The sequence below is a fragment of the Eoetvoesiella caeni genome, assembly GCF_003315175.1.
In the GTDB taxonomy this organism is placed as follows: domain Bacteria; phylum Pseudomonadota; class Gammaproteobacteria; order Burkholderiales; family Burkholderiaceae_B; genus Eoetvoesia; species Eoetvoesia caeni.
Genome location: NZ_QNRQ01000002.1, coordinates 114,733 through 171,899 on the forward strand (window position 1 = coordinate 114,733; position 57,167 = coordinate 171,899).

The following is a 57,167-nucleotide window of genomic DNA, read 5'->3' on the forward strand; positions in this document are numbered from 1 at the left end:
AATTCAGCACGTCCACTTCCGAACGGATTAAGCGCAGGGTTGCTTCGGGCAGCCGTGTGCGGTCTTCGTCGGTGATCGAAGCCAGCAGTTCGCACAGTCCCGCCTGCGAAACCGAAAACTTTCCTGTCTGTTGGCTGGCTTGCCATATTCGCATTGTTTGTCTCCGCAACTTTCTGTTTTTGTGCCGTTGTCCTTAGATAGGGGGACATACGTTGCCTTGCTCTGTACCTACCATTGCCTTATGTAAGCCCACCGCACTGCCGGGTGCCGGGGCCTTACTTGAAACCTGCTTGGGCATTTTATGGAGAAAGCGCAATGTTTGTAAAAAACTGCTGGTATGTCGCGGGCTGGGCCCACGAGCTGATAGATGGCGCCTTGCTGGGTCGTACCATTCTGAATGAAAGGATTTTGTTTTACAAGGGTGAAAACGATAGCGTTGTGGCCATGGAAGACCGCTGCTGCCACCGCGGCGCGGCGCTTTCGCTGGGCCGGCTGGAAGGCAATAATGTGCGCTGCATGTATCACGGCCTGCTGTTCAATAGCGCGGGTACCTGTATAGAGGTGCCGGGCCGGGACGCCATTCCGCCCAGCTTCAAGGTGCCTACGTATCCTGTGGAAGTTCAGGACAAGCTTATCTGGATTTGGATGGGCGACCCGGCCCTGGCCGACAAGACCACGATTCCGGGCTTTCATTATCTTAGCCAGCCGGAATGGGTTGGCGAGCCGGGCTATCTGCACTACCAGGCCAATTACCAGTTGATGGTCGACAACCTGGCCGACTTCAACCACGTGGCCTATGTGCACCCCACTACGTTCGGCGGTTCGCCCAACTATGTGGCCGAGCACACGGAAAGCCCGCTGGAGCGCCTGGACAATGGCTTCAAGGTAACCAAGTGGCACATGAACTGCGACCTGGCGCCGTTTGTGAAGAAGTTCGTCAAGGGCATGGGCAAGGTGGACCGCTGGAATACGGTAAGAATGCAGATGCCGGGCTACTTCTACCTGGAGTCGGGGTTTTCTCCCGCGGGCAACGGCATTGAAAAAGGCAATATGGAAGGCGCCATTTCGTTCCGCAACCTGCAGGCCATGACGCCGGAAACGGAAGACAGCACGCATTTGTTCTGGGTGTACCTGCATAACCAGACAGAGAACCAGGACCTGATTACGCGTTCGCTTTCGGCCAGCATTCTGGAGGGGCTGTACGAAGACATGCCGATTATCGAGCTGCAGCAGAAGATTCTGGCAAAGGACCCTGGCTTTACCTTGAAGTCGATGCCGTCGGATGTGGGCTTGAACCATATGCGCTGGCTGGTGGCGCAGCAACTGAAGAAGGAACAGGCCCAGGCGCCGCAGCGCGACAAGGACCAGGCGCGCAAGGACATGGTGCGCAGCGAAGCCATGGCGGGCGCGTAAAGCACTGCCACCACACTATATAAACGAGACAATTCAATGAAAAAAACATCGCAACTGATCGGGCTGGCTTCGTTGGGCCTGCTTATGGCAACAGGCGGCGCGGCCTGTGCGCAGACCATGAAAGTAGGCGTTACGGTGCCGCTTACCGGCCCGGCGGCCACCATAGGCATTGGGGCGCGCAACTCTATAAGCATGTTTCCCAAGAAGATAGGCGGGCTGGATGTTGAATACCAGATTCTGGACGACGCCAGCGCCCCCACCAACGCGGTAAAGAATGCCAAGCGCTTCCTGGGCGAAGACGTGGACGTTATTGTGGGTTCGTCCACTTCGTCTTCGGCGCTGGCCATTGTCGAAGCCATTGCGGGGGCTGAAACGCCCTTGATAGCGCTGGGCGCTTCGTCCAGGATTGTTGCGCCCATGGACGACAAGCGGCACTGGGTGTTCAAGACTTCGTCCAGCGATTCGCTGGTGGCCACGGCAATTATCAAGCACATGCAGGAACACGGAATCAAGACCGTGGGATTCATTGGCTTTAACGATGCCTTCGGCGAAAGCTGGCTGACGGAAATAAAGACCTATGCCGACGCCAACAAGATAAAGCTGGTGGGTGTAGAGCGGTTCAACGCGGGCGACACCTCGGCCACTGCGCAAGTACTGCGCACTATCGCCGCCAACCCCGACGCCGTGCTGATTGCCGCGGCCGGCACCCCCGCCGCGCTGCCGCATGTTGCGCTGAAAGAGCGCGGCTATAAAGGCAAGATCTACCAAACCCACGGCGCTGCCACCGACGACTTTTTACGCATTGGCGGCAAAGCCGTGAATGGCAGCTATCTGCCGGTAGGCCCGAACCTGGTGTGGGAACAATTGCCCGACTCCTACCCCACCAAGGCGGTCAGTGCGCAGTATGTGCCCTTGTACGAAGAAAAATTCGGCAAAGGTTCGCGCACGACGTTTGCGGCGCAGGCCTACGATGTATTGCTGTTTCTGGAACGCGCCGTGCCCGAGGCCAGCAAAAAGGCCAAGCCCGGTACGAAAGAGTTCCGCCATGCCCTGCGCGACGCCCTGGAAAACATCAAGAACCTGCCCGCCAATTCCGGGGTGTACAACATGACGGCCACCGACCATTCCGGCCAGAATGATTATTCACGGGTAATGGTGTCGGTTCAGAACGAAAGGTTTGTGCTGGAGCCGCTGGAGAAGTAGGGGGAACTAAAGCCGCATGGCTTTCAAGAGCGCAGTCCAAGCAACAGGTAGCACACGCTGCCTGTGCTCTCGAGCAAGGTGATTTACCCAGCGTCCCCCGAAACCTCCACTCGTACAGTTGCCTTCCCTCTAAACTTTCACAAAGCTATCTATCCGAGAAATCATATCGACTTCAGTATGGTAATTGACTGGGAAGGCCCCCTAATTGAAGCTTTCCATCTCGAAGTATAATAAGCTACAATTGTAGCTATATATGCTACGTAACTTATCTGAAACTCTTTTTGGCGGGTATCGCCGCCGCGCGCTTGGGCTCCTTTTGCTGCGCCCAGACGAGTCCTTTCATGTCCGGGAAATCGCTCGCCTTACTCATACTGCTCCTGGCACGTTGCATAAAGAACTAGCTCGGTTGGCCGAAGCTGGCATTCTTGAACGTGAGACAAGAGGCAACCAATTACTGTACCGCGCCAATAGAAATTGCCCCATATATACAGAGCTATCAGGAATCTTTCGGAAAACAGTCGGGGCAGCGGACATAATTGCCCAAGCATTAATACCCTATTCCGACCAAATCGACATTGCTTTCGTGTATGGTTCAGTTGCCCGCGGACAAGAAATAGCTTCGAGCGACATCGACATTATGTTGATCGGCTCGATAAATTTTTCCAGTGCGATAAAACTGCTGTACCCCATACAAACAGAACTGAAGCGTGAAATCAGTCCCAAAGTATTTTCAATAGACGAATGGCAGGTCCAAGTCCACGGTAATAATCAATTCCTTACAGAAGTGCTGTCCTCCTCAAAGATTTTTTTAATCGGAAACGAGCATGACCTTGGAAAACTTACTGGGCCTAACACTGGAAAGGATCAAACCTAGCCCCCAACAGATCACTCGTTTACTAAACGCCGCTAAACGTAACCTTGCCGATGCTGAAATCCCAACGCTAAGCAACGAAAATAAATTTGATGCTGCATACAAAGGAATAATGCAACTTGCGATGCTGGCACTACATGCAAACGGTTATCGAACCTTAACCAGCCGGCCTGGCCATCATCAAACCGCTATACAAACCCTCCCTCAAACTCTAGGCCTGCCAATAGAAGAGATGATTGTGCTGGACGCTTTGAGAAAACAACGTAACTTGGCTGATTACTCGGGTGATCTTATACCCGATTCGGTTGTTCGAGAATGCCTGATCAGCGCACACGCGCTCCTACTAAAGGTGGAAGAATGGCTGCTGGAACGCAAGGCTGAAGACTAGACCTGAGCCATATTGGCAACCCTCAACCCGAAGCTTGATGCGTTAAGCAAGCCCGCGCTAAAGAAGCGAATGGGCCGATGAGCGCATCGGGTACGGGGAAATATCCAGTAGCTATGGAAATGGGATTCGCCGATATGTTCTCCGCTAACCCTCTGTGACTCTCGGGGAACCAGCCAGCCGCCACATAACAAACAACCCCAGATGCTGTTGCAAGCAGCTTTGGCCAGCTCTTAAGCCATATTCGTTTATAGGTCTTCAAATCTGCTCTCAACGTGGAAGCGCTTTAGCCATATTCTGCGTTCAATTTTCCGCCGTCAGCCTCGACGTCGATCGAAATCAGGAAAAACTTCAAGGCTCCAGCTTGGCAAAAACTGAAACCACAAGCCATTTCCCGAGAAGTTTGTGCTGGAGCCGCTGGAGAAGTAGGGGGAGGACACTATTGATCTTTCATACGAACATGGGCATTATTCATCAATAAGGAGCGACATGTTTTCCGTTAAGAGATCAAAAAAATTGAACAATTAAGCAACGGCTGGCATGGCGCCTTCAATTCGCGAAGAATTCACGAAAGGAGGCTGGGCAATGTCTTTCCAACAGATTGAGGCTTTTTATTGGGTGGTTGTTTTAGGCAGCTTTGCGGCTGCTGCCGACCACCTTTATGTTACGCAGTCGACGATTTCCATGCGTATCAAAGAGCTGGAAAAGCATCTGGGGGTAGAGCTTTTCGACCGCTCCAGCCGGGTGGCCCAGCCTACGGCCACGGGACTGGAGCTTATGCAGTATGCACGCAAGCTCTTGGGACTGAATACCGAACTGAAGCAAAAAATCATGTCGGCCAAGGCATTTACGGGGCAGATACGCATAGGCGTTGCCGAGGTGGTTTCGCTGACTTGGTTGCCGAAGTTCATTGAAGCGGTGTCGACCACGTTTCCCAGGGTACGCCTGGAAATCGACCAGATGCTGACGGCCGATTTGGTCAGCCATTTGCGCAAAGGCGCGTTGGATTTGATACTTGCGCCGGGACGCGAACCCGAGTCCGGCCTGAATACGGCTTCGTTGGGGTCGGTGCAGTTTTCATGGATGGCCAGCCCGAAGCTTGGCCTGGGCGGCGCGAAAAGAACCGCCCAGGAAATTTCGGAACAGGCAGTGATTGGGCTGGCGCGCCAGTCCTACCACCATGGCACTATCGAGGACTGGTTCAGAAAGGGCCACGCCTATAGTTATTACCAGGTTCGCTGCACCAGTATGCTGGTGGCGGCTTCGATGGTGTCCAGCGGCGTAGGCTGCGCTTATCTGCCCATTAATTGCTTCAGCCACGAAATCGAGGCCGGCCGCCTGGAACTGATAGACACCAGCATAGAGCCGCAAGTGGGCTTTATTGCCGCCATGTCGGCCGACGAAATGGCGCCGCTGGTCTTCCGCATTGCCGACCTGGCGGTCCAGGCCAGCAATTTCCCCAATAAAAAGCTTGCTGCCCTCAGCGAATAGCTGCAACGCAAGCTGCATTAGCGGCGCGGCGTGGGGGCATACCTTTTTACCGCCGGGCCGCCCCAAGGTAAAAGCGCCCCCTCGGGGGGCAGCAAGCTGCGTAGCAGCGCGGCGTGGGGGCCTACTTTCTACCGCCGGGCCGCGGCCTTCGCTTCTTCCCAATAGGCTTGCATGCGCGCCTTCAAGCCTGGCTCGGTGACGGTTTTTGCCAGTATCCCCATGTCCACCGCGGCCTGCCGTGTGTTTGCGGCAAATAATTGCCGGCGCGTCGGTTCTGGAATGCGCTTCAGGCTTGCATATTCGGCTTCTATCAGCGCATCGACATCGACGTCTTGAGCCAACCCCTGCGCCAGGCCTAGCTGCACCGCCAGGCCGCTATTGATTTTTTGTTGTTCCAGCAGCACGCCGTAGGCCTTTTCGCCTATCAGGGAAAGCAGCCGGTTGGTGCCCAGCAAAATGCCAAAACGAATTCCCGGGAAGCGGAAAGAGGCGTCGGGCGCAACCAGCCGCTTGCGGCAGGCGGCCATCAGGTCGGCGCCCGCGCCGGAGACTGCGCCCTGGGCGTACACCAGGGTTTGGCAAGGGGCATAGTGAATGCTTTGCAACAAGGTTTCCAGGCGCAGGAAGCGGTAGGCCAGGCTGGCGTCGGTTTCCTGGTCCAGGCCGCGCAAGTCGAATCCGCCGCAAAAAATGGCGCCGTGGCCGCGCAGCACCAGCAGTTCCACCTTTTTGTCCAGGCAAGCCTGGACGGCATCGATCAAGGCTTCCACCAGATCGGCGCTTAAAGCGTTGGCGTAACGGCTGCGGTTCAGTGTTATGCGGCCGACCTTGTCCGCGTGGCTGTAGGCCAACTCTACCAAGCTTGTGTCAGGCACGGCATCAACCCCAAATTCATTTTTCAGACCGCCCATTCTTTAAGCACCTCTTGGTTGTGTTCGCCCAGGCTTGGCGGATTGCGGTGAATGGCCAGTTCGTAGCCGCTTAGGGTGATGGGGAAATTGGTGGTCTTGGTTTTTACGCCGTTGGGGAGCACCAGGTCTTTGACTATTCCCATGTGCTGTACGTGCGCGTCGTTGAAGACGTCGGCGTAGGTGTTGATGGGACTGGCCGGCACGCCTCTTGTTTCGAACTCTTGCAGCCAATTTTTGGCGGTGTCGTGCTGGAACTTTTCTTCCAGTATCTGGGCCAGCTGCTTCTGGTTTTTTGCGCGCGAAGCCTGGTCTATGAATTCCGGGCGGTCTTTCAGGCCGGGCATGCCCACGGCCTCGCACACTTGCTGCCAAAGCTTGTCGGTGCCGGCGGCAATCACGAAATAATCGTCGCTGGCTTTGAAGGCTTGGTACGGGGCGTTACGGGGATGGGCCGACCCCAGGCGGCCGGCCGAAGTGCCGGTGCCGAAGTATTCGCTGGTTTGCAGTGCCGAGACGCCAATAAGGCATCCCAGCATGGAGCAGTCTACGTGGCAGCCGGTGCCGCCGGGCGCGCGCGCACGCAGCACTGCCGCGGTAACGGCAAAGGCCGCGTACAGGCCGGCACAGAAGTCGCCCACAGGCACGCCGCACTTGACCGGCCCGCTATCGTCTTCGCCGGTAACGCTCATCAGGCCGCTCATGGCTTGCACGGTTACGTCGAAGGCGCCCTTGGTAGCGTAAGGGCCGGTTTGCCCGTAGCCGCTGATAGAGCACATGACCAGCTTGGGGTTGACCTGCTTCAGCGCCTCATAGCCCAGACCCAGCCTGTCCAGGACGCCGGGGCGGTAGTTTTCGATAAGGATGTCGGCCGCCGCGCACAAGGCTTTCAGCTCGGCAACGTCGGCCTCGTCTTTAAGGTCCAGGGCGACGCTACGCTTGTTGCGGTTAAGCGATGCGAAGTTTTCGCTATAGGCTTCGCCGGCTTCGTTTTGGCTTAGCGGCGGCCACGAGCGCATGCCGTCGCCCATGCTGGGGTTTTCTATCTTGACCACGTCGGCGCCCAGGTCCGCCAGCAAGGAACCGGCGAATGGGCCAGCGGCAATCTGGCCAAGCTCAAGCACTCTAACGCCGGTAAGTGGGCCAGAAGTCTGCATATTGCTTCCTTTTCAAAACTATTCGTTAATGTTGATGACCGGCCCAGCCCAGGCTGAACCGCACCGTCTTGAACACCTTGCCTGTCGGGTCCAGCCCCGACAGTGCCGTACTACGCTTGGCGGCATCGGGCCCGGGGAAAGTGCCGGCTGGCGGCCCTTTCCCCTTACAAGGCGGTGCGCCCGCTACGCCAGAGCCTCTTCCCTTACCAGCGGCTGGCGCTCGGCGCGCTGCATGGCCAGCATGATCTGCCGTGCGCGCCGCAGGGCCGCGTCGGAAATCAGGAACAGTTCGGAATAGTCATCGTCGGGATATTCCATCATTTTTTGCTGGCGCTCCAGGGCCCATTCGTCTTGTTCGACCACGGCGTAGAAACTGTTGGCAATGGCCTGCGTGGTCGAGATGCTGGTGTCGCTTAGCGGCGTGGTGTCTTTCTTGGTGGAGATCAGGATGCGCCACTCAAGGTTGTTCTTGTCCACCGGATAGTGCAGGTGCAGCAGCGTGTAGCCGCGTTCGGCCTCGGTGCCCAGTTGGCCCGGAGGCGCCACGCGCATCACCACGCGGGTAAGGCCGGGCGTGACCATGGTGTGCGTATGCACGCGGTCGATAAGTTCGTAGTGGAAGTATTCCTGGAAATACGGCGGCTGCTTGTAGTTCTCGGTTTCGCGAATGGTGCGCACATACTTGAAGCCGTCGACTTCGCCCTCTTCCATTTTTACCGGAATCTCGCTATTGGCGCGGTCGCCGATGTTGCCGTCGTGCAGCGGATAAAAATGGCTGATGTCCAGCAGGTTTTCGATTAGCAGCAGGTAATTCGACGGCGACTTGATGATCTGCGGCAGCGGCATGCTGTCCAGCTTTTCGTCGACAGCTTCCGTGGTGCGCGGGGGCGCAATGCCTACACAGGCTTCCGGGTCGCCGGGCCACAGCCATACTATCGTGTCTTGTTCGCACACCGGCATTACGCGCAGCCTGGCCTGCTTGGGAATGGGACGGTCCGACTGGGAAGGAATTTCTACGCAGCGGCCGGTGGCGTCGTACTGCAGCCCATGATAGGCGCATTCCAGGTTGCCGCTTTCAAGCAGTTTGCTTTGGGAAAGGGGAAAGCGCTTGTGACAGCAGCGGTCGTCAAAAGCGGAAACATTGCCGTCTTCGGTACGCCAGATAACCACGGGCTTATCGGCGATTTTCAAGCCTTTGAGTTCACCGGTCTTGAATTCGTTGGAAAACCCAACGGGGTACCAGCAATTACGCACGTATTCAAACTCAGCCATTATTGACTCCTCTCTTAATGTTTTGTGGCAAGGCCACGGTTCCATCAGTCGTTATTGAGTTGTTATATGTCTAAAATCAAAGGACCTTCTTTGGCCCTGGCACAGCAAATCATTACGTAGCTGCGGCGGTTGGCGTCGTCCAGAACGCTGTCCCGGTGTTCGGGCTGGCCGCCCACATAGCGTGTCATGCACGTGCCGCAATAGCCTTCTTCGCAGGAAACGTCCACCTGCACGCCATTGCGCCGCAGTACTTCTGGAATGGATTCGTCGGCCTGCACGGTATAGGTCTTGCCGGAACTGGCCAGGCGCACTTCAAAGGCTTCATTCAGGCTGTCGTCCTGCAGGGCTTCCTGGTCGGTGCCGGCCGAAAAGCGCTCGAAATGCACGGTGTCTTTGGGCCAATGCTTGGTGACCAGCGCCAGGTGGTCCATGAATCCAGAAGGGCCGCAGTAATAAATGTGCTCGCCCGCGCCGGGTTGGGCGAATGTGTTTTGAAAATTGGGCTTTATGCCTTCGTCGTCGACATACACGGTAGCCTTGCCGCTATCCAGCAGCGGCCGCAATGGTTCCAGAAAGGCTGCACGGCTTCGAGACCGCACGCAATAATGCAGGTGGAAATCCACGTTTTTTCGAACGCATTCGGCAACCATGGCCATAATCGGCGTAATTCCGATTCCGCCAGCCACAAAATGCAGCGGGCCTTTGCCGATAATCAAGGGAAAATGGTTTCTGGGCTGGGAAATAAGCAGCTCGTCGCCTTCCACAACGTGCTCGTGAATATATTCAGACCCGCCACGGCCATTCGATTCGCGCAGAACCGCAATAACGTAGCGATGGCTTTCTTGAGGGTCGTTGCACAGAGAGTATTGGCGAATAATTCCGCCGGGTAAATGCACATCTATATGCGATCCAGCCGAAAATTCGGGTAAATCTTCCGCCGAAAGTTCATAGCTGAAAATATCGTCCGCAAGCTTTTCAACGGCACTGACGCAGGTGCGGATAAGCCCCTTTTGGGTTTGTGCAAGCTGTTCGTCCGAATAAGATAATGCCGCCACTGTCATGATTGCCTCCGGTACTTGGATATTCTTGGAAACCCCTTGGGTTTTTGCTGTTTTGGACAGTATAGGAAGGCATCCCATGAACAACAAGCGAGTAATTTTCCTGTTTTCGTTCAAATTTTTTGATGTATTGAGCTTCAGTTGCGTTTTGCTGCAAAAAGACGCACGGGCAGGCTGATCAAAAAACCGCGCGTGCGACATTGCTTTTCGTGCCATTCATCAATTATTTTGTCTCGCTTCATCATAATTTATCGCTTGTTTTTAATGAATCATGCTCCTATTCTTGGCTGAACGAATAACCATGACAGCAGTAATTGCAAGCAGGCTCATGGCACGACGCGTCTTATAAATGCGCGCACCGTTTTCCAATATTAATAATCGTCGCAACGATATAGTTTTTTATCCAAATGGAGGAGTGGAAAATGTTTACCTTATATTGGTTAGGTGTAATTTTCTTTGGTGGAATCGTCTTGGCTATTTGGCATTGCATGTACCCGAAGGCCGTCCCCCCATACCGCAGTACAGGGCGTCCGTAGCCGGCTGGCCACGGTGCTTATACCGACATAAATAATAAAAACAAGCTCTGATTCCGTACGGAAACTAGATTGGGCCTTATCAGGCCTGGCGGACGGCTTCGCCCAAAATTCGGCGGGTTTATATCGAGAATAATGTTTTGGAGATAATGATGGCTGACAAGACGTTTCTTATATGGGCTATTACAGCCTTTCTACTGCTGTATATAGTTGTAATTCTCTGGATCGGTAAACTGGGAGCAAAACATAGTAAGAACATGCGCGGCTATTCCCTGGCGCGCGGGCAAGTAAGCCCATGGGTTATTGGCGTAAGTTTTGGCGCCACCTTTGCAAGCGCCAATCTGTTTCTTGGCGTTCCGGGCTGGGCCTACACCTATGGTGCCCCTACCCTGTGGTGGACCTTCGGGTGCTTTGCCCTGACATGGGGCGGCCTGGTCTTGTTTGCGCGCAAGTTCTGGCACGACGGGCAACGCAACGGCGGCGCGCTAACTTTGCCGCACTGGCTGAAAATCCGCTACAACAGCACGGCCATACAGGTCATAGTGGGCTTCCTGACTTTATTCAATATTTACTACATCGTCGGCCAAAACGTGGGCCTGGCTACCACTTTCGAAACAATCATGGGCCTGCCCTACTTTTGGGGAGTGGTGCTGGGCGTGGTAGTGACAATTGCCTATCTTTTTGTGGGCGGGGCCTACGCCCAATATATTGGCGACGCAATCCAGGGCATTTTGATGTGCGTCTGTGGCGTGGTGTTGTTCGGTTCTTTGGCCTGGACCATAGGCGGGGGCTGGAATTTCCTGGGTGAACTTGGCGCGCGGCTTAATGCCATCGACCCCGCCCTTACCGCCCCGGTGGCAAAGACAGGACCGTTCTATAGCTGGATGGCTATTCTTTCTATCGAATGGCTGTTGTTCACCTTCGGCCTGCTGCCGCACTTGATGAATAAAGTGCTTTCGATCGATAAAGAAGAAGGCCTGCGGCCCTTCATATTGTCGTCGGGCATCACGCTGTTCCTGCTGTCCTGTTTTGCGGTGTTTGCGGGCATGGCCGCACGCGTGCTTATGCCCGAGCTGCCTTCTGCCGATGCGGCTATCCCCGCATACATCGAACACGCGTTTCCAACGGTTGTAGTGGCGATAATGGTCGGCGGCCTGCTGTCTGCCATTCTTTCAACCACCAATAGCCTGTACCTGGGCATGTCGGCCATTATCGGCAACGACATTTTCAAGCCGCTGATCGCGCCATTTATTTACGGCAAGTCTGAAGACAGCGAAGTGCAAACCGACAAAGGAACGCTGCTGGTGTCCCGGGCCGGCCTGCTGGTGATAGGCGTGGTTTCCATGGTTATGTCATTCAAGCGGCCCGATTCGCTGGCCCTGCTGACGCAGTTCGGCATTTCGGCCATCATCAGCGGCGTCATCGCGCCCATTACCCTGGGCTACATCTGGAAGCGAGCCAATCGCACCGGCGCCCTGGTGTCCACCCTTGGAGGCGCCGGCTGCTACATCGTTCTAAGCACCTTCGGAATACAAAACAACGTATTCATCGCGCTGGGCATCAGCTCGATCCTTGGCTTTGCCTTGATGATTGCGGTTTGTCTTGTAACCAGCCCCCAAAGCGCTTCCGAAAAGAGCGCCGGCTATGCGGTAGGCCTGGAGTAGCTTTGCAAACCTGGTGTTGTCGCCATTGACAACACCAGGTTTTGTTGTCATAATTGACAACATGGACGCCCAACTTATCCTCGATCACAAGACCGTAGATATCAACGGCGCCATTCTGCAAATGAAAATCTGGAAAGTGCCCGAATCAGTGCCGCCCACCACACACGGTTTCAAGTACCGGTTGGTTTATGTCTATAACGGTCAACGTATCGTTGGCTTTGACAACGAGCGCGGCAAGGGCGATCACATGCATTTAAACGGGCAAGAATTTCCCTATGAATTCACCAGCCTTGAGCAATTGATCGAAGATTTCATTTCCAAAGTCGATGAACGGAGGAAAGTATTATGAATCGGACGCTCACTATTACTACGGGCCAGAATTGGAAGCATGCGCTACGCGCTGCAGGGCAACGTGCGGCGCATGGCATTGCCACAGGCAAGTATCAGGGCGAAAGCCTCAACTTCGAGTCGCCCGCCGCCTTCTTTGGGCAGCTATCTGAATTGCGCTGGCAGATGGTACGCGAAATGATGGGTAGCGGCACGATTGGCGTTCGCGAACTTGCGCGTCGGCTGGACCGAGGCGTCAAACGTGTGCATGAAGATGCCCAGGTTCTGGTTGCCCTTGGCCTATTGGAAAAGGACGACAATGGCGCACTGCGCTGCCCTTTTGACGATATCCATGTCGATATGCATTTGACCCCATTGCGTGAAGCAGCTTAACGACGGCGTTATTGCGTTTGACGGCGCGTGGCTGGGTGCCGAAACATTTGTTTCGTTCGACAAGAAGGCCGTCCGGCTGTTAGAAGCCGGCGGTCATCAGTGCCGGCTTTTAGTCGCTTGAATATTAGGCGCAAGACCTAGCGCAACCGCAAGAGCAAGTATTAGTCTATTGGCCCAATGCTTAGCTGGCGCCGGTAGTCCCGGTTCTTGGCGAAATACATGGCTTTGTCGGCGTGCTTCAGCAACTGCTGTTCGTCGTTGCCGTGCTCGGGGTAAAGGGCGATTCCGATGCTTGGTGCAACGCTAAGCTTGTGGTCCTCTATGGCAAAAGGCTCGCTAAGGACGCCCCGAATTTTTTCTGCTATCAGCGCGGCTTGCTCTGGCCGTGAAATATTCTGAAGCAGCACCACGAATTCGTCGCCGCCCACACGCGCAACGGTGTCAGTTTCGCGCACGCATTGGCTTAGCCGCTGCGCGACTTCCTGCAGCACCATGTCGCCAACGCTGTGGCCCAGTGTGTCGTTGATAGGCTTGAATTTGTCCAGATCGATGTACAGCACCGCCAGGCGGCCGCGTTCGCGGTGTGCAATGGAAAGCGCCGCTTTCAGGCGATCGTGCAAAAGGCCGCGGTTGGGCAGGACGGTCAGTTGGTCGTGCTGCGCCATATGCCGCAGCCGGATCTGCATTTGCTGGCGCTCGATAACAGTGGCTATCTGCGTGGAAACGAACTGCAGGAGCTCCTGGTCCTTTTCGGTGTAGCAAACGCCGCCCGGATAGCTTTTGACGACCAGCACGCCTATTGTTCCGTTATGCGATTTAAGCGGGACGCCCAGCCAGCAGATTGGATTCGTATCGGCAAAAGCCTGCCGCGCCCGCGGATGAAAAGCCATCGTCTCTGGAGTCAACAACAGCGGCTGACCGGTCTGGATGATCTCGGCATAAAGTGTTCCGGCGGCAAGCCTGGACGGCTTGGGCTTTTTTTCACGCTCGTCCACATGGTACGGAAAACTCAGTTGCTCGGTGTCCTTGTCGTACAGCGCGACGAAGAAGTTGTCCGCCCGCAATAGCGTGCCGACGATTTGATGGATGCGCTGGAACAACGCAAGCAGGTCCTGGGCGGCGTAGGCGGCTTCGGCAATGGCATACACTGCGGCCTGCATGGACTCGGCGCGCTTGCGCTCGGTAATGTCGCGCCCAACCCCTATCCGCAACTGCTCGGCGGGCGACCAACGCGTCGACCACATAATATGCACGACCTGACCGTCTTTGCGGACATAGCGATTTTCGTAATTGAACTGCGGGTGGCCCGACATGACTTCGACCACCGACTTCCGGGTGCCTTCGCGGTCTTCGGGCAACATCATGTCGAACATATTCTTGCCGACCATTTCTTGCGGCGTATACCCGAAGATGCGCTCGCAGGAGGCGCTGGCGTATACGACATTGGCGTCGGCATCGACCGCGAAAACTGCATCCATCAGAAGATCGATGAAGCTGGCCAGCGGCGTGTAGGCTTTTGATTCCATGAACCCTTCATAGTGAGATGCTTTGGCCAAGGCGGGCCGCACAACAATGTTACCAATGCAACGCTTTGATGGTTTTTCGAATGCAGGAGGGGCTATTTTATGTCCATGCCGGGGCAGATGCCACCATAGGCCGCGAAATTGCTATGCCAAAGCGTAAACCGCTGCTTCGCCGGCACGTCCATTACAATCGGCTAAGCATAAAAACAAGATACTGGAATCGCCTTGACTAGCCCCATACCCAATTTGCCTTCGCTACAGCAATTGCCCGAATGGAAACGCTTCGCCGACGCGGCGGAGGCGGCGTCGGTGCGGACCAATGATTTGCGTATTCTGGATGCGGCCGGCATCAATGTGGACATTACGGGCCAAGTGGCTTCCGAAGAACTGGAAGCGGCCGGCCAGGCTTTGCTTGAAGCCCGCCAGTTCGGCCAATTGCGCAGCACGCTGCTTTCGGGCGGCATTGCCAACCTTACCGAAGACCGCGCCGCCTGGCATACGGTTTTGCGGGCGCCCGCTCCCATAGCCGACGTGGCGGCCGAGCGCCAGCGCATGAACGAGTTCGTGCGCCAGGCCGATTCCGAACGGCGCTGGCGCAATATTATTCATATAGGCATCGGCGGCAGCGATTGGGGCGTGCGGCTGGCCATCAACGCCTTCGGCTATGCCGGTGCCTGGCGCCACGTGCGCTTTGCCGCCAATATCGACGGCCATGCCATGCAAGGCGCCTTGGCCGGGCTGGATGCGCGCGAAACGCTGGTTGTGCTGGCCTCCAAGTCGTTCACCACCGCCGAGACCCTGCAAAACGGGCAGCGCGCGCGCGAATGGCTGGCCGCGGCCGGCCTGGAAAACCCCGGCGAACACATGGCGGCCATTACCGCCCGCCCCGACCTGGCGGCCGCCTGGGGCATCCCGCAGGCCCATATCTTCAAGCTGTGGGACTGGGTGGGCGGCCGGTTTTCGTTGTGGTCGTCGGTAAGCCTTACCACCGCCCTGGCTGTCAGTTCGGACGTAGTGGCCGGCATGCAGGCCGGCGCGGCCGCCATGGACAACCACTTCGCCCAGGCTCCGTTCGCCCAGAACGCCCCCATTCAAATGGCCATGGCCGGCGTCGCCAACCGCAGCGTCCTGGGCTATGGTTCGCTGAACATTGCGCCCTACGACTTCAGGTTGGCGCATCTGGTGCCCTACCTGCAGCAGCTGGACATGGAATCATTAGGCAAGTCGGTGGACATTGCCGGCAACCCTGTTGGGGTGCCCACCGGGCCGGTGGTCTGGGGCATGCCGGGCACCGATGCCCAGCACACTTTCTTCCAATGGCTGCACCAGGGCAGCGATGGCGCCCCCGTGGACTTCATTGTGTGCCAGCAAGCCGACCACAGCTGGCCCGACCACCACACCAGCCTGCTAGCCAACTGCCTGGCCCAGCGCGAAGCCTTGCTTAACGGCAAGACCTTCGACGAAGCGCAGCAAGAAAGCCTGCACGCCGGCGCGGACGCGCAACATGCGCCCTGGCTGGCCAAGCACCGCGTGCATGCGGGCGGCCGCCCTTCCAGCCTTGTCGTCCTGCCCAAGCTTTCGCCCTACACGCTGGGGGCGCTGCTGGCCTTGTATGAGCACAAGGTGTTCGTCCAGAGCGTAGTATGGGGCATCAATCCTTTCGACCAATGGGGCGTGGAATACGGCAAGGTGCTGGCCAAAGGAATCGTCCAGGAACTGGCGGGGGCCCGTCCCGGGCCCGATGAAGGCCAGCGCCACGACGCCTCGACCCGGCATTGGATTGAGGAGTTCAGAAAAAGTTAAAGACAGCCAAGGCCGATCATGAAAAAAACACTGCATCCGCCCGTATTCTTTACCTCGGCCGCATTCATCCTGGCGACGGTGGTTTTCACCATTGCGACGCCCGCCGCGGCCCAGGCCCTGTTCAGCGCCATCCAGACCTGGATACTCGAGAACGCCAGTTGGTTCTACATTCTTACGGTAGCGATCATTCTGCTTTGCGTGGTGTTCCTGGCAATAAGCCGCTATGGCGACATCAAGCTTGGCCCCGACCACAGCCAGCCCGACTACCGCGACGTTACCTGGTTTGCCATGCTGTTTTCCGCGGGCATGGGCATCGGCTTGATGTTTTTCGGCGTGGCCGAACCGGTAATGCATTTCGTCAGTCCCCCTGTGGGCGATGGGGGCACCATAGAAGCCGCGCGCGAGGCCATGAAGATTACGTTCTTCCACTGGGGGCTGCACGCCTGGGCCATCTATGCCATCGTCGGGCTGATTCTTGCCTTCTTCAGCTATCGGCATGGCTTGCCGCTGACGCTGCGGTCTGCGCTTTATCCGCTGATCGGCAATCGCATATACGGCCCTATCGGGCATGCCGTGGACATCTTCGCCATTATCGGCACGGTTTTCGGTATTGCTACTTCGCTGGGGCTGGGCGTGGCGCAGATCAACAGCGGGCTGAACCACCTGTTCGGCGTTCCAATCAGCGTGACGAGCCAGATCGTGCTGATCATTGTCGCGTCGTCGCTGGCCACGCTTTCGGTAGCCAGCGGGCTGGACCGCGGCATACGCATTCTTTCAGAAACCAACCTGGCCCTTGCCGTGGTCTTGCTGCTTTTCGTGCTGGTGCTGGGGCCGACTGTTTTCCTGCTGCAGACCTTCGTGCAGAACACGGGCTCGTACTTGTCCGAAATAGTCGACAAGACGTTCAACCTCTACGCCTACGAACCGAACGACTGGATAGGCGGCTGGACGCTGTTCTATTGGGGTTGGTGGATAGCATGGTCGCCTTTTGTAGGCCTGTTCATAGCCCGCGTCTCTCGCGGGCGCACCATACGCGAATTCGTGCGCGGCGTTTTGTTTGTTCCGGCCGGGTTCACGCTGTTGTGGATGACGGTCTTCGGCGATACGGCCATTCACTTCATCTTGATAGACGGTATTCATGGCTTTGCAGAGCGTGTGGCGCAAGACAACTCGCTGGCTTTGTTTGCATTCCTCGAACAGTTGCCGCTTTCCAGCATTACATCGATGGTCGCCATTGCAATGGTGCTGGTCTTTTTTGTTACCTCGGCCGACTCGGGCGCACTGGTCGTGGACCTGCTGGCATCCGGCGGCGCCGAGAATTCCCCGGTCTGGCAACGCATCTTCTGGTCTTCGCTGATGGGCGTGGTGGCTATCGCCCTGCTTCTGGCCAACGGCCTGGAAGCCTTGCAAACCGCCACTATCGCCAGTGCCCTGCCGTTCTCGGTGATTCTGCTGCTGGCTGTGTGGGGATTGTTCAAGGCACTGAAACTGGACGCGACCAAGCGGCGCATCCGCTACCAGACCATCACGCGTTCGCCGCCGCCCGGCAATAGCCAGCCGTGGCAAAGGCGCTTGCGCAATATCGTCATGATGCCCAAGCGGGGACATGTGCTGCGTTTCATGAACGACATCGTGCTGCCTGCGATGCACGCGGTCGCCAACGAGCTGCGCCAGCAAGGCTATGAAGCGGTCGTCCATGAAAAAGGCGACAACGATGAGATCCGCCTGGAGGTGCAGCACCACGGCGAACTGCTGGACTTTGCCTATGCGGTTTGGCCGCTGGAGCAAATACGGCCGGCGCTGACCCCGGACGAGGTCGACGACGAAGAAGAGCGCCGATTTTTCCGCGCCGAGGTATTCCTGCGCGAAGGCGGCCAGGACTACGACATCATGGGATGGAGCCAGGAAGATGTCATAGGCGACATCCTGGACCAATACGAACGCCACCGCCAGTACCTGCACATGGTGCACGGCTCGGCGGCGCCGGAGGCGGAGAGTTAATGAGCGGGGCTGGTGTGCGCCGCTATTGCTTTACTTTGCCGCCCCCAGTCTTTCGCGCTGATAGCTGCCGTCTTGCACATGCCGGCACCAGTCCAGGTTGGACAGATACCACTGCACCGTTTTGCGCAGGCCCGATTCGAAGGTTTCTTGCGGGGTCCAGCCTAGTTCGCGCTGGATCTTGGCGGCGTCGATGGCGTAGCGCAGGTCGTGGCCGGGGCGGTCGGTGACGAAGGTGATCAGGGCTTTGTGCGAGGCGGGGTGGCCGCCAGTGCTTAAAGGGCGGCTTTGGGGATGCAGCTCGTCCAGCAGCTCGCAAATGGCGTGCACGACCTGGATGTTCTGCTTTTCGTTATGGCCGCCGATGTTGTAGGTTTCGCCGACCTGGCCTTGGGTGATGACTTGATACAGGGCCCGGGCATGGTCTTCCACATACAGCCAGTCGCGCACCTGGTTGCCCTGGCCGTACACGGGCAAGGGCTTGCCCTCAAGAGCGTTCAAGATCACCAAGGGGATGAGCTTTTCGGGGAAGTGATAAGGCCCGTAGTTGTTGGAGCAATTGGTGACCAGGGTGGGCAGGCCGTAGGTGCGGCGCCAGGCGCGCACCAGGTGGTCCGAGCCGGCCTTGCTGGCGGAATACGGCGAGCTGGGCGCGTACGACGTGGTTTCCGTGAACAGGTCTTCCGGGCCTTCCAGGTCGCCGTAGACTTCGTCGGTGGAAATATGGTGGAAGCGAAAGGCGTTCTTGCGCGCGGCGTCCAGCCCTTGCCAATACTGGCGCGCGGCCTCTAGCAGCGTGTAGGTGCCGACAATATTGGTTTCGATGAATGCGGCGGGCCCGTCGATGGAACGGTCCACATGCGACTCGGCCGCCAGGTGCATGACGGCGTCGGGCTGGTGCTGGGCGAACACGCGGTCCAATTCGGCGCGGTCGCAGATGTCGACCTGTTCGAAGGCATAGCGGGCATGGCCGGCCACCGACGCCAGCGATTCCAGGTTGCCCGCGTAGGTCAGCTTGTCCAGGTTCACGACCGAATCGCCCGTGTGGCCAATGACATGGCGCACCAGGGCCGAGCCGATGAATCCGGCTCCGCCGGTAATTAGAATTTTCATACTTATTTGTTAGGCCGATTATTGTGACTGCGTATTCGCCATGCTTGCAAGGCCCGAAGGACTAGTAATGCTATACAGCTTATAGCAGCAAAGGAACACCACGGGCAGCATTTTAGCCCGGCTTGCCCGCCCAAGCCTTCTTTGGACCCTGATAATCAAACACTGATAAAACCCGGGTTTTCCGCTATATGAAAATGGATTTCAGCTATATACAGTTCACTAGTTACAGTCTGCTCGTTACAGATAGAAACTGGCTGCATTTCCTTAACCCCCAGGAGACCTTGCATGACAAAGTCCGTTGCACCCGTTGATCAACGCCTACCCGGAGGACAGCTGGCTGTGCTTGGTTTGCAGCATGTGCTGGTCATGTATGCCGGAGCTGTTGCCGTTCCGCTTATTGTCGGCCGCGCTCTGAACCTTAGCGCCGCGGAAGTCACCATGCTTATTTCCGCCGACCTTTTCGTCTGCGGCATTGTTACCCTTATCCAGTCTTTTGGAGCCACGCAATGGTTCGGCATCAAGCTGCCGGTCATGATGGGCGTTACGTTTGCCGCGGTGGGGCCCATGGTGGCCATTGCCAAGACCTCGCAGGGCCACGGAGGGGCGCAACTGCTGTTCGGAGCCATTATCGGGGCGGGCATAATTTCCATAATCATTGCCCCGTTCGTCAGCCGCATGCTGCGCTTTTTTCCGCCGCTGGTTACCGGCACGATTATCGCCATTATCGGCATTACTCTAATGCGGGTAGGCATTAACTGGATATTCGGTACGCCCGTCGGCCCCACCGCGCCCAATCTGGTCAATCCCGAATATGCAAAATGGCTGGCCAATGCCGCGGCCATTACCAGTGCGCCCGGCTCGGCCCTGCCGCCGGTGCCCCAGGGCTTGTCCATATTGCCCACGGTACCCAACCCCCGCTATGCCGACCTTACCGGGCTGGGCGTGGCGGCCATCGTGCTGGTTGCCATCCTGTGCATCGCCAAATACGCCAAAGGCTTCTTTGCCAATATTGCCGTGCTGCTGGGCATTGTCATCGGCGCCATCGTGGCCTCGGCCATGGGCTTGATGACTTTCGAGAAAGTCGCCAAAGCGCACTGGGTGGACATTGTCCTGCCCTTCCACTTCGGCATGCCTATATTCGACCCCGTCATGATCATTACCATGACTCTGGTCATGATTGTGGTGATGATCGAGTCCACCGGCATGTTCCTTGCCCTGGGCGAAATGACCGACAAGAAAATCAGCCAGCCCGATCTGGCCCGCGGCCTGCGCACGGACGGCCTGGGTACTTTGATAGGCGGTATTTTCAATACCTTCCCGTACACCAGCTTTTCGCAAAACGTGGGCCTGGTGGCGGTTACGGGTGTACGTAGCCGCTTTGTTTGCGTGGCCGGCGGCATTATCCTGGTTATCCTTGGTCTGCTGCCCAAGCTGGCGGCGCTGGTTGAATCCCTGCCCACGGTGGTACTGGGCGGCGCGGGCATTGTGATGTTCGGCATGGTTATCGCCACGGGCATTCGTATTTTGGCCGACGTCGACTTCAAGACCAACCGCCACAATGCCATGATTGTTGCCATTTCCATCGGCGTAGGCATGATCCCGCTGGTAGCGCCCAGCTTTCGCCAATGGATGCCGCATGCCATTCACCCGCTTATCGAATCGGGCATCTTGCTGACCTCGGTCGCGGCGGTGCTGCTGAACCTGTACTTCAACGGCGCCCCGCACGACACCTCAGCTTCAGTCAAGGCCGCGATGCAATCCGAAGCTTGATCTATCGGGTTTAGCGTGTAATGAAAAAATCCAGGCATTTGAACTGCCTGGTTTTTTTTGCGTGCACTATGTGGCGGTTCAAGACCGCAAATTCAGTATTTTCTTGACCATACTATCAAGGCTTGCATGTAGCGGCTTGGGCTGTATGCCGCATCGAGCTATTTTTTCGTAAGAAAGAACGGAGTAGCCCGGGCGGGCGGCAATCGCAGGGCTCGCTGCGGTAGCGGTAGAGGTTGCGGCGACAATGTATTCGCTGGTCGTGATCGGCAGCAGTTCAGGCGTAAGGCCCGCGGCCTGGAAGATGTGCCGGGCAAAGCCGTACCATGACAAGGCCGTGGCGCCGGTGTAATGGTAGACGCCGCCGGGCGCATCGGGATTGCGCAGCAGCTGGATGATGGCCTGCGCCAGGTCGCCGGCGTAGGTGGGAGCCCCGACCTGGTCATTGACCACACGTATTGGCTTGCCAGCGGCGGCCAGGCGCAGCATGGTCTTTACAAAATTGGCGCCGTACTCGCTATACAGCCACGATGTGCGCAGCACTATGGTTTGCGGCAGGCTCTGCAAGACGGCCAGTTCGCCTGCGCGTTTGGATTTGCCGTAGGCGTTGATGGGGTTTGTGGGTGCATCCTCGCTGTATGGCTGGCTGGCTGCGCCATCGAAGACATAATCGGTGGATATATGCACCAGCCGCGCTCCGGCCTTCTGCGCCGCTTGCGCCAGATGACGCGGCCCGTCGGCGTTCAGCGCCATGGCGGCGGCAGGATTGCGTTCTGCCTCGTCCACGGCGTTATAGGCGGCGGCATTGATAATAAGCTGCGGCTGGATCCGGCCTACATAGGATTCCACGGCGCCCTGGTCGCAAATATTCAAGTCGACCGAACCGGGTGCTAGCAATTCCCAGCCGTCAGGGCGGCGGTCTTGCAGGCATCGGCCAAGCTGACCCGTGCCGCCTATCAGCAAGACCTTCATGGCACCCGGCCCGAGCCTGCCACCTGGCGCTCACCCATGCCGGCACGCAAGCTGCTTTCGTTATGGCAAGGCAAGCGGGAAGAAAAGGCCAAAGTGTTAAGTTCGATCATCACAGCCGCCCTGCTTCTTGCAGCGCTTTCAACGTCAAGCCCTGCCGGTCCTTAGCCGACAGCACCGGGCTGTTTACCGGCCAGTCTATGGCCAGGTCCGGGTCGTTCCAGCTTAAGCAGGCCTCGTCTTCGGGGTGATAGTAGTCGGTGCATTTATATTCCACGCTGGCTTCATCCGAAAGCACGACGAACCCGTGGGCGAAGCCCGGCGGTATCCATAGTTGCTGCGGCCTGGCGTGCGACAGCGCCAGGCCTTGCCATTGCCCGAAGCTGGGCGATGCAGTCCGCAGGTCAACCGTTACATCGTAGATCTCGCCCTGGGCTACGCGCAGCAACTTGCCTTGCGGGTGCCGGCTTTGAAAATGCAGGCCGCGCAGGACATGGCGCTTGGAGTGCGAATAATTGTCCTGCACAAAGGGGCTCTTCAAGCCCAGCAAGACTTCATAGCGCTGCGCCTGGAAGCTTTCAAGAAAGTATCCACGTTCGTCATGGAAAACGCGCAGGTCGATCAGCTGAACGCCAGGCAGGCCGGTATTGTGAACTGGCAGCGTCATGGCGTACCCTGAATCGCATCGGCCACCGCGGCAATGCCCTTGGCCGAAAGATCATCGGCCGCAATCTGCCTTCGTTGCGACCACGAACTGAAGTGGCGGGACTGCGACTGCTGGTAGTGCGGGTCGTAATGCAAGGTCATCAGCTCGGCAAACAACGAAGGCAAGTTGCCTTCTTGCGCCCATTGCTGCCAGCGCAGCACGGTGGCAGTGCCTTGCTGCTGCTTGAGAAAACCCAGCTTGTCGGCAAGGCCGGCGGCATCTTGGCCCAGGTAGGCATAGTCCTGCAAAAGATAGGCCAGCCGCGCCTGAGGCGTGGCGGCGATTTCAATGCAGGGCGCCGCACGCATGTGCTCGACCAGCGGCAAGGGCACGGCCAGGCGCCCGATGCGGGCGCTTTCGCCTTCTACATACAAAGTGCGGCCAATGTCGATGTTGTCCAGCACCGAAACAACCAGGGTTTCGAAGCGTTTTTGCGAAGGCTGAGCAACGCCCGGCAGCGAGCCCAGCAACGAGCCTTTATGGCAGGCGAAGTCTTCAAGATCAAGCACCTGTTCGCCGCGCGCTGCCAGTTCTTGCAGCACGCGCGTCTTGGCGCTGCCCGTGGCGCCGCACAGCACTTGCAGCTTAAGCCGCGGGCACAGCATATTGATCTGCGCCACGACATGATGGCGAAAGCTTTTATACCCGCCGGCCAGCTGCTGTGCGTCCCAGCCGACCAGCCGAAGCCAGGTCACCATGCTGCTGCTGCGCATGCCACCGCGCCAGCAGTAAACGGCCGGCCGCCAGTTTGCCGGGCGGTCGGCAAAGCGTTCGCGTATATGCACGGCCAGGTTGGCCGCCACCATGGCGCCGCCCACGCGCCGGGCTTCGAAGGCGCCGGTCTGCTTGAACAGCGTGCCCACGATGCGGCGTTCGTCGTCGTCCAGCACGGGGCAATTGATGGCGCCCGGGATGTGGTCCAGCGCAAACTCGGAGGGCGAGCGCGCGTCGATAATCGTATCGAAGGTATGCAGGTCGGAAACGCGCACGGGCTGGCGATGCGTCATGACTGCACCGCAAGAGTCGGCAATCGAACGCCCGGGGCATTGTTGCGCCGGCTAAAAAACGAAATCTGCATTTTTGTCTTGGATGAACCTGTACGATAGACACAAATTATCGCACGGGCGGCGCACTCAAGCCCCCTGCATATTGTCCCGGATACGGTTCAGCAAGTCGTGCAGCAGCAGTTGTTCTTGTTCGCTTAGCCCGCGCACGGCGCGCTCGTAGATTCCCCAGGCGGGGGGCAGCACGTGGTGGAACTGGCGCCGTCCGGCGGGAAGTATTTTGATGACCACCATCCTGTGGTCGCTGGGGTTGGACTTGCGTGCGATATAGCCGGCGTTTTCCATGACCGTAAGCGCGCGCGAAAGCGTGGCCTGGTCGACGTCGGTGACATTGGCCAGGGCGCTGACGCCCAAGCCGTCGGTTTCGCTTAGAAAAGCCAGCACGCGCCAATGCAGCAGCGTCATATTGTGCTTGCGCAGCAGCACCTGGAAATCCGCATTCAGCGCCGCTGTGCTGCGGTTGAGCAAATAAGGCATGAAGGTTTCATGGCCCAGATACGCCTGCCACGGCTGCAACGCCGGCTTTGATTCCCGCGCCGGTATCTCGTGCGCTTGTTCGCCCGCGCCGCTTAATGAACTCATGATGCCGTCCCCCGCCTTTCGCTATGTGCGACGACCAGTATCGGGCCGTCAACCTTCGTGATCGAGCTTGCGCTGCACGAAGCCGATCAAGCTATTCAACGCCAAGCCCACTGCGCAAATCCAGATCAGGGGCACGAACATATCGACTGTTTTGTACGCACGCGCCGCCATGGTCAGCATGTGGCCCAGACCGTCGGTGGACGCGATCATTTCGGCCAGGAACACCACCACGCAGGCAATGACGCCCGAAACGCGCACTCCTGCCAGGACTGTGGGCACGATGGCCGGCAAAGTGACCTTCCACAGGCAGGCGGCGCGGCTGGTGCCGGCGGCCCGCGCCGACCAGATCAACTTTTGGTCAACCGAGCGCGCGGCCGACCAGGTAGCCATCAAGACCGGGAACATGGCGTCGGCCACGATGAGCGTTATTTTGGACGAGTTCTCGAAACCCAGGATCAGGATCAGGGCCGGATACAGCGCGATTTTCGGTATGGGCGCAACCAGGCGCACAAAGGCGTCGAGCATGGCGGCGCTGAAACGCGACAACTGCGCCACTAGTCCCAATGCCACGCCCACAATGACGGCAATGAACAGGCTTACGACCAGGCGATACAAGGTAATGCCGAAGTTCTGCCAAAATTCGGAGCCCGCGGCTATCTCGAACAGACGCGCAATAATGGCGCTGGGGGCCGGCAGCAGCTGGGCTTCGACCCAGCCCATGCGGCACACCAGTTCCCACACCAGCAGTACCAGCACAGGAGAAAAAGCACGCTTGGCATAAAGCGCGAACGTGGCCGGAATGGCACTGGAACGGGCGGCTGGGGCGGTTGCGGCAAGCGTCGAGGCTGTGTTCTTCATGATGGCCGCCCCTTACCGTAGAATCGTGCCGCCGGCCGACTCGGACCAGCGCGTAAGATAGCGCCGGGCTTTTTCGAACAGCCAGTCCAGGACCACGCCCATCAGCGCAAGAATCAGGATCACCGCATACACCGAAGGATACTGGGCCATGTCCATCGATGTGAACAGCAGGTTGCCCACGCCTTCCTGGCGCGCGATCATTTCCGACGACACCATGACGATAAGCGCCATGACCACGCCAACGCGGCAGCCGATAAGAATCTCGGGCAGGGCCGCTGGCAGCACAATGCGAAACAGGCGTGCAACCGGCCCCATGCCCATGGCCTGCGCGGTCCAGACCAGCTTGCTTTCAATGCGGCTGGCGCCCAGGCAGCTGTGATACAGCATGGGCAGGCTGACGCCCATGGCGATAACCAGGATTTTCGAGAAACTGCCCAGGCCGAACCACAGCATGAGGATGGGCATGAGCGCCGCCTTGGGCATGGGATAAACCAGGGACACCAGCGGGTTGAAAAATTCATGCACCCAGCGGCTGCGGCCCATGGCCAGGCCCAGTGGAATGGCGAACACAAGCGCCCAGGCATAGCCGATGAACATGCGGCCCAGCGAAAGCGAGATGGCCCACAGGGCGCTGGGGTCAAGGATAAGCGCGGGCAAGGCCTGCAACGCCTGCCAGGGCCCTGGAAATGAACTGAAGTCCAGCCGCCACGATGCCAGCGCCCACACGATGCCCAGCAGTACGACAACCAGCACCATCGCGACGGCGGGCTTTTCGTACCAAAGCGTGGTTGCGGAACCTGTTGCGGCGGGCGTCTTCATGCGTGCGCTCCGTCCACCAACAGCCGTTCTAGCTGAATAACGTATTCTTGGTAGGCCGTATTGCGCAGCAGTTCAGCGCGCACGCGCGGCCGGGGCAGGTCGATAGGCACGATCTCGCGCACCCTGCCCGGCGTACCGGTCAGCACCACCACACGGTCCGACAGGTATACGGCTTCGTCCACACTGTGGGTGACGAACAGCACCGTGTTTTTCAGTTGTTCCCACAAGGACAGCAACTCGGCCTGCAAGGTTAGCCTGGTGTGGGCGTCCAGCGCGCCGAAGGGCTCGTCCATAAGCAGGATCTTGGGCTCGTACGCCAAGGTGCGGGCAATGGCGGCGCGCTGGCGCATGCCGCCCGAAAGTTCGCGCGGGTAGAACCCGGCGTAGTTCGCAAGCTTGACCTTTTCCAGCCACTGCATGGCGCGCTCTTCGGCCTGCGCCTTGGGGACCCCTTGTTCGCGCAGGCCGTAGGCGACATTGCCCAGCACGGTTTTCCAGGGAAACAGTGCGTACTCCTGGAAGACCGGCCCGCGATCGGGGCCCGGGCCTTGCACGACCCGGCCATTGACGCTGATTTGCCCGGCCGTGGCTTGCTCGAACCCGCCCACCATATAAAGCAAGGTGCTTTTTCCGCAGCCGCTGGGGCCCAGGATGGACACAAACTGCCCTTCAGGCACCTCAAGAGAGATGTCCTGAATGGCCGTATGCGAAGTGCCCCTGGCGGTACGGAAGGTTTTGCCTAATTGCTCGATGCAGATCATTTGACAGGTGCTATGACGTCTTTGCGAACGAAGTCGCTGATTTTCAAAGGTTTGGACAAGAAGCCCGCTTTGTAATACAGGTCCCAGGATGTCTGGATGGAGTCCAGGTTGGGCTGCATGTTGTCGTCGCGCGCGAAGTCTTTGTTGGTCATTACGTACTTGCCAAGCAATTCCTTGGGTGCGCGGGTGACTTCGGAGTCGACCGTAACCGCCAGGTCATGATCGGCCTGGACCTTGGCCATGGCGCTTTGCAAATCCTTGATATAGGCCCTTACGACTTCAGGATTCTTGTTGGTGTAATCCTGGCTGCAGCCTTCAAAGATCTGCACCTGCGGCGTCTGCACAGCCGCTTGCGATGCCAGTTCGCGCAGGCCGCCCTTTTCTTGCGACAGCAAGGCAAACGGCTGGACCATCGTGCCAAGGTCTATGCGCCCAGAGCGAATGGCGTCGGCCATGGGCGGAAAGCCGGTTTCGACGATCTTGACGTCTTTTTCAGGGTCGAGGCCGTTTTGCTTGAGCCACAGCACCAGGTTGAAATACACGCCGGAACCATAGGCGTTGGTGCCCAATACCTTGCCCTTCAGGTCGGCCGCGCTTTTGATGGGACTGTCTTCTTTGACCGCCCAATATACGGTGAAGTAGCCTTTCTTTTCGTAAACATGCTGGGCCACGATATAAGCCTTGAGCCCGCTTTCGATTGCGCCCTGGGCCAGCGACATGGGTGCCATGGTGGAGCAGTCCAGCACGTTGGCGCGCATGGCCTGGATCATGGGCGAAGTGCCCTGGAACTGCGTCCATTTAATCGTGTACTTCTTGCCCAGGTCGGGAAATAGCTCGGGCCGCTTCATCATTAAATACTTGGCTTCTTCGGCGGGTATGGTCCAGCCCACGCGAAGCTCGGGTATGTCGGCGGCCGCGGCCGGTGCTATTACGATAAGCGTTGCTGCACCCGCCAATATTGCCTGCACGGTTTTTTTCATTTTTCAGTCTCCTTTTGCCACGTTGGAAGTAGCGCTTTGATCCAGGCCGAAATGCCTTAGCATTCCCAAGGCCCGGGCCAATACATCGCGCCGGTACGCTTCAAGGTCTACCCCCTCGTACGAATGAAACCCGCTTGCCGACCGTAAACCGTTTTTGCCTTCCTGCATATAGCGCCGCACAATGTCCGGCATGGCATAACGGTTTTCGTCGAGGTTTTTGGCAAGATAGTTATTGGCGTGATACAGAATATCGTTACCGCCATAATCAATGAATTCCAGCACGCCGATGGCCGCAAAGCGAAAGCCCAGGCCGTAGCGCGTGGCCAGGTCTATCTGTTCGGGCGTGGCGACTTTTTCTTCGACCATGCGCGCAGCTTCGTTCATTATCAGCGACTGCAGGCGCGGCACGATATAGCCGGGGCTGCAACTGCACTCTACCGGCACCTTGCCTATGGATGACAGGCTGGCCTTCAAGGCCTGCACCGCGCCGGGGTCGGTGCCCGGGTGCGCGCTGACCTCGACCAAGGGAATTATGTAGGCGGGATTGAGCCAGTGCGCATTCATGAAGCGCCCAGGCAAACGCACCATGGCAGCCAGGTCGGACGCCAGCATGGTGGAAGTGGTTGACGCAATGATGGCATCGTCCGCCACCGCCGCGCCGATGCGCCCCAGGGCGTCGCGCTTGGCCTCGGGCGTTTCGGGCACGCCTTCGAACACGATTTGCGCCGCAGCCAGGACGGCGTCGGCTTCGTCCAGCGCATGGACGCTTATCCTGGCCAGGCAGGCGTCAACCTGTTCCGCCCCGAACATGCCCAGGTCGGCCAGTTGCCGCAAGGTCATGGCCAGTTCGTCGTTGATGCTTTGCCGCAAGGCCTGGTATTGCGCCGGTTCACGCGGCTTGAAGTCGACAATGGCCGCGGACTGGCCGCGGATGGCATAAGCCAGCGCTATACCGCGGCCCATGCGCCCCGCGCCAATGGCAACGACAGGGCAAGAGCTGGCATTGGCCGCCATCAGGCCCTCCCGTTGAACAGCAGTTCGTGCATGTCGGTGCGCGAAAGATGGGCCAGGCCAAGGGCGGTAAGCGTGCGTTCACCCAGGCGCAGGTCGCGCCCAAGAATGGCTCCGGCAATGGCCAGCAAGCCGCTGGCAACCGGCGCGTCGCACTCGGCCCAGTTGGCCACCGAGGCCAGAAGAGCCAAGCCCAGCACGGTGTCTTCCAGCATGTAGCGGTGCGTATGAAGGTCGATGTGCTCGCGCCAGTCGCCGCTGTCGACCAGCTTGCTGTGCGAGTCGCCGTACATCCATTGGTCGTTAAGGTAGTGGTCGGACAGCGGGAAATGCGGCGCTTTGTAGCCGATGGCTTCGCGTATGGCTATGCGTTCGTTGTCGAGCTTGTCGGTAACCGCGCGCACCGCGGGCTGGGTGCCTTCGTTATGAATGTCCCAGGCTTCAAAGTGCTGCAAGGGCGCGGCATTCATAAGTATAAGCGGCGGATGAATAATGGGGCCGGCATTCATCAGCGCGCCTGAAAGCGCGTCTTCGCAGGGCTCGATGCACGGAAATGCTTCGGCGATGACCGCCATGGCGTGAGCCGAGCGCTTGGCCGGATAAACCCCCGTGGGCAGGCGCGTGGCCCGCATGGTAACCGCCACGCTGGACGGCCCATGCTTGCGCACCAGCCATGGCAGCGTGCCGGTTTCAGCCCAGGTGACTTCAGCGTTGTTGCCCTGGGCGCGCACTGCTTCGCTCATGACATAGCTGCCGAAAGTGCCTGGCGGCAAATACACGACCTGGCCGTCGGCAAGGTGTGCCGCCAAGGCGCGGGCAATGTCCAGTTGTGCGGTGGCAGGAGAAGGAATCAGCACCAGCTGCGCGCCGCTGACGGCGTCGCCTATGTTGACGCATACCTTGGCAATGGGAATGTCGCGTTCGCCGCGGCTGTCCTTCAGGTGTATTTTGGGCGTTTGCACCAACGGCAGCAACGCCTGCGTATCGCGGCGCCAAAAGCGCACCTCGTGGCCCTGCTCGCTTAGATCCGCCGCGGCCGCATAACAACCGTGGCCGCCCCCTAGTACCGCAATCTTCATGCTCAACTCCCGTAATCGGGCGGCGTGACTGCTAGCCGAACCCGGACAGCACAACACTACGAAACAACAAACTGCGTTTATTTATGCAGATGCATAGATACACAGTAAAGAAGTTCGGTTTAGCGTGCAATAGGCTGCATGGCGGGAATTACCCTTATATGTCGTTGATTTGAAGTGCTCCTGCGGCGTTGCTTTGGACGTTGCTTTGGGCGCTGCGCTGCAGGGGAACACAACAGACCAATAGGGCGTGGCGCTCGAAGAGATGCGCAGCCCGGAAGCGGCTTTGCGGCAAAGCTTGATATACTGTTTTTAAATACAGTCATGTACCCGTGCAGATGAACCCAGTGCTAGAAAACCGCTATTACTACCTCGACAATTTCGAGATGGTCTTGCGCTGGGTGCGGCAGCGCTACGACGACCTGCTCTCGGGCGCCGAACGCGACTTTATCCTGGGCTTTCAGACCCTGCCGCGCGCATCGCGTGCGCTGCTGGTCCGGATGATCATGCGCAAGGGCACACTGTTCAAAAGCAGCAAGCTGCGCTACGACGAAATCGGCGACACGCCTTTGGCGGCGCGGCCTTTGGTCGAACAGGGCTGGGTGGACGACACGCCGGCGCTTACGCTGGAACAATTGTTCGGTCTGCTAACCAAGACGGAACTGGCCGAGGCTTTCGGTGCGGAATTGCCCGGCGGGCACGCGCGCAAGGCCGACCTGCTGCGGCACCTGAAAGAAACCCACTCCGAAGCCTTGCCTTTCAAGGCCTGGTGTCCTTCGGCGCGCGAATGCGTTTACGAACTGCGCATCATGCCCATATGCGAATGCCTGCGCCTGATGTTCTTCGGCAACCTGCACCAGGACTGGTCCGAATTCGTGCTGGCCGACCTGGGCCTGTATGTCTACGAAAAAGTGGAATTTCCCGCGTCGTCGCGCATCTTCCAAAGCCGCGGCGATATCGAAGGCTATCTGCACCTGTACGATTGCCGCGAACGCTTCCGCGCCGGCACCGAAGCGCAGCTTGTTCTGCAAGACATCCCTTCGCAGCCCCACCCGAACGCATGGCTGGAACAGCGCCGCGCCAAGCTGCTGTTCCAGCTGGGCCAGCATTACGAGAAAAGCCGCGACTGGGATCGCGCATGTGCCCTGTATACACAAAGCACCTACGCCGGTGCGCGCAGCCGGCGCGTACGCGTACTGGAACGCAGCGAACAATTCGAGCAAGCCCTTGACCTGGCGCAAGCCGCGCTGCAACAGCCGGAAAGCGAAGCGGAAAAGCAGCAGATCAACCGCATGATGCCGCGTCTGCTGCGCAAGCTGGGCCTTGCGTGCCCGCCCCGCAGCGCCGCAGCGCCCTTGACCGAACTGACGCTGACCCTGCCACGGCCGCAAGTACCGATGGCCGTGGAAGAGCTGGCCCGGCACCATCTGCAAGAGCCGCAGGCTCCGGCCTATTATGTCGAGAACACGCTGGTCAATTCGCTGTTTGGCCTGCTGTGCTGGGACGCCATATTCGCCGCCCTTCCCGGCGCTTTCTTTCATCCGTTTCAACGCGCCCCTGCCGACCTGCACAGCGCCGACTTTTACTCGCGGCGCCAGGACCTTTTCGGGCGCCGCCTGGCGCAACTGGACTCAAACGCATACCGGCAAACCATTCTGCAAAACTACAAGGACAAGGTTGGCATACAGTCTGTTTTCGTGGCATGGGGTGTCTTGAACGACGAAATGCTGGACCATGCCCTGTCCTGCATTCCCGCCTTGCATTTAAAAAAATGGTTCGAGCGGATCTTGCTTGATATTCCCGCCCATCGTTCCGGCTTCCCGGACCTGATTCAATTCTGGCCGCAGGAAAGACGCTACCGGATGATAGAGGTCAAAGGCCCTGGCGACCGCCTGCAGGACAACCAACTGCGGTGGTTCGGCTACTGCGCCGCGCACGATATGCCCGTGGCCGTATGCCATGTGCGTTGGGCGGAAGGCACCGCATGACATATACCGTGGCGGTGCGCACGCTATGCGAATTCACAGCCAAGCAGGGCGACCTGGACCTGCGCTTTACTCCCACGCCGACTGCCCAGGAAGGCATCGCGGGCCACGCTGTCGTGGCTTCGCGCCGCGGCGCGGGCTATGAGTCGGAGATCAGCCTGGCGGGCGAGTTTCAGCAGCTTATGGTTCGTGGCCGCGCCGACGGCTGGGACCCGGCCCAGAACCAGCTTGAAGAAATCAAGACGTTTCGCGGCGACCTGGCGCGGATGCCGGCCAATCATCGTCATTTGCATTGGGCGCAGGTCAAGGTCTACGGCCATCTGCTTTGCCAGCAACGGGGCTTGCCCGAACTAAGGCTGGCACTGATTTATTTCGACATCGTCGGCCAGCGGGAAACCGTAATAAGCGAAGTGCATGGCGCCGCGGCGCTGAAGCAGGAATTCGAAGACCGCTGCCGGCGGTTTCTGGACTGGGCGGACCAGGAGCTTGCCCATCGCCAAAGCCGCGACCGCGCGCTGGAAGGCCTGCGCTTTCCGCATGCGGAGTTCCGCAGCGGCCAGCGGCCCCTGGCCGAAGCCGTATACAAGGCGGCGCGCGGCGGCCGCTGCCTGGCGGCGCAGGCGCCCACAGGCATAGGCAAGACCATAGGCACGCTGTTTCCGCTGCTTAAGGCCGCCCCGGCCGCCAAACTGGACAAGCTGTTCTTTCTTACGGCAAAGACATCGGGCCGCAGCGTTGCACTGAACGCCCTGACGCAAATACGCGGCATGGATTCGAGCATGCCGCTGCGCGTTATCGAACTGGTGGCACGCGACAAGGCCTGCGAACATCCGGACAAGGCCTGCCATGGCGAATCCTGCCCTTTGGCCAACGGCTTCTACGACCGCTTGCCGCAAGCGCGGCAAGCCGCGCTGGACGGCAAACTTCTGGACAAGCAGGCGCTGCGGCGCGTTGCGGCCGAACATCAAGTATGCCCTTACTATCTGGGCCACGAGCTGGTGCGCTGGTGCGATGTGGCGGTGGGCGACTTCAATTACTACTTCGACTCCAGCGCCATGCTGCATGGACTGACCGTCGCCAACCAGTGGCGGGTCGGCGTGCTGGTCGACGAAGCGCACAACCTGCTTGATCGCGCCCGCAAGATGTATACGGCCGAACTTGAGCGGAATGCCTTTACGGCGCTGCGCCATTCAGCGCCGGGCTTTTTGAAGAAATCCCTGGACGGCGTCAACCGCTGCTGGAACGAACTGCTGAAGAACCAAAGAGCTGCGTACGAAGCCTATGACAGCGCGCCGGCAAAACTTATCGCCGCGCTACAGCGCGCGGTCGCGGCCATCATCGAATTCCAGACCGAAAATCCAACGCACGTCGATAGCCTGTTGCAGCGCTTTTATTTCGACGCTCTGCATTTCCTGCATATTGCCGAGCTGTTCGGCAGCCACTCCTTGTTCGACATTACCGTGCCGCAACTTGGCGCCGGCCCTTCCCGCAAGGCGTCGACGCTGTGCCTGCGCAACGTCATCCCCGCGCCGTTTCTTGCGCCGCGGATCAGCGCCGCGCATTCCATGACCTTGTTCTCGGCCACGCTGACGCCATCGCATTTCTACAGCGACACGCTGGGCCTGCCGGCCGACAGTGCCTGGATAGATGTGGAATCGCCCTTCAAGCCCGACCAGCTTACCGTGCAGGTGGCGCGCCGCATTTCCACCCGGTACCAACACCGCGAAGCATCGCTGCAACCCATGACCGACCTGATGGCGGTGCAATACAACAGGCAGCCAGGCAATTATCTGGTCTTTCTTAGCAGCTTCGACTACCTGCGGCAATTGGCCTCTCTGTTCCAAAGCCGTCATCCAGAAATACCCATATGGGAACAGTCGCGGCAAATGGACGAAGCCGAGCGCGAGGCCTTTTTGCAGCGCTTCACGCAAGCCGGCCGCGGCTTTGGGTTTGCGGTGCTGGGCGGCGCCTTTGCCGAAGGCATCGACCTGCCAGGGCAAAGGCTGATAGGCGCCTTTATCGCTACCCTGGGCCTGCCGCAAATCAATCCCGCCAACGAGCAGATCCGGCAGCGCATGGACACTGCTTTCGGCGGCGGCTACGAATACGCCTACCTGTACCCCGGCATACGCAAAGTCGTACAAGCCGCCGGCCGCGTGATCCGCAGCCAGGACGACCGGGGCGTGGTGTACCTGATGGACGACCGCTACAACCGCCCGCAAGTGCGCAAGCTGCTGCCCAAATGGTGGCCGGTGGATTGCTTGGAAGAGCCTGTGGCGGCCTATACCGCCATGCCCTTCAGCGAACAGCCACTATGAATAGCCGCGGAAACGGCAGCAGGACGGTGCCGTCGGCCAGTGCGGGATAGGCTCGGGTAATGGCGGCCAGATAGCGGTCAAGGAACTTCGCCTTTTCAGTGTCGTTCAACGGCGCCAGGTAGGGGCGCAGGGCGGAGCCTTTGAACCATTCGACCACTGCCGCCGGGCCGGGCAGCGGATGAAAATAAGTCGTGCGCCAGACATCGACCATGCCGCAATGCGGCCGTAGAAGCTCGTAATAGAAACCGGCGCTGTGCCGCTCGGGATGCCGGACGGTGCCGATTTTTGCAGCCCACGGCCCATTCAATGCCGTTTCGCGGGCCAGTATGTGCGCCGGCTCTTGCAGGTTGTCGGGCGTTTGCACGGCAAAGCTGCCACCCCCAGCCAGCTTGCCGGCCAGGCGCGGATAAAGCACGGCATGGTCGGGCAGCCATTGCAGCGAGGCGTTGGCCAGGATGACATCGAATTGTTTATCAGGATTCCAGGCGTCAATGTTCGCCAGTTCAAAGTCGATGCCAGGCAGCCGCTTGCGGGCCGCGGCCAACATGTCGTCCGAATTGTCGACGCCCGTAACGGTAGCGTCCGGAAAGCGCTGAAGCAGGACTTCGGTAGAGTTGCCGGGACCGCAGCCCAGGTCGACGGCAACACGCACCCGGCGTGTGGGGATGGCCGCCACCAGGTCCCGTACAGGGCGCGTGCGTTGGTTTTCAAACATGGAATACTGCTTGGCCGACCAGGTCATTACACAGCCTTCGGTTTTTATTCTGTTGCGCTGTAGCGTAAATCTCGGTGACGAAGATTGCAATACGATGCCGCGCCATTGCGCTGTTGCCTGAACCTGAATTGACGCATCGCGCGTCCACATTTCAAGCCGCATGGCCTTATATATGAAGGCGTAACCGATTTCACGCCTTGCGCGATCTAGCGGTGTGCCGCATTCACGCGTAAACTTGCCGGCATGTTGCGCATCGAAAATCTCACCAAAAGCTACGGCGACCACCCGGTATTCCAGGGACTGACCTACACATTCATGCCTGGGTGCATGGCGCTATGCGAAGAAGGCAGCACCGGCAAGTCCAGCTTGCTGAGCATTATTGCGGGCGTCATCGCGCCCAATGCGGGAGACGTCTGGATCGACGGGCACTCGCTGGCCAAAGCGCCGCGGCAGGCCAAGGCGCGCCTGGCCTATGTGCCAGACAATTGTCTGGCATTTCCTACGCAGACGGGGCGCGGCTTGCTGGAGCAAACCGCCCTGGAAAAGAGCACCACGGTCACCGATAGCGTGCTCGACCTGGCATACCGGCTAGGGCTGGAACCGCATCTGGACAAGCGCTTCGAACAGATGTCCACCGGAACGCGCCGCAAAGTATTCCTGGCGGCCGCCGCCTTGGGCGACCCGGCCGTCGTCATCGCGGACGGACCTGACAAGGGCCTGGATGCGGGTGCCTGCGCCGTATTGGCCGAACAGTTCAAAGCCTGGTCGCGAGACCGCGTCGTACTGTTCGCCAGCCACGATCCCGAACTGGTGCAGGCCTGCGGCGCCAGCGCCATCAAGGTGGCCGACCTGCGCCAGCGCTAGGCACGACGTCGCCGCCTTTGCCCTATCGGCCCTATGCTCGGCCAATAGCTGCCATGCGCCGGGCTCCAGCCAAGTTGCGTTTGCGCTAGACGCCAGTTTTGAGACGGACATTTGGCGTACGTGTCTGCACTTTCCGACCGCAGCACCAGCCCCTACCGTGGCCTTGCCCATAATTTGGCATGCGATTCGTTTGTGTGGTTTGCATCCGAGTCCATTAACCTTATCATGTTGCAATCCAGCGGCAACAGGAAATTGTCTGAATGGCAATGATTCATCGATTTGCGCGGTTGCAGCCTGAAGTCTAACAAATTATAGCGATGTATAGCATAATAAAGCTATACTATGCTATACATTAGTAGAAATAGGTATATTGTGGATCCTGTACGTAACCCTTTTGCTCCTGGTGCAGGTAGTAACCCGCCCGAACTCGCTGGACGGCACGCCATTATCGAGGATGCGCGTGTCGCGATTGAGCGTGCGTTGCTTTGCAAACCCAGCCGTTCTCAAATGTTTCTGGGCCTACGTGGCGTAGGCAAGACCGTCCTTCTTAACACGGTCGAGAATATGGCCATGGACAGGGGCCATCTTACCTCCAGTATTGAGGCCCCTGAAAAAAAACCGCTGGGAGAACAACTACTACCACGGATACACCAAGTACTGCGCAAGCTGTCCATCATCGAAAACGCCAAAGCCAAAACGCACGACGCTATGCGCGCGTTAAGGTCATTTGCTTCTGTGTTCAAGTTGGAATATGGCGATATGGCAATTGCTGTGGACCCCGAAGTGGGGGTTGCAGATAGCGGCGACTTGGAGAACGATCTTCCCGAATTGTTCGTACGTGTCGGCGAAGCTGCCAAGGCTGCGGGAAAGGCTTGGACACTTCTAATCGATGAAGTTCAATACCTCAACGAGAAAGACCTGGCGGCTCTGATCGTATCACTGCACAAGATTACTCAAAAAGAGCTGCCAGTCCTCTTCTTTGGAGCCGGATTACCACAGGTTGCAGCCTTGTCAGGAGACGCAAAATCGTATGCAGAAAGATTGTTCCACTACCCGGAAGTCGGCGCCCTTTCAGAGAAGGATGCTAAAGCTGCCATCCGCCAACCCATATTGGACGAAGGGGCGAAGATAGACGATGATGCCTTGGCAGAAATCGTTTTAAAAACAAATGGCTATCCCTATTTCCTACAGGAATGGGGGCATCAATCTTGGAATCTTGCGAGTGGTGACACGATTACTCTCAATGACACACAACAGGCGGAAAAGGAAACACTCGTGCGCTTGGATCAAGGTTTTTTTAAAGTACGCTTTGATCGCCTCACACCGAAAGAGCGCGAGTATGTGATCGCTATGGCAAAGCTGGGAAACGGTCCTTATCGTTCATCCGATATCGCCGATGCGCTCGGCGAAACCCCGCAAAGTCTTGGTCCGCGCCGTGCGCAAATTATCAGTAAGGGGATGGTTTATAGCCCCTCGCATGGAGATGTAGCATTCACCGTTCCGATGTTTAATGATTACTTGCTGCGCAATCTGGCTAACCTTGGCTAAACGGACGTTTTTGCTGAGGTCGCCCGGCACCGACCAACCACGTACGGTCGACGCAGAGTGTCATTAGCACTAGCGTGGTCAACGGCAGATGTCGATGCCAGAAAGCATGCAGGCCGCCGTGCAGACAATCACATCGCCGCAAGTCCGCCATCACCCGTTTGGCTTCTACACCCGCTCGAAAATCCCCGCTGCGCCCATGCCTGTACCCACGCACATGGTCAGCATGCCGTAGTCCAGCTTATGGCGCTGCATGGCATGGATTACCGTGGCGGCGCGGATGGCGCCGGTGGCGCCCAGGGGGTGGCCCAGGGCAATGGCCCCGCCTATGGGGTTGACGACTTCGGGATTCAAGCCAAGGTCGCGAATGACGGCCAGCGACTGCGCGGCGAAAGCTTCGTTCAGTTCTATCCAGCCCATCTGGTCCAGCTTCAGGCCGGCCAGCTCCAGGGCGTGGGGAATGGCAAATTTGGGACCGATGCCCATGATTTCGGGCGGCACGCCGCGCACGGCGAATGATACGAAGCGCGCCAGCGGTGTAAGGTTGTGCGTTTTAAGCGCGCGTTCGGACACGACCAGCAAGGCGCCGGCGCCATCGGACATTTGCGAGCTGTTGCCGGCGGTAACGCTGCCCTTGGCGGCAAATACAGGCCGCAGGCGGGCCAGCGCCTCGAGGCTGGTGTCGGCGCGCACGCCTTCGTCCAGCGCCAGGGTCTTGTGGGTTTCGACGATTTCGCCCGAGGCCAGGTCCGGCAAGCGCCGCACAATGTCGATAGGCAGGGTTTCGTCGTTGAACTCGCCCGCCTGCTGGCCTGCCAGGGCACGCTGGTGCGACTGCAAGGCGAAGGCATCCTGGTCTTCGCGCGAGACTTTCCATTGTTGGGCAACTTGCTCGGCGGTAATGCCCATGCCGTAGGCAATGCCGACGTTTTCGTCGCGCGCAAAGATAGAAGGGCTGAATGAAGTATTGACGCCCATCAGGGGAACCTGGCTCATGGATTCGGTGCCGCCCGCAAGAATGACGTCGGCCTCGCCCACGCGGATGCGGTCGGCCGCCATAGCGATGGCGGTCAGGCCCGATGCGCAGAAGCGGTTGACAGTAACACCTGCCACGCTATTGGGCAGGCCCGCCAGCAGCACGCCGATGCGCGCCACGTTGAATCCCTGGGGGCCTTCAGGAATGGCGCAGCCGATGATGGCGTCTTCAATGGCGGCCGGGTCAAGGTTGGGCGCCTGCGCCAGCACGCCTTGAATGACGCGGGCCAGCAAGTCGTCGGGCCGCAAATGCAAGTAAGAGCCGCGCGGCGCCTTGCCTATGGGGCTGCGCGTGGCGGCCACGATATACGCTTGTTGCAATGTGGTCATGGCATGTCCTTTAGTTGCGCACCGGCTTGCCGGTTTTAACAAAACCCATGATGCGTTCCTGCGTCTTGGGGTCGGCCAGCAAACCCAGAAAAGCTTGCCGCTCGAGCGACAGCATCCATTCGTCGTCGACCAAAGAACCCGGGTCGACATCGCCGCCGCACATCACATAGGCCACTTTTTCGGCAACTGTAAAGTCGTGAGCGGAAATGAAACCGCCTACCTGCATATTGACCAGTTGCACCTTGAGCGTTGCAATGGCATCGCGCCCCGCCACCGGGAAAGCCTGTTGCAAGGGCGGGCGCCAGCCCGCCTGGGCCAGCATGGCGGCTTCGCGCACGGCAACATAAAGCAGCTCGTAGCGATTCATGACTACCGTGTCCGAAGGCAGCATGTAGCCGATTTCGCGCGCGTCCAGCGCCGACTTGGAAACCTGCGCACTGGCAACGGCCAGCGCGAACTTCTTCAATAAAGCCAGCAAGGGGATGTCGGGGTTGGTTTCGCTTTGCAGTTCGGCCGCACGGCGCGCGCAATAGGCCAGGCCGCCCGAACCGGGCACCAGGCCAAGGCCTACCTCGACCAAGCCCATGTAGGTCTCGAAATGCGCCACCCGTTTGGCGCAATGGACAGCCAATTCGCAGCCGCCGCCCAAGGCCATACCGGCCAGCGCAGCGACCACCGGCACCTGGGCATAGCGCACGCGCTGCACCATGTCCTGCATGGCGCGCTCGACCGGCTCGACCGCCTTGATGCCGCCCTGCGCAAACAGGGGCAGCATGGATTTAAGATCGGCCCCGGCCGAGAATGGTTCAGTCAATTGGCCAATGACCAGCGCCTTGAATGAGCCTTCGGCCACATCGACCGCATGCACAATGCCTTGTATGACATCCGGCCCAAGAGTATGCATCTTGCTTTTGAACGAAAGCAGCAGCACGTCTTCGGGATGCGGCGCAGGCAGGGTAAAGGCCTTGACCGCCTCGTTTTCGAAGACGACGGTTTCGCTCAGCCCGGTCGCCTCGCCCACCAGGCGCGGCGCGGCAACCTGGCGCTGGTATACAGGCAGGCTGCTGCGCGGCTGGAAGGACTGCGTATGCGGGTTCCATGAGCCTTGGGCAGTGTGGACGCCCTGAGCTTCCCATACCGGCCCGCTGCTTGCCCAGTCGGGCAAAGGCGCGCTGGACAATGCGCGGCCGGCGGCGATGTCGTCGGCTACCCACTGCGCTACCTGGCGCCAGCCCGCCGCCTGCCACAATTCGAAAGGCCCTTGCGCATGGCCAAAGCCCCATACCATGGCCTGGTCGACTTGGCGCGCGTTGTCGGCAATGTCGGCCAAATGCACGGCCGCATAATGAAACGCGTCGCGCAAAACCGCCCAGACGAACTGGGCTTGCGGATGGCTGGATTCGCGCAAAGCCTGCAGCCGCTTGCCCGGGTCGCGCTCGGCCAGCAAGGCGGCGACCGCATCGTCGGCCTTGCCGTCGGCGGGCACGTAGCCGCCCTTGGCGGGATCGACGCGCAAGATGGCCTTGCCTTCTTTACGGTAGAAGCCCGCGCCGGCCTTCTGGCCCAGCGCGCCTTTTTCGATCAAGGCCGACACCACCGCCGGCAAGCCGAAGCTGGCGTGGAACGGATCGTCGGGCAGTTGGTCGCGCATGGTGGCAATGACATGCGCCAGGGTATCCAGGCCAACGACGTCCGCCGTACGGAAGGTGCCCGACTTGGCGCGGCCCAGACGGGTTCCGGTCAGGTCGTCGACCACATCGACTGGCAGGCTGGCCTTGGCCGCCTGTGCAAACACCGACAAGATGCCGAAAACGCCGATGCGGTTGCCGATGAAGTTGGGCGTATCCTTGGCTCGTACCACCCCTTTGCCCAATTGCGAAGTCAGGAAGGTTTCAAGCTGGCTGACCAGAGCCGGCGTGGTGTCGGCCGTGGGTATGAGTTCGACCAGCGGCATATAGCGCGGCGGGTTGAAAAAATGCACGCCGCTGAACCGGTGCCGCAAGGCCTCGGGCAGCGCCTGGGACAGCGCAGTGATGGACAAGCCCGAGGTATTGCTGGCAATAATGGCGCCCGGCTTGATGAACGGCGCAAGCTTCTTGTATAGGTCCAGCTTCCAGTCCATGCGCTCGGCAATGGCTTCGATGACGAGATCGCATTCGGCCAGGCGATGCATGTCGTCTTCGTAGTTGGCCGGCGTAATGGCATCGGCCAGCCCCGGAGTACCCAGCGGCGCGGGATTCATTTTTTGCAAGCCGGCAATGGCCCGCTTGGCGATGGCGCTTTTATCACCCTCTTTGGCGGGCAGGTCGAACAGCACCACCGGCACGCCTGCGTTGACGCAATGCGCAGCTATCTGCGCCCCCATGACCCCGGCCCCGCATACGGCCACCTTGCCGATATGCCGTTGACCCGACTGACTTGCTTGCATAGACGTGACTCCGAAAAGCTGCGGCCGCCGCGCGGCGAACGGCCGATCGATGAAAGTGCCTTGTTCAGAGGTCCAGTGTATTACGTAAGCGACAAAAATTGTTCTTGCGGGGTTGTTATACGCCGCGACACGCCCCCTTGTGCATATACTTTCCCCCGCGCAACGATAGCCGTACTAAAATCGACGGCATGCGCGCAATACGCGGCGCTTTTTATCAGGCCATAATCCGCTATGTGTCAGTTGTTGGGAATGAGCTGTGCCCAGCCCACCGATTTTACGTTTTCGTTCACGGGCTTTGCCGCCAGGGGCGGCCATACCGACCACCATGCCGACGGCTTCGGCGTTGCCTTTTTTGAAAACAAGGCCTGCCGCGTCTTCATCGACAACCAGCCTTCATGCCAGTCGCCCGTGGCCGAGCTGATCAAGAACTATCCGATCAAGTCGCGCAATGTCATTGCCCACATCCGCAAGGCCACGCAAGGCGATATCCAGCTGGAAAACTGCCACCCCTTCATGCGCGAACTATGGGGCCGGCACTGGATCTTCGCTCACAACGGCGACTTGCTTAATTACCGCCCCAAGCTGGACGGGCACTACCAGCCTGTGGGCGGCACCGACAGCGAACAAGCCTTCTGCTACATCATGCAAGGGCTGCGCGCACGCTTCGGCAATCGCGAGCCCTCTTCGTCCGAATTGTTTACCGCGGTCGAGGCGTTGACGCAGGAAATATCCAGGCACGGCGTATTCAATTTTTTGTTTTCGAACGGCCGCATGCTGTTCGCGCATTGCTCGACGCAGTTGTACTACCTGGTACGCGCATGGCCTTTCGCAACAGCCCATCTGGTCGATGCCGACATGACGGTGGACTTTTCTCAAACCACCTGCCAGGACGACCGCGTGGCGGTCATCGCTACCCGGCCCATTACCGACAACGAGAACTGGGTGTCGTTCGGCCCCGGGCAACTGACGATGTTCGAACGCGGCCAGGCCATCCTGCATGCCGTTGTGCCCATTCCAAAAGCCGTTCAAAAAACCAACGCCGCCAATCTTAATTGCGTTTAATATTCCGAGCCCTTGCCGGTCAGCGCAACGCCGATGCGCAGCATGAAGTAGGCGGCCGCGTCCACGGCCCGCTCCAGCCAGCCGCGCTTTTGCAGGCTTTCCAGCGTAACCTGCGTGGCATTGGAGCGGTTCTCGGCCTCCAGCGCCGCCGTCAGTTGGCTGGCCAGGCCTTCGTCCTGCACGAACACATTGGCTTCGCGCGCCAGCAGCAGGCTGAATGGATCCATATTGGAAGAGCCCACCATCGCGGCGGCGTCGATCACCGCCACCTTGGCGTGCAAATAACTGGCCATGTATTCGTAGACTTCTATGCCGTCGTCGAGCAGCTTGCCGTACATGCTGCGGCTGGCCCGGAACTGCAAGGCGTATTCCGAGCGGCCTTGCAACAATAGGCGCACGCGCACACCGCGCCGCGCGGCGCGCTCCAGCGCCACGCGCAAGCGCCGCCCGGGGAAAAAATACGCGTTGGCAATCAGGATTTCATTGCGGGCCGCGTCTATGGCGCGAAGATATACATTTTCGATAGTTTGGCGAAAGCGCAGGTTGTCGCGCAGCAGCAAGGTGGCCCGCATGCCCGGCGTGTAATGCTCCAGGCCGTCGGCCATGGCGTGCCGGCGGCGCTGAAACCACGCCAGTATGCGCCTGGTGGCTTGCCCAAGGTCGCGCCCGCTATGGCGCGCGGCCATGCGCAGCCATAGAACGCTTTGCGCGTTGTTCACATCCAGCACTATGGGACCTTGCAGCCGTACCGCGAAGTCGAAGCGCGGCCTGGGGCCCACACCGTCGTTGGGAACATCGACCAGGTCGTCAATAATATTGATGCCGCCCACGAAAGCCGTCTGGCCGTCGACCACGGCCGTCTTGCGGTGCAGGCGCCGCAAGCGGCGCAAGCTGACGCGGTAACGGCGCATGCCGGTGGGTTCGGGCCGATACACCCGGAACATGGCGCCCATTTCTTCGAGCCGGCTGCAGACCTCGGCCACGGTCTCGTAGCAGCCGAAACCGTCCAGCACGACCCTGACCTTCACGCCGCGCCGGCATGCATTGGCCAGGTGCTCGAGCACCCGCGACCCGGTTTTATCCAGATTGAAGATGTACGTTTCCAGATGGATGCTGCTTTGAGCGGCGTCGAATGCGGCGCAAAGGGCGGGAAAGAACTGCCCGCCATTTTGCAATAATTCGATCCGGTTGCCGTCATACCAACGCAGCCGCAGTTTCTTAAGCGCCATACCTTGCCCAAAAAGCCCAAATCAACACACTGCCAATGCAATGTTCGAAAGGATAACGCGTTACGGCAGTTCCAGCTCGGCGAAAATAGGTACGTGGTCGGACAATTGCCGCCAGGGGTTGCCATGCAGGACGCGGGCATTGCGCACGGCAAAGCCGCGCTGGTAAATGCGGTCCAGGCGCAGCCACGGGAACGCCGCCGGAAAGGTGCGCGGCGGGGGCGTTCCGCGCGCTGCGCCGTCGACGCCCAGTTCGTACACCGCTTCGGACAACGGCTTGGGCACATAAAGCCCGCGCAGGCTGCTGCCCAGGCGGCGCACTGTCTTGCGCAGCGGCAACTGGCGTGCCGTCAGTCCTTGCGGCGACAAGGCAAAGACTTCGTAAAGCCCCAGCTGCTTGACGAACAGCGGCGCCAGGCGGTTCGTCCAGTCGTTGAAGTCGCCCGCAATCAATAAGGGGTCTTCTGCCGGCACCAGCCGCTTGATGCGTTCGACCAGGGCATGGATTTGGCGCGAGCGCCCGCCCGCAAAAAGCCCCAGGTGCACCACAATGCAATGCACCGGCGTTTCGTCCACCAGGATAGTGGCGTGCAGCAACCCGCGCTGCTCCAGCCGATGGTCGGAGATGTCCTGATTCTCGTAACTGAGTATGGGATGGCGCGACAGAAAGGCGTTGCCATGGTCGGTCTGGGCATGCACCACATTGCAGCCATAGCACACGCCCATGCCCAGCGCCGCCCCCAAGGATTCGTGCTGGGCATCGAGTATGGACTCGCGCTCGTTGCGCCCCTGCACCTCTTGCAAGAACAAGAGATCGGGACGCAAACCGTAGAGCCCAAGCCGCAATGCCGACAACGACTCACGCGCGCCCATGGCAGAACGCCCTTTGTGAATGTTGTAGCTAACAATCCGCAGGACTGCCACGGCCCACCTTTTTGGTTATTGCTGCTTTGCCTCGATGTTGCGAAGGCGGATATGCAGTTCGCGCAGTTGCTTCTCGTCGACCGGCGACGGCGCGTGAGTAAGCAGGTCCTGGGCGCGCTGCGTCTTGGGGAAAGCAATGACGTCGCGAATGGATTCGGCCCCGGCCATCATGGTAACAAGGCGGTCCAGGCCGAACGCCACGCCGCCATGCGGAGGCGCGCCGTAACGCAAGGCGTCGAGCAGGAAGCCGAACTTCTCGGTGGCTTCTTCGGGCCCGATGTTAAGCGCCTGGAATACTTTGCTTTGCACTTCGGCACGGTGGATACGCACCGAGCCGCCGCCGATTTCCCAGCCGTTCAGGACGATATCGTAAGCCTTGGCCAGCGCCTTGGCGGGATCGGTTTCAAGCAGTTCTTCGTGACCGTCTTTAGGACTGGTGAACGGATGGTGCGCGGCGAAATAACGGCCTTCTTCCTGATCGTACTCGAACATGGGAAAGTCAACCACCCACAGCGGTTGCCAGCCTGCCTCGAACAGGCCGTGCTCTTTGCCGAATTCGCTATGGCCGATTTTTACGCGCAGCGCGCCGATGGCATCGTTGACCACTTTGGTCTTGTCCGCGCCGAAGAAAATAAGGTCGCCGCTTTGCGCGCCGCAACGTTCGATAAGCTGGGCCAGCGCCTTGGCATGAATGTTCTTGACGATAGGCGACTGCAAGCCTTCGGGTATGGCGGCGGCGTCGTTGACCTTGATGTAGGCCAGGCCCTTGGCGCCGTAGATGGCCACGAACTTGGTGTAGGCGTCGATTTCGCTGCGCGGCATGGCTGCCCCGCCCGGAACGCGCAAGGCCACGACGCGGCTGCCGGGATCGTTGGCCGGTGCCGAGAACACTTTGAAGCCGACGTCGGCCATCAGGTCCGAGACATCGGCAAACTCGAGCTTGACGCGCAAGTCGGGCTTGTCGGAACCATAACGGCGCATGGCCTCTTCCCAGGTCATGGACGGGAATTTAGCAGGCAGCTCTACGTTCTGGACGGCGCTGAAGACATGGCGCAGCATGCCTTCGAAAATATCGCGAATTTCTTGTTCGTTAAGAAACGAGGTTTCGCAGTCGATCTGGGTGAATTCAGGCTGGCGGTCGGCGCGCAGGTCTTCGTCGCGAAAGCATTTGGTAATTTGATAGTAGCGGTCGAAACCAGCAACCATCAGCATTTGCTTGAACAGTTGCGGCGACTGCGGCAAAGCGAAGAACTCGCCCGGATTCACGCGCGAAGGCACAAGGTAGTCGCGTGCGCCTTCCGGCGTGCTTTTGGTCAGCATGGGGGTTTCGATATCGACAAAACCCAGGTTGTCCAGGTATTTGCGGACCTCGATCGAGACTCGGTAACGCAGCATCAGGTTACGCTGCATTTGCGGACGGCGCAGGTCCAGCACACGGTGCGTCAGGCGCGTGGTTTCGGACAGGTTGTCGTCATCCAGCTGGAACGGCGGCGTCACCGAAGCGTTGAGGATTTCGATCTCACGGCAGAGTATTTCGACTTCGCCGGAAGCCAGTTCGGTATTGGATGTGCCTTCAGGGCGCAGGCGCACCAGGCCAGTGATACGCACGCAGAATTCATTACGGATGCGCTCGGCGGTGGCGAACGCCTCGATGTTGTCGGGGTCCACCACAATCTGCGCCAGGCCGGCGCGGTCGCGCAGGTCGATAAATATCACGCCACCGTGATCGCGACGACGATGAACCCAGCCAAACAATGTGACTGTCTGGCCCAGTTGATCTTGACAAACCTCGCCGGTATAGCAGGTACGCATGAAAAAATACTCCGTGTTTATATATGAAAATTCTTAAAATTAAATATCAGGGCTGCCTGGCCTGCCCGGCCGCTTCGGGCCCGGATACCGCGCCAGGCGAAGATTCGTCCGAAGCCAGGGAATGGCCGCCGTCGCCCGGGCCGTAAGGGCCGTCCGGCTCGTCAAGGAGCTTTGCGGGCGGCGCAACCACGCCCATCGACACAATGTACTTCAGGGCCGCATCGACGCTCATTTCCAGGTACTGCACATCGCTGCGCGGCATCATCAAGAAGAAGCCGGACGTGGGGTTGGGTGTGGTGGGCACATAGACGCTGACGTAATCGCCGGCCAGCTTTTCGGCCACTTCGCCGCTTGGGGCGCCGGTAAGAAAGGCAATGGTCCATGAGCCGTGGCGCGGATACTGGACCAGCACGGCTTCGCGAAACGCCTGGCCGTTGGGCGACAACACGGTGTCGCTGACTTGCTTGACCGAATTATAGATAGAGCGCACCAGGGGTATGCGCCCCAGCAATTGCTCCCAGCGGTCGACCAGCGTGCGGCCAATGAAGTTGGCACCCAGCAGACCGCTGACAAACACTACCAGCAAAACCAGCAGCAGTTGAAAGCCTGGAATGCCCACGCCGAACAGCGACTGCGACGACAAGAACGCCGGCACGACGCTTTCGAGCGTATTGAACAACAGTGCAATGACCCAGATCGTGATGACCAGGGGAATCCAGATCAACAGACCTGTAATGAAGTAGCGTTTGAAAAAGCGCATGCCTGCCTTATGTGGGCGACGCAGGTCCGGACGCCGGCGCAGCGGGGGCGCTTGCCGCCGCTGGAGCCGAGCCGGTGCCTGAACTGGTACTGGAAGACCCGGAGGCCGGCGCGGCTTGGTGGGAACTGGAATGAGAAGCCGAGTCGGCACCCGTGCTTGACGAACCGCCGTTGTTGCGGAAATCGGTTACATACCAACCCGACCCCTTAAGCTGGAAACCCGCAGCCGTAACCTGCTTTTCATAAGTGCTTTTACCGCACTCGGGGCAAACGGTTAGACGCGGGTCGGACATTTTCTGCAGGACGTCTTGCGCATGTCCGCAAGCGTTGCAGCGATAAGCATAAATAGGCACGAAAAAAGTTCCAAGAAAATTTGCCTGATATCAAGCCGCCAGACGCCACCAGTGCAGCTATCGTGGAGTAATTCGCGGCAAAACTCGGCGGCCCGGCAAATGCATGCCCGGGCAGGCAGCAGGCCAGGCCCAAAAAACACCTTGCTGATTCGTGATTTTAGCCGTTTTTGCCGACATGCACCCGCGCCGGGACAAGCAACGGCAATGCCGGGCGCTATTGGGCGTGGGCGCCTGTGCGTCCGGGCCGGGAAAGGCTTATTGCGAAATGAGGCTTTATGCGCCTGCCAGCGTTGTAAACAGCCGCATAACCGAGCATTTTACTGCCAGTTGCAGTATTCTAGGAGGTTATTGCTCTTTTTTTAGGAACAAGCAGGATCATGAGCTCTACCGCCCAGCCTTATACCTTTTCGCAACGCGCACAAAAAATCACCAGCTCGACCATCCGCGAGATATTAAAGGTCACTGAACGGCCCGAAATTATTTCGTTTGCGGGCGGCTTGCCGGCGCCGCAAGGGTTTCCGGTAGACACCATCAATGCGGCCTACGATCGCGTCCTGCGCGAAAATGGCCGCTCGGCTTTGCAATACGGGCCTACCGAAGGCTATGCGCCCCTGCGCGCCTGGGTGGCCAACGACCTGAAGCGCGTGGGCGCGGCCCATGTTTCGCCCGACGAAGTCCTTATCGTTTCAGGTTCGCAGCAAGCGCTGGACATGCTGGGCAAGCTGTTTATCGACCCGGGCAGCAAAGTGCTGGTCGAATCGCCCAGCTATCTTGGCGCGCTGCAATCGTTTTCGCTGTTCGAGCCCCGCTACCAGTCGGTCGCCACCGACGCGGGCGGCCTGGTCCCCGAAGCGCTGACCGACGAATGCGTGCGGGACGCGCGCTTCATTTACGCCCTGCCCAATTTCCAGAACCCGACCGGCACCACGCTTAATCTGGAACGCCGCAAGGCGCTGGTTGCGCGCTGCGCCCAGGCCGGCGTTCCCATTATTGAAGACGACCCCTACGGCGACCTGCGTTACGCGGGCCAGGCCTTGCCCGGCCTGCTGGGCCTGGGCCGGGCGGCGGGCGCCACGGTTATCCGCCTGGGCTCGTTCTCTAAAGTATTGGCGCCGGGACTGCGCCTGGGCTATATCGTGGCCCCGCAACCGATTATCGCCAAGCTGGTGCAGATCAAACAGGCCACCGACCTGCATACCGCCACACTAACGCAAATGGCAGTCTACGAAGCCGTCAACGGCGGCTTCCTGGAAACGCATCTGCCCACAGTACGCGAACTGTACAAACAGCAGTGCGGCTATATGCTCAAGGCCATGGAAGAGTTCTTCCCTGCCACCACCGCCTGGACCCACCCGGAAGGCGGCATGTTCCTGTGGGTCACCCTGCCCGAACACATCGACGCCTCTGAACTACTGGCCCGTGCCATTCAACAGAATGTCGCGTTCGTGCCCGGCGAACCTTTCTATGCCGGCGACGACCGCCGCATCAACACACTGCGCCTTAGCTTTGTGACCGTCCCCGAAGACAAGATCCGCCAGGGCATTGCCATACTCGGACGGCTGATCAATGAGAGCGTCGTTGGGCTGAACAGCAAAGCCGCGTAAATGTGGCAAAGCCGCATAAAATTGCAGTTGCGCAACTGCAAACAAGGATAGCTGTGAACCCGCCTTTGCATTCCAACGGCAACGAACCCGCAAACGCAGGCTCTGCACCAGGCGGCCTGCCCGACCTGTCCGACATGCGGCCCAACGACTGGGTCGAACGCTGGCTGCCGCGCTCATGGGGCCCTTACGCCAGGCTGTGCCGGCTGGACCGCCCGGTCGGCACATGGCTGACGCTGCTGCCTTGCCTGGCCGCACTGGTGCAGGCCGCCGACGGCTGGCCCACACTGTTTCGCCTATTCATCTTCTCGCTGGGCGCACTGCTGATGCGAGGCATAGGCTGCACGCTTAACGATATCTTCGACCGCGACATCGACAGCAAGGTCGAACGCACGCGCTTTCGGCCGCTTACCAGCGGCCAGCTCACATTAAAGAACGCGCTGTACTTTCTGTTGGGGCAATTCGCGGTATGCGCGCTGCTGCTGTTCGCCATCAATGAATACAGCCGCTGGCTGGCCGTGCTGCTGGTGCCGATAGTCGTCGTCTACCCTCTTTGCAAACGCTTTACCTATTGGCCCCAGGTGGTGCTTGGCATAGGCTTTAACTGGGGCATGCTGATGGCGTGGTCCGACACCCAGAACACCGTGCCGGCTGGCGCCATTGCCATGTGGGTTGGAGCCGTGTTGTGGCAGGTAGGGTATGACTCTATTTACGCATACGTCGACGTGCGCGATGATTTGCGCCTGGGCGTGCGCTCGACCGCCATGCGATTCGCCGAGCAAGGCAAGGCCTGGATCAGCGGGTTCTATGCGGCCACCATTGCCCTTTGGGTGTATGGCGGCGCCGCTATCGGCATGGGCTGGGCCTATTACGTGGTCATTGCCGTTATCGCCGCGCACTTCATCTGGCAAATGACGGTCTTCAGCCTGCAACGTCCAGACCGCAATTTCATGCTGTTCCGCGCCAACATGCTGGTGGGCGTGCTGCTTATCGTAGCCGCGCTTGCCGGCACACTTATTTAACAAGGTTCCATTTCGACATGCCCAGCCCGATCGAGGTCATTGCCACAGTATTGTTCGCCATCGCCATCGTCCATACGTTTTCCGTGCCGGTGTTTGCGCGCCTGGCCAACCGCAACGGGCCGCATTCTGGGCTATGGCACATGCTGGCCGAGGTCGAGGTCGTGTTCGGAGTATGGGCTTTCGTCCTGCTGATCGCGATGGCCCTGCTTATGGGAAGCACCCGGGCTATCGAATACCTGGACACCCGCAACTTTACCGAACCGGCATTCGTCTTTGTGATTATGGTGGTTTCGGCCAGCCGCCCCATCATCGAGCTGGTGAACAGGCTGGTGCACGGCCTGGCCCGTGCAATGCCCTTGCGCATTGAACTGGCTACCTTCTTCATTACCATGTCGGTCGTGCCTTTGGCCGGTTCCTTCATTACCGAACCGGCGGCGATGACGCTGGCGGCACTGATGCTGCGCGATGCTTACTTCCGGCGGCCCGGGCAGGCAGGCTTCAAGTACATGACTCTTGGCGTGCTGTTCGTCAATATATCCATCGGCGGCGTGCTTACTGCTTACGCGGCGCCGCCGGTGCTTATGGTGGCTCACACCTTCGGCTGGGATACGGCCTACATGGCTTCGCATTTCGGCTGGCGGGCGGTGGCGGCTGTGCTGGTCAATGCCAGCGTGCTTACCCTTATCTGCCGCAAGTATCTGCTAAGCGGCGAAATCGGCGGCGGCGAAAAGGAATCGCGCCCACCCGTTCCGCTGGGCGTAATCGCCATCCACTTGTTGTGCCTGGTGGGCATTGTGCTGGGCGCGCATCATCCTGTGGTGTTCCTGGCGATTCTATTGTTCTTCATCGGCTATGCCCACGCGTATGGCCGCTACCAGAATCCGCTGCTGATCCGCGAAGGCCTGATGGTGGGCTTTTTCCTGGCCGGCCTGGTGGTGCTGGGCGGCTTGCAGAAGTGGTGGCTGCAGGACCTGCTGGGCGGCCTGGCCCCCGTTGTGCTGTTCTGGGGTGCTACCGTGCTGACAGCCGTAACGGACAACGCGGCGCTGACGTATCTGGGTTCGCTGGTTGAAGGCAGCAGCGACCTGTGGCGCTATATGCTGGTGGCCGGAGCCGTGACAGGCGGCGGCTTGACCGTAATTGCCAATGCGCCGAACCCGGCCGGCTTCTCCATTTTGAAAGGCTTCTTTCCTGATGGCGCGATTTCTCCGCTGAAGCTGCTGGCCGCCGCCCTGGTGCCAACGCTGGTGGCCGCGTTCATGTTCCTGCTGCCGCATTCGGCTTTCGCCTAGCGCTTTCAGGGTGCCGCCCTGGCAATGCATCAGCCGGCAATCTGCCGGCTATTTATTCTTGCGTATCAAACGCGCCAGTATGACGAACAGCGTAATCGAGCAGATCACGCCCACGCCCAGCAGCAGTGCCAAAATAGTTTCCCCGCTTGTCATTACGCTTCCTTCAATGAATTGATCATCATAAACAAAGCCCGGCAGCAGCGCAGGGCGCTGGCCGGGCCTTGATTGTAATGGGGCCGCTGGCCCCGGGCGAATTACTTGCCTTCGCCGCCGAACAACTTCCTTAGCTGAGCAGCGTTTTTAGGGCTGGTCTGGTCAATGGCTTTCCAGGCCGCGGCGTCTGCCTTGGCAACAAAGGAAGCCGCTTCAGCTGGGGGCAGGTCGATGATTTCAATGCCGCCGGCGATAAGCTTTTTCTTTTCTTCGGCGGCCAGCTCGATGTCGTGCGCGAAGTTGCCTTCAAGTTCGGCAACCTGCTTTTGCAGGAATTCGCGCTGCTTGTCGTCCAGCTTCTTGAACTTGTCCTGGTTCATGAACAGGCTGACTTCGACGTTATAAAAGCCCGGGTCGATGCGGTACTTGGTCTTTTCCTGCCAGCCCAGATCGAAAATGCCTACGCTGGGCCAGCCGTAGCCGTCGACCACGCCGCGCTCCAGCGCGGTATAGACTTCGCCGGGAGGCACTTGCAGCGGAGCGGCGCCAAGAGACTGGAAGAACGAGCGGTATACAGGAACGCTACGCAGCTTCATGCCGGCGAACGAGTCGTTGGTGGGCTTTTTGTTGGTGTAGATATGGTACTTGAGGCCTTCGGTTTCGCGGCCCAGCCAGACCATATTGGCCTTTTCGCGATGGATCTTGTCCATTAGCTCGTAGCCGCCATTGGTGCGCAACGTAGCCATGGGCACCGACGTGAAGCTAAGCGCCAGGGCTTCGGGCACCAGGTTGGCGTGGAACACGCCGGTGGTGTTGGCCAGGTCGACAACGCCGGCACGCACCGCGTTGCCGACTTCAAACGGAGGCATGGTTTCGGGGCCGCCGATGAAGTTGATTTGCAGAATGCCCTTGCCTTCGGCGTTGACCTTCTTGACGAATTTTTCGAAGGTGCGGTCAAAGAAAGAATCTTTGGCGAACACGCTTACGGCTTTCAGCGTAACTTCGGCGCTTTGTGCCGCGAATGTGGCAAAACTCAGTGCTGCGGCGATTCCGATCAGCGTGAATTTATTTTTCATCGATATGTCTCCTTAAGGTGTAACCATTAACTGTGGAAGCCCTGTGGCGATCCACGGTAAAAATAACATTGCGCCCAATACCAGTACTTCCAGAATGATGAAGGGCATTACCGAACCATAAATCTGCGTAAGGCGGATATTGCCCGGTGCAACGCTTTGCATAACCATACACAATAAACCGAAGGGCGGCGTAAGCAGGCCGATTTCCATGGCCAGCAACAGCATGACGCCCAGCCACACCGGGTCTATGCCGGCGGTATTGGCCAACGGCATGAAGAACGGCAAGGTAATCATCATCATGCTGACCTGGTCGATAATGCAGCCCAGGAACAGCAAGATAAGCAGCATGCCTATGACCAGATAAATCGGCGACAAATTATATTGCCCGATCATCTGCAGCAATCCGGTCGTGGCCCCGGAAAAGCTGAGCAATTGCGAAAAAGTCGTCGATGCGATCAGCACGAACAAAATGATGACCGAGATACGGGCAGTCTCGATCAAGGCTTTGTAGAACGAGGCAGTGGTGAAAGCGCCATAGCAAACCACAGCAATGGCGGAAGCCACTGCCCCGATGGCTGCCGATTCAGTCGGCGATGCCCAGCCAATAAGCATGCTGCCTACAACAGCAATGAAGATGGCGAACAAAGGCACGACGTCGCGCACAAAGGGCTTCCAGCGTTCCCAGCCGTGCGTGTGGTCGCCCGGGGCGTCGGCGGGCGCAAGTTCGGGGTTGAGCGTGCAGCGAACCATGACGTACGCCACGAAAAGCACGGCCAGGATCAGGCCCGGCAAGATGCCGCCGATAAGCAATTGCGAAATTGAAATGCCCGCCAAGCTGCCCAGCATGACGGCCAGGGCCGATGGGGGAATCAGCATGGCTATGCCGCCCACCGCCATGATGGGCCCCATGGATATGCTGGGATGGTAGCCGCGCTTGAGCATTTCTGGCAGCAGCGTGCCGCCCATCATGGCGGTATTGGCGATGGTCGAGCCCGACAGCGTGGCGAATATGGTGCCGCCCACGACCGACACGATGGAAAGCCGGCCGGGTATCTTGGCAATAAGGCGTTCTATGGCGTTGATGGCCCGGAAGGCCAGGCCGCTATGAAAGAGGATTTCTCCCATGAGGATGAACAAGGGAATTGGGGTAAGCGAAAAGCTGTTGACCGATTGGATGGAGTTGCGCACCAACTGGCCCAGGCCGGCCTCGCCCCCCATGAAGAACCATGCCCCAAGCAGGTTCACCCCCAAGAAAGCAAATGCCACCGGAACCCCGATAAGCATCAGCACGAACAAAACGCCCAATAATGCGCTTAATGCGAATTGCCATTCCATCAGGCTACCTTTTGCGTGTGCGTGAAATCCAGGGCCAGGCGCCGAATGAATTCAATGGTTAATAGAACGAAAGATATCACCATGGGGACGGCCATCCACCAGTCGGGGAAAATCAGTACCTTGAACACCATACCGCCCTGGGCCGCGCTGTCGAGCATGCTGTATATGCTTTGCCCGGCCAGTACGCCGCATATCGCCAGGCATATGATATTTTGCGCAAAGTCGCACCACCACCTGGCCTTGCCTGTCAGGCCGCGCACCAGGATGTCCACGCGAATGTGGTCGTTTGCAAAAACCAGCCAGGGCGCCGCCAGGAAGGCGGAGATCATAAGCATATATTCGGTGACTTCAACCGACCATGCTATAGACGTGATGCCGGTATTGCGCAGCACGACATCAACGCACACCAGCACTGCCATGCCCGCGAACAGCATTGCGGCGATGAACGCGGTGGCGGCCATCACGCCGCGATACGCCCGCATTGCTCTTCCGTGTACCGGCGCCGCTTTATGCGGATGACCAGCATCTCCCATAATGTCTCTCCATTTGTGTAACGCAGCGACTTGCTTGTAGCCAGGCGGTCAGCGAAGAAGCAAACTGCACCGAGCCCAAATCGCAAAGTGAATTATTTTACCCTTAAACTATTTGCGCGAAACTAGGGATAGCTCTAAAAATAGCGTGTAATTTGTGCTTTACGGCGTAGCGTGGGGGCCCCTTTTGCCGCCGGGCCGCTCCCAAGGCAAAAAGCGCCCCCTCGGGGGGCAGCGAACCGCGCAGCGGCGAAGCGTGGGGGCCCCTTTTGCCGCCGGGCCGCCCCAAGGCAAAAGCGCCCCCTCGGGGGGCAGCAAGCCGCATAGCGGCGTAGCGTGGGGGCTTTTTTTATGCCAAAATTCTTGCTTTAGGCGCCAAGAACCCAATGAGCACCCTTGAAGTACTGTTCCACTCCTTGGAAGAACAGGGTTGGGCTGTCTCCGACACACTTGTTCCCCGGGCCTGGCAACAAGCCATGCTGGCGCAAAGCCAGCAACTGTGGCAAGACGGGCATTTTCACCAGGCGCATATAGGCCGCAGCGCAAGCGACAGCCTGAACCCCAATATCAGGGGCGATGCCATTTGCTGGATCGACCCCGAATCGCAGCAAGGCGGCCAGCCCTTCTTTGCCTGGATGGCGCAGTTGCGCCTGCTGTTGAACGAGCGCTACTACCTGGGCCTGCGCAGCCAGGAATTCCATTTTGCACGCTACGAAGCCGGCTGCGGCTACAGGAAGCATCTTGACCAGCATCGCAACAGCGGCCACCGGAAGATATCGGTAGTGCTGTACCTGAACCCGCAATGGGATGCCGCGGACGGCGGCGAGCTTTGCCTGTACTTGCCCGACAACGACATGCAGGAGACGCAGCGGATACTGCCCCAGCCGGCCCGGCTGGTGGTCTTTCGCAGCGACCAGATCCCGCACGAGGTGCTGCCCTGCGCGCAAACGCGCTGGAGCCTTAGCGGCTGGCTGCGCTCGGACGAGGCGCTGGTTTAAGCGCCACGGCCTGGCCGGCTTTTTCCGTTTCTGGATCGCGCATGCGCACAACGCATGCCATGAGCCGAAGTCCATGGCGCGCTATACGCTTAACCACACGCCCAACTACACGCTTAAATAGGCGCGCCGCACTTCATCGTTGGCCGCCAGTGCTTCCATCGAGGCGTGATAGCGGATCTGGCCTTTTTCAAGCACGTAGGCGCGATCGGAAACCAGCTCGGCAAAGTGCATGTTCTGCTCGGAAAGCAAAATGCTGACACCCTGCTGCTTGAGCTCGATGATCATGTTGGCCATTTGCTCGACAATGACCGGGGCCACGCCTTCGGAGGGCTCGTCCAGCAAGACCAGGTAAGGGTTGCCCATCAGTGCACGGGCTACGGTCAGCATTTGCTGTTCGCCGCCGCTCATGCGTCCGCCGGGACGCAAAGGCATTTCGCCCAGATTGGGAAATAGCTTGAACAGGCGCTCGGGCGTCCATTCGGGCGCGGCCGAACCGTCGTTCCAGCTGCGCACGGGCTGGCGGCCTACCGCCAGGTTTTCCATGACGGTAAGGTCGGTAAAGACGCGCCGGTCTTCGGGCACGAAAGCCAGACCCATGCGCGCCGCATGGTACGGCGGGGTGCGGGAAATGTCGTTGCCCAAAAACGAGATGGCGCCGCGGCGCTTGTCCAGCATGCCCATCAACGCCTTCAGGGTGGTGGACTTGCCCGCACCATTGCGCCCCATCAGGGCGACGACCTCGCCGCGCTGCACGTTCAGGTCCAGGTCGAACAGAATCTGGGCGGCCCCGTACCAGGCGGCAAGCCCTTTGGCCTCTAGTAAAGTTTGTGTGCTCATGCTGGTTCCTTTACCGCTGCCTTTTTCTTTTCAAATGTCTTGCCGCTGCCGAAATACACTTCTTGTACTTTAGGGTCGTCGCGCAATTCCAAAGGTTTGCCTTCCGCAATAAGCCGGCCGCGGGCTAGGACTATCATGCGGTCGGCGTAAGCGAACACCACGTCCATGCTGTGTTCGGTAAACAGCACGGCCATGCCGCGCTCGATCACGAGCTTTTTGGTCAATGCCATAAGGTCGTTGCGTTCTTTGGGGGCCATGCCCGCTGTGGGTTCGTCCATAAGCAAAAGCTTGGGATCGTTGGCGATGGCAATGGCCAGTTCGACGCGCTTGACGTCGCCATAGGCCAGTACGCTGCATGGGCGGTCGGCCTGCGCGGCCATGCCTACCTGGTCCAGCAGGTCGATGGCCTGGTTGCGCTTGTAGGCGGAAGCCCGCCGCCAGGTGGAAAGCAGCTTGTTATCGGCCGACAACAAGGCCATTTGCACATTCTCGACCGCGGTCAGCGACGCGAATGTCTCGGCGATCTGGAATGTACGTCCTACACCCAGCTTCCAGATACTGCGCGGCGGCAAGCCGACCAGTTCGTTGCCATTGAGCATGATGGAGCCGCTGTCGGCCCGCAGTTGCCCATTCACCATGTTGAATGTGGTCGATTTACCCGCGCCGTTGGGGCCAATAAGGGCCAGGAGCTCGCCAGCGGGCAGTTCGAAGTTAATGCCGTCAACGGCTCGGACGCCACCGAAGGACTTGCCCAGGCCCGATACTTTCAGCAGACTCATGGCTGCACCTCCTTCATGCTGCTACGCCCTTTGAACTTGTCGCCCATGGCGGAAAACAATAGCTTGAGACTGCCGGCAATCCCTTGCGGGAACAGCAGCACCAGCAACAAAATAATGCCGCCCAGCATGGCGCGCCAGTAATCCGTATTGCGCGCCACCGTATCGTGCAGCCACGTGAACGACACCGCGCCGACTATCGGGCCGACCAAGGTTTGCATGCCGCCCAGCAGCACCATGACCAAGCCGTCGATGGACTTGTTGACGTGCAGGGTTTCGGGCGCAATGCTGCCCTTGGAAAAGGCGAACAAAGCGCCTGCCAGGCCAGCGGCAATGCCGGCCACGACAAAGCCGAACCAGTGAATGCGCTTGACGTTGATGCCGATGGCATCAGCGCGCAGGAAGGAATCGCGTCCCGCCCGCATCGCGTAGCCGAAGGGAGAGAACAGCATGCGGCGCAGCCACAAGGCCCCGCCCACGACCAGT

Annotated in this window: 51 protein-coding genes (2 of these 51 only partly in view); 20 read left to right on the forward strand and 31 right to left on the reverse strand. The window is 59.1% G+C overall.

What is annotated here, in order from left to right; all coding sequences use genetic code 11:
- Positions 1-154, reverse strand: the 5' end (the start) of a protein-coding gene (locus DFR37_RS04190; RefSeq protein ID WP_113931990.1) for a helix-turn-helix domain-containing protein. The gene continues 725 nt to the left of window position 1, outside the view; 154 of the gene's 879 nt are visible here — the first part of the coding sequence; its start codon is at positions 152-154; its stop codon lies off the left edge, out of view.
- Between the two features lie 161 nt (positions 155-315).
- On the opposite strand from DFR37_RS04190, the gene DFR37_RS04195 reads away from it, so the two are divergent.
- The 5 genes from DFR37_RS04195 (at position 316) to DFR37_RS04215 (ending at position 5,363) form a co-directional block, all read left to right on the forward strand.
- Complete coding sequence (locus tag DFR37_RS04195; RefSeq protein WP_113931991.1) at positions 316-1,413, forward strand: aromatic ring-hydroxylating dioxygenase subunit alpha; 1,098 nt, start codon at positions 316-318, stop codon at positions 1,411-1,413.
- 36 nt (positions 1,414-1,449) lie between these two features.
- On the forward strand, positions 1,450-2,616 hold the full coding sequence (locus DFR37_RS04200; RefSeq protein WP_113931992.1) for an ABC transporter substrate-binding protein: 1,167 nt from the start codon (positions 1,450-1,452) through the stop codon (positions 2,614-2,616).
- A 253-nt stretch (positions 2,617-2,869) separates the two neighbouring features.
- Entirely contained in the window at positions 2,870-3,490 is a 621-nt protein-coding gene (locus tag DFR37_RS04205; protein ID WP_113931993.1) for a nucleotidyltransferase domain-containing protein, read from the forward strand.
- Positions 3,441-3,875, forward strand: a complete 435-nt coding sequence (locus DFR37_RS04210; RefSeq protein WP_113931994.1) for a DNA-binding protein — start codon at positions 3,441-3,443, stop codon at positions 3,873-3,875. The genes DFR37_RS04205 and DFR37_RS04210 overlap by 50 nt, the downstream gene beginning before the upstream one ends.
- 582 nt (positions 3,876-4,457) lie before the next feature.
- Positions 4,458-5,363 carry a LysR family transcriptional regulator gene (locus tag DFR37_RS04215; protein WP_170139825.1) on the forward strand — a complete coding sequence of 302 codons (906 nt, stop codon included), beginning with the start codon at positions 4,458-4,460 and terminating at the stop codon, positions 5,361-5,363.
- A 128-nt stretch (positions 5,364-5,491) separates the two neighbouring features.
- On the opposite strand, the gene DFR37_RS04220 is transcribed toward DFR37_RS04215, so the two are convergent.
- From DFR37_RS04220 to DFR37_RS04235, 4 genes are all read right to left on the reverse strand, one after another.
- The gene (locus tag DFR37_RS04220) at positions 5,492-6,238 is read right to left on the reverse strand and encodes an enoyl-CoA hydratase/isomerase family protein (RefSeq protein WP_170139826.1); all 747 of its coding nucleotides are present in this window, start codon (positions 6,236-6,238) and stop codon (positions 5,492-5,494) included.
- Between the two features lie 23 nt (positions 6,239-6,261).
- Positions 6,262-7,428, reverse strand: coding sequence for a CaiB/BaiF CoA transferase family protein (locus DFR37_RS04225; protein ID WP_113931997.1), 1,167 nt, complete (start codon positions 7,426-7,428; stop codon positions 6,262-6,264).
- 183 nt (positions 7,429-7,611) lie between these two features.
- On the reverse strand, positions 7,612-8,700 hold the full coding sequence (locus DFR37_RS04230) for an aromatic ring-hydroxylating dioxygenase subunit alpha (RefSeq protein ID WP_113931998.1): 1,089 nt from the start codon (positions 8,698-8,700) through the stop codon (positions 7,612-7,614).
- A gap of 62 nt (positions 8,701-8,762) precedes the next feature.
- The gene (locus DFR37_RS04235) at positions 8,763-9,761 is read right to left on the reverse strand and encodes a PDR/VanB family oxidoreductase (protein ID WP_170139827.1); all 999 of its coding nucleotides are present in this window, start codon (positions 9,759-9,761) and stop codon (positions 8,763-8,765) included.
- A gap of 787 nt (positions 9,762-10,548) precedes the next feature.
- On the opposite strand from DFR37_RS04235, the gene DFR37_RS04240 reads away from it, so the two are divergent.
- The 3 genes from DFR37_RS04240 (at position 10,549) to DFR37_RS04250 (ending at position 12,675) form a co-directional block, all read left to right on the forward strand.
- Positions 10,549-11,955 (forward strand): sodium:solute symporter family protein, encoded by a 1,407-nt coding sequence (locus tag DFR37_RS04240; protein ID WP_211317208.1) that lies wholly within the window; start codon positions 10,549-10,551, stop codon positions 11,953-11,955.
- Between the two features lie 61 nt (positions 11,956-12,016).
- Positions 12,017-12,304 carry a toxin-antitoxin system TumE family protein gene (locus tag DFR37_RS04245; protein WP_113932404.1) on the forward strand — a complete coding sequence of 96 codons (288 nt, stop codon included), beginning with the start codon at positions 12,017-12,019 and terminating at the stop codon, positions 12,302-12,304.
- Positions 12,301-12,675: an HVO_A0114 family putative DNA-binding protein gene (locus tag DFR37_RS04250; protein WP_113932001.1), complete on the forward strand. Its 375-nt coding sequence runs from the start codon at positions 12,301-12,303 to the stop codon at positions 12,673-12,675. The genes DFR37_RS04245 and DFR37_RS04250 overlap by 4 nt, the downstream gene beginning before the upstream one ends.
- 161 nt (positions 12,676-12,836) lie before the next feature.
- On the opposite strand, the gene DFR37_RS04260 is transcribed toward DFR37_RS04250, so the two are convergent.
- Entirely contained in the window at positions 12,837-14,201 is a 1,365-nt protein-coding gene (locus DFR37_RS04260; protein ID WP_113932002.1) for a sensor domain-containing protein, read from the reverse strand.
- Positions 14,202-14,423: 222 nt separating this feature from the next.
- On the opposite strand from DFR37_RS04260, the gene pgi reads away from it, so the two are divergent.
- Together pgi and DFR37_RS04270 are read left to right on the forward strand one after the other, a co-directional pair.
- Complete coding sequence (pgi, locus tag DFR37_RS04265) at positions 14,424-16,001, forward strand: glucose-6-phosphate isomerase (RefSeq protein ID WP_113932003.1); 1,578 nt, start codon at positions 14,424-14,426, stop codon at positions 15,999-16,001.
- A gap of 18 nt (positions 16,002-16,019) precedes the next feature.
- Positions 16,020-18,002: a BCCT family transporter gene (locus DFR37_RS04270; protein ID WP_113932004.1), complete on the forward strand. Its 1,983-nt coding sequence runs from the start codon at positions 16,020-16,022 to the stop codon at positions 18,000-18,002.
- 30 nt (positions 18,003-18,032) lie between these two features.
- Here the strand turns inward: DFR37_RS04270 and rfbB are convergent, their stop codons facing one another.
- Positions 18,033-19,112, reverse strand: a complete 1,080-nt coding sequence (gene rfbB, locus DFR37_RS04275; RefSeq protein WP_113932005.1) for a dTDP-glucose 4,6-dehydratase — start codon at positions 19,110-19,112, stop codon at positions 18,033-18,035.
- 285 nt (positions 19,113-19,397) lie between these two features.
- Here rfbB and DFR37_RS04280 point away from each other — a divergent pair, with 285 nt between their 5' ends.
- Positions 19,398-20,882 carry a nucleobase:cation symporter-2 family protein gene (locus DFR37_RS04280; protein WP_113932006.1) on the forward strand — a complete coding sequence of 495 codons (1,485 nt, stop codon included), beginning with the start codon at positions 19,398-19,400 and terminating at the stop codon, positions 20,880-20,882.
- 78 nt (positions 20,883-20,960) lie between these two features.
- On the opposite strand, the gene rfbD is transcribed toward DFR37_RS04280, so the two are convergent.
- The 10 genes from rfbD to DFR37_RS04330 all read right to left on the reverse strand — a co-directional run bounded on the left by rfbD (position 20,961) and on the right by DFR37_RS04330 (position 29,708).
- Positions 20,961-21,851: a dTDP-4-dehydrorhamnose reductase gene (gene rfbD / locus DFR37_RS04285; protein WP_113932007.1), complete on the reverse strand. Its 891-nt coding sequence runs from the start codon at positions 21,849-21,851 to the stop codon at positions 20,961-20,963.
- Between the two features lie 109 nt (positions 21,852-21,960).
- Positions 21,961-22,515: a dTDP-4-dehydrorhamnose 3,5-epimerase gene (rfbC, locus tag DFR37_RS04290; RefSeq protein WP_113932008.1), complete on the reverse strand. Its 555-nt coding sequence runs from the start codon at positions 22,513-22,515 to the stop codon at positions 21,961-21,963.
- Positions 22,512-23,561 carry a tRNA 2-selenouridine(34) synthase MnmH gene (gene mnmH / locus DFR37_RS04295; protein WP_113932009.1) on the reverse strand — a complete coding sequence of 350 codons (1,050 nt, stop codon included), beginning with the start codon at positions 23,559-23,561 and terminating at the stop codon, positions 22,512-22,514. Before mnmH ends, rfbC begins: the two co-directional genes overlap by 4 nt.
- 126 nt (positions 23,562-23,687) lie before the next feature.
- Complete coding sequence (locus DFR37_RS04300; protein WP_113932010.1) at positions 23,688-24,200, reverse strand: MarR family winged helix-turn-helix transcriptional regulator; 513 nt, start codon at positions 24,198-24,200, stop codon at positions 23,688-23,690.
- Positions 24,201-24,248: 48 nt separating this feature from the next.
- Positions 24,249-25,058 (reverse strand): ABC transporter permease, encoded by an 810-nt coding sequence (locus DFR37_RS04305; protein ID WP_242341707.1) that lies wholly within the window; start codon positions 25,056-25,058, stop codon positions 24,249-24,251.
- A 12-nt stretch (positions 25,059-25,070) separates the two neighbouring features.
- A complete protein-coding gene (locus tag DFR37_RS04310) occupies positions 25,071-25,877 on the reverse strand; it encodes an ABC transporter permease (protein ID WP_211317209.1) in 807 nt (268 codons plus the stop codon).
- Entirely contained in the window at positions 25,874-26,638 is a 765-nt protein-coding gene (locus DFR37_RS04315) for an ABC transporter ATP-binding protein (protein ID WP_113932011.1), read from the reverse strand. Before DFR37_RS04315 ends, DFR37_RS04310 begins: the two co-directional genes overlap by 4 nt.
- Positions 26,635-27,618 carry an ABC transporter substrate-binding protein gene (locus DFR37_RS04320; protein ID WP_113932012.1) on the reverse strand — a complete coding sequence of 328 codons (984 nt, stop codon included), beginning with the start codon at positions 27,616-27,618 and terminating at the stop codon, positions 26,635-26,637. The genes DFR37_RS04315 and DFR37_RS04320 overlap by 4 nt, the downstream gene beginning before the upstream one ends.
- Before the next feature lie 3 nt (positions 27,619-27,621).
- Positions 27,622-28,632, reverse strand: coding sequence for a 3-hydroxybutyryl-CoA dehydrogenase (locus DFR37_RS04325; protein ID WP_113932013.1), 1,011 nt, complete (start codon positions 28,630-28,632; stop codon positions 27,622-27,624).
- Positions 28,632-29,708 carry an NAD/NADP-dependent octopine/nopaline dehydrogenase family protein gene (locus DFR37_RS04330; protein ID WP_113932014.1) on the reverse strand — a complete coding sequence of 359 codons (1,077 nt, stop codon included), beginning with the start codon at positions 29,706-29,708 and terminating at the stop codon, positions 28,632-28,634. Before DFR37_RS04330 ends, DFR37_RS04325 begins: the two co-directional genes overlap by 1 nt.
- 335 nt (positions 29,709-30,043) lie before the next feature.
- On the opposite strand from DFR37_RS04330, the gene DFR37_RS04335 reads away from it, so the two are divergent.
- Positions 30,044-31,693, forward strand: a complete 1,650-nt coding sequence (locus DFR37_RS04335; protein ID WP_113932015.1) for a VRR-NUC domain-containing protein — start codon at positions 30,044-30,046, stop codon at positions 31,691-31,693.
- On the forward strand, positions 31,690-34,008 hold the full coding sequence (locus DFR37_RS04340) for an ATP-dependent DNA helicase (RefSeq protein WP_113932016.1): 2,319 nt from the start codon (positions 31,690-31,692) through the stop codon (positions 34,006-34,008). Before DFR37_RS04335 ends, DFR37_RS04340 begins: the two co-directional genes overlap by 4 nt.
- Here DFR37_RS04340 and tam read toward each other — a convergent pair.
- Positions 33,989-34,750 (reverse strand): trans-aconitate 2-methyltransferase, encoded by a 762-nt coding sequence (tam, locus tag DFR37_RS04345; RefSeq protein ID WP_113932017.1) that lies wholly within the window; start codon positions 34,748-34,750, stop codon positions 33,989-33,991. The genes DFR37_RS04340 and tam overlap by 20 nt on opposite strands.
- Before the next feature lie 216 nt (positions 34,751-34,966).
- Between tam and DFR37_RS04350 the strand changes: the two genes are divergently transcribed.
- The gene (locus DFR37_RS04350) at positions 34,967-35,587 is read left to right on the forward strand and encodes an ABC transporter ATP-binding protein (protein WP_113932018.1); all 621 of its coding nucleotides are present in this window, start codon (positions 34,967-34,969) and stop codon (positions 35,585-35,587) included.
- Positions 35,588-35,959: 372 nt separating this feature from the next.
- A complete protein-coding gene (locus tag DFR37_RS04355) occupies positions 35,960-37,135 on the forward strand; it encodes an ATP-binding protein (RefSeq protein ID WP_113932407.1) in 1,176 nt (391 codons plus the stop codon).
- A gap of 165 nt (positions 37,136-37,300) precedes the next feature.
- Here the strand turns inward: DFR37_RS04355 and DFR37_RS04360 are convergent, their stop codons facing one another.
- Both DFR37_RS04360 and DFR37_RS04365 read right to left on the reverse strand, forming a co-directional pair.
- Complete coding sequence (locus DFR37_RS04360; protein ID WP_113932019.1) at positions 37,301-38,497, reverse strand: acetyl-CoA C-acyltransferase; 1,197 nt, start codon at positions 38,495-38,497, stop codon at positions 37,301-37,303.
- A 10-nt stretch (positions 38,498-38,507) separates the two neighbouring features.
- Positions 38,508-40,925 (reverse strand): 3-hydroxyacyl-CoA dehydrogenase/enoyl-CoA hydratase family protein, encoded by a 2,418-nt coding sequence (locus DFR37_RS04365; protein WP_113932020.1) that lies wholly within the window; start codon positions 40,923-40,925, stop codon positions 38,508-38,510.
- 231 nt (positions 40,926-41,156) lie between these two features.
- Here DFR37_RS04365 and DFR37_RS04370 point away from each other — a divergent pair, with 231 nt between their 5' ends.
- Entirely contained in the window at positions 41,157-41,987 is an 831-nt protein-coding gene (locus DFR37_RS04370; RefSeq protein WP_113932021.1) for a class II glutamine amidotransferase, read from the forward strand.
- Here DFR37_RS04370 and clsB read toward each other — a convergent pair.
- The 5 genes from clsB to DFR37_RS04395 are packed head-to-tail and all read right to left on the reverse strand — an operon-like array spanning position 41,984 to position 47,061.
- On the reverse strand, positions 41,984-43,216 hold the full coding sequence (clsB, locus tag DFR37_RS04375; RefSeq protein WP_113932022.1) for a cardiolipin synthase ClsB: 1,233 nt from the start codon (positions 43,214-43,216) through the stop codon (positions 41,984-41,986). The two genes, DFR37_RS04370 and clsB, sit on opposite strands and share 4 nt — an antisense overlap.
- A 60-nt stretch (positions 43,217-43,276) precedes the next feature.
- Positions 43,277-44,137 (reverse strand): endonuclease/exonuclease/phosphatase family protein, encoded by an 861-nt coding sequence (locus tag DFR37_RS04380; RefSeq protein ID WP_113932023.1) that lies wholly within the window; start codon positions 44,135-44,137, stop codon positions 43,277-43,279.
- A 15-nt stretch (positions 44,138-44,152) separates the two neighbouring features.
- Entirely contained in the window at positions 44,153-45,949 is a 1,797-nt protein-coding gene (gene aspS / locus DFR37_RS04385; RefSeq protein WP_113932024.1) for an aspartate--tRNA ligase, read from the reverse strand.
- Between the two features lie 46 nt (positions 45,950-45,995).
- Positions 45,996-46,709, reverse strand: a complete 714-nt coding sequence (locus DFR37_RS04390) for a DUF502 domain-containing protein (protein WP_113932025.1) — start codon at positions 46,707-46,709, stop codon at positions 45,996-45,998.
- A gap of 7 nt (positions 46,710-46,716) precedes the next feature.
- Positions 46,717-47,061, reverse strand: coding sequence for an FmdB family zinc ribbon protein (locus DFR37_RS04395; RefSeq protein ID WP_113932026.1), 345 nt, complete (start codon positions 47,059-47,061; stop codon positions 46,717-46,719).
- Positions 47,062-47,438: 377 nt separating this feature from the next.
- On the opposite strand from DFR37_RS04395, the gene DFR37_RS04400 reads away from it, so the two are divergent.
- From DFR37_RS04400 to DFR37_RS04410, 3 genes are all read left to right on the forward strand, one after another.
- A complete protein-coding gene (locus DFR37_RS04400) occupies positions 47,439-48,665 on the forward strand; it encodes an aminotransferase-like domain-containing protein (RefSeq protein WP_113932027.1) in 1,227 nt (408 codons plus the stop codon).
- Positions 48,666-48,799: 134 nt separating this feature from the next.
- Positions 48,800-49,684, forward strand: coding sequence for a 4-hydroxybenzoate octaprenyltransferase (gene ubiA / locus DFR37_RS04405; RefSeq protein ID WP_113932408.1), 885 nt, complete (start codon positions 48,800-48,802; stop codon positions 49,682-49,684).
- Positions 49,685-49,701: 17 nt separating this feature from the next.
- Positions 49,702-50,976 carry a putative Na+/H+ antiporter gene (locus DFR37_RS04410; RefSeq protein WP_113932028.1) on the forward strand — a complete coding sequence of 425 codons (1,275 nt, stop codon included), beginning with the start codon at positions 49,702-49,704 and terminating at the stop codon, positions 50,974-50,976.
- A gap of 254 nt (positions 50,977-51,230) precedes the next feature.
- Here DFR37_RS04410 and dctP read toward each other — a convergent pair whose 3' ends face one another.
- Genes dctP through DFR37_RS04425 form a run of 3 tightly spaced genes read right to left on the reverse strand, consistent with a single transcriptional unit; the run spans position 51,231 to position 54,022 of the window.
- Positions 51,231-52,205, reverse strand: a complete 975-nt coding sequence (dctP, locus tag DFR37_RS04415; protein ID WP_113932029.1) for a TRAP transporter substrate-binding protein DctP — start codon at positions 52,203-52,205, stop codon at positions 51,231-51,233.
- 12 nt (positions 52,206-52,217) lie between these two features.
- Positions 52,218-53,540 (reverse strand): TRAP transporter large permease, encoded by a 1,323-nt coding sequence (locus tag DFR37_RS04420; RefSeq protein WP_113932030.1) that lies wholly within the window; start codon positions 53,538-53,540, stop codon positions 52,218-52,220.
- Positions 53,540-54,022 (reverse strand): TRAP transporter small permease, encoded by a 483-nt coding sequence (locus tag DFR37_RS04425; RefSeq protein WP_170139828.1) that lies wholly within the window; start codon positions 54,020-54,022, stop codon positions 53,540-53,542. Before DFR37_RS04425 ends, DFR37_RS04420 begins: the two co-directional genes overlap by 1 nt.
- A 434-nt stretch (positions 54,023-54,456) precedes the next feature.
- On the opposite strand from DFR37_RS04425, the gene DFR37_RS04430 reads away from it, so the two are divergent.
- Positions 54,457-55,068, forward strand: coding sequence for a 2OG-Fe(II) oxygenase (locus DFR37_RS04430; protein WP_113932032.1), 612 nt, complete (start codon positions 54,457-54,459; stop codon positions 55,066-55,068).
- Positions 55,069-55,173: 105 nt separating this feature from the next.
- On the opposite strand, the gene DFR37_RS04435 is transcribed toward DFR37_RS04430, so the two are convergent.
- The 3 genes in view from DFR37_RS04435 to DFR37_RS04445 are tightly spaced (each overlapping or abutting the next) and all read right to left on the reverse strand, a layout consistent with a single transcriptional unit that may run on beyond the window.
- On the reverse strand, positions 55,174-55,905 hold the full coding sequence (locus tag DFR37_RS04435) for an ABC transporter ATP-binding protein (protein WP_113932033.1): 732 nt from the start codon (positions 55,903-55,905) through the stop codon (positions 55,174-55,176).
- Positions 55,902-56,684 carry an ABC transporter ATP-binding protein gene (locus DFR37_RS04440; RefSeq protein ID WP_113932034.1) on the reverse strand — a complete coding sequence of 261 codons (783 nt, stop codon included), beginning with the start codon at positions 56,682-56,684 and terminating at the stop codon, positions 55,902-55,904. The genes DFR37_RS04435 and DFR37_RS04440 overlap by 4 nt, the downstream gene beginning before the upstream one ends.
- Positions 56,681-57,167 carry the 3' end of an ABC transporter permease gene (locus DFR37_RS04445; protein ID WP_113932035.1) on the reverse strand. The gene runs 1,433 nt beyond the window's last position, so only the last 487 of its 1,920 coding nucleotides appear in the window; its start codon lies beyond the right edge, outside the window; its stop codon occupies positions 56,681-56,683. Before DFR37_RS04445 ends, DFR37_RS04440 begins: the two co-directional genes overlap by 4 nt.

Bases quoted from the DNA above. Each gene is read 5' to 3' on its own strand.
- DFR37_RS04195 (WP_113931991.1), top strand. From the start codon at position 316: ATGTTTGTAAAAAACTGCTGGTATGTCGCGGGCTGGGCCCACGAGCTG.
- DFR37_RS04200 (WP_113931992.1), top strand. From the start codon at position 1,450: ATGAAAAAAACATCGCAACTGATCGGGCTGGCTTCGTTGGGCCTGCTT.
- DFR37_RS04205 (WP_113931993.1), top strand. From the start codon at position 2,870: ATGCTACGTAACTTATCTGAAACTCTTTTTGGCGGGTATCGCCGCCGC.
- DFR37_RS04210 (WP_113931994.1), top strand. From the start codon at position 3,441: ATGACCTTGGAAAACTTACTGGGCCTAACACTGGAAAGGATCAAACCT.
- DFR37_RS04215 (WP_170139825.1), top strand. From the start codon at position 4,458: ATGTCTTTCCAACAGATTGAGGCTTTTTATTGGGTGGTTGTTTTAGGC.
- DFR37_RS04225 (WP_113931997.1), bottom strand. From the start codon at position 7,428: ATGCAGACTTCTGGCCCACTTACCGGCGTTAGAGTGCTTGAGCTTGGC.
- DFR37_RS04230 (WP_113931998.1), bottom strand. From the start codon at position 8,700: ATGGCTGAGTTTGAATACGTGCGTAATTGCTGGTACCCCGTTGGGTTT.
- DFR37_RS04235 (WP_170139827.1), bottom strand. From the start codon at position 9,761: ATGACAGTGGCGGCATTATCTTATTCGGACGAACAGCTTGCACAAACC.
- DFR37_RS04240 (WP_211317208.1), top strand. From the start codon at position 10,549: ATGCGCGGCTATTCCCTGGCGCGCGGGCAAGTAAGCCCATGGGTTATT.
- DFR37_RS04245 (WP_113932404.1), top strand. From the start codon at position 12,017: ATGGACGCCCAACTTATCCTCGATCACAAGACCGTAGATATCAACGGC.
- DFR37_RS04250 (WP_113932001.1), top strand. From the start codon at position 12,301: ATGAATCGGACGCTCACTATTACTACGGGCCAGAATTGGAAGCATGCG.
- DFR37_RS04260 (WP_113932002.1), bottom strand. From the start codon at position 14,201: ATGGAATCAAAAGCCTACACGCCGCTGGCCAGCTTCATCGATCTTCTG.
- DFR37_RS04270 (WP_113932004.1), top strand. From the start codon at position 16,020: ATGAAAAAAACACTGCATCCGCCCGTATTCTTTACCTCGGCCGCATTC.
- rfbB (WP_113932005.1), bottom strand. From the start codon at position 19,112: ATGAAAATTCTAATTACCGGCGGAGCCGGATTCATCGGCTCGGCCCTG.
- DFR37_RS04280 (WP_113932006.1), top strand. From the start codon at position 19,398: ATGACAAAGTCCGTTGCACCCGTTGATCAACGCCTACCCGGAGGACAG.
- rfbD (WP_113932007.1), bottom strand. From the start codon at position 21,851: ATGAAGGTCTTGCTGATAGGCGGCACGGGTCAGCTTGGCCGATGCCTG.
- rfbC (WP_113932008.1), bottom strand. From the start codon at position 22,515: ATGACGCTGCCAGTTCACAATACCGGCCTGCCTGGCGTTCAGCTGATC.
- mnmH (WP_113932009.1), bottom strand. From the start codon at position 23,561: ATGACGCATCGCCAGCCCGTGCGCGTTTCCGACCTGCATACCTTCGAT.
- DFR37_RS04300 (WP_113932010.1), bottom strand. From the start codon at position 24,200: ATGAGTTCATTAAGCGGCGCGGGCGAACAAGCGCACGAGATACCGGCG.
- DFR37_RS04305 (WP_242341707.1), bottom strand. From the start codon at position 25,058: ATGAAGAACACAGCCTCGACGCTTGCCGCAACCGCCCCAGCCGCCCGT.
- DFR37_RS04310 (WP_211317209.1), bottom strand. From the start codon at position 25,877: ATGAAGACGCCCGCCGCAACAGGTTCCGCAACCACGCTTTGGTACGAA.
- DFR37_RS04315 (WP_113932011.1), bottom strand. From the start codon at position 26,638: ATGATCTGCATCGAGCAATTAGGCAAAACCTTCCGTACCGCCAGGGGC.
- DFR37_RS04320 (WP_113932012.1), bottom strand. From the start codon at position 27,618: ATGAAAAAAACCGTGCAGGCAATATTGGCGGGTGCAGCAACGCTTATC.
- DFR37_RS04325 (WP_113932013.1), bottom strand. From the start codon at position 28,632: ATGGCGGCCAATGCCAGCTCTTGCCCTGTCGTTGCCATTGGCGCGGGG.
- DFR37_RS04330 (WP_113932014.1), bottom strand. From the start codon at position 29,708: ATGAAGATTGCGGTACTAGGGGGCGGCCACGGTTGTTATGCGGCCGCG.
- DFR37_RS04335 (WP_113932015.1), top strand. From the start codon at position 30,044: ATGAACCCAGTGCTAGAAAACCGCTATTACTACCTCGACAATTTCGAG.
- DFR37_RS04340 (WP_113932016.1), top strand. From the start codon at position 31,690: ATGACATATACCGTGGCGGTGCGCACGCTATGCGAATTCACAGCCAAG.
- tam (WP_113932017.1), bottom strand. From the start codon at position 34,750: ATGACCTGGTCGGCCAAGCAGTATTCCATGTTTGAAAACCAACGCACG.
- DFR37_RS04350 (WP_113932018.1), top strand. From the start codon at position 34,967: ATGTTGCGCATCGAAAATCTCACCAAAAGCTACGGCGACCACCCGGTA.
- DFR37_RS04360 (WP_113932019.1), bottom strand. From the start codon at position 38,497: ATGACCACATTGCAACAAGCGTATATCGTGGCCGCCACGCGCAGCCCC.
- DFR37_RS04365 (WP_113932020.1), bottom strand. From the start codon at position 40,925: ATGCAAGCAAGTCAGTCGGGTCAACGGCATATCGGCAAGGTGGCCGTA.
- DFR37_RS04370 (WP_113932021.1), top strand. From the start codon at position 41,157: ATGTGTCAGTTGTTGGGAATGAGCTGTGCCCAGCCCACCGATTTTACG.
- clsB (WP_113932022.1), bottom strand. From the start codon at position 43,216: ATGGCGCTTAAGAAACTGCGGCTGCGTTGGTATGACGGCAACCGGATC.
- aspS (WP_113932024.1), bottom strand. From the start codon at position 45,949: ATGCGTACCTGCTATACCGGCGAGGTTTGTCAAGATCAACTGGGCCAG.
- DFR37_RS04390 (WP_113932025.1), bottom strand. From the start codon at position 46,709: ATGCGCTTTTTCAAACGCTACTTCATTACAGGTCTGTTGATCTGGATT.
- DFR37_RS04400 (WP_113932027.1), top strand. From the start codon at position 47,439: ATGAGCTCTACCGCCCAGCCTTATACCTTTTCGCAACGCGCACAAAAA.
- ubiA (WP_113932408.1), top strand. From the start codon at position 48,800: ATGCGGCCCAACGACTGGGTCGAACGCTGGCTGCCGCGCTCATGGGGC.
- DFR37_RS04410 (WP_113932028.1), top strand. From the start codon at position 49,702: ATGCCCAGCCCGATCGAGGTCATTGCCACAGTATTGTTCGCCATCGCC.
- dctP (WP_113932029.1), bottom strand. From the start codon at position 52,205: ATGAAAAATAAATTCACGCTGATCGGAATCGCCGCAGCACTGAGTTTT.
- DFR37_RS04420 (WP_113932030.1), bottom strand. From the start codon at position 53,540: ATGGAATGGCAATTCGCATTAAGCGCATTATTGGGCGTTTTGTTCGTG.
- DFR37_RS04425 (WP_170139828.1), bottom strand. From the start codon at position 54,022: ATGCGGGCGTATCGCGGCGTGATGGCCGCCACCGCGTTCATCGCCGCA.
- DFR37_RS04430 (WP_113932032.1), top strand. From the start codon at position 54,457: ATGAGCACCCTTGAAGTACTGTTCCACTCCTTGGAAGAACAGGGTTGG.
- DFR37_RS04435 (WP_113932033.1), bottom strand. From the start codon at position 55,905: ATGAGCACACAAACTTTACTAGAGGCCAAAGGGCTTGCCGCCTGGTAC.
- DFR37_RS04440 (WP_113932034.1), bottom strand. From the start codon at position 56,684: ATGAGTCTGCTGAAAGTATCGGGCCTGGGCAAGTCCTTCGGTGGCGTC.